A 57,433-nucleotide genomic window follows, 5' to 3' on the forward strand; every position below is an offset into this window, starting at 1 on the left:
CGTGGTGGGCGAACCGTACATCTCCTGTGGCGTGCCCTGCTGCTCGATTTTGCCGTTATTGAGCAGCAGGATGCGATCGGAAATGGCCATCGCCTCGTTCTGATCGTGAGTCACCATCAGCGCCGACAGGCCAAGCTTGATGATCAATTCGCGCAGGAATACCCGCGCCTCTTCGCGCAGCTTGGCGTCAAGGTTGGACAGCGGCTCGTCCAGCAGGATCACTGGCGGGTTGTAGACCAGCGCCCGTCCGATCGCCACGCGCTGCTGCTGGCCGCCGGAAAGCTGGTGCGGATGGCGCTTGGCCAGATGCCCCAACCCGAGCTGTTCCAGCACCGCCTGCACCCGCTGGGTGATTTCCGCCGAGGCGATCTTACGCAGCTTCAGCGGGTAAGCGACGTTCTCAAACACCGTTTTATGCGGCCACAGCGCGTAGGACTGAAACACCAGCCCCAGATTGCGCTCTTCGGCGGGAATTTCGCTGCGTGCGCTGCCGTTGTACACCGCGTTATTGCCGATGACGATCCGCCCCTGGCTCGGTTTCTCCAGCCCGGCCACCGCCCGCAGCAGCGTGGTTTTGCCGCTGCCCGACGGGCCCAGCAGCGAGACCACTTCGCCCCGTTTCAGGTCCATCGACACCCCTTTCAGCACCGGGTTGTCGCCATAGGTCAAATGCAGATTCTCTACCGAAAGTTCAATCATGTAATTTCACTCCAAAGCGCAAGGCGATCCCTAACCCCAGCACCACCAGCAGGATATTGATGAACGACAGCGCGGCGACGATATCGATAGCGCCCGCGGCCCACAGGGAAACCAGCATCGAGCCGATGGTTTCCGTGCCAGGAGACAGCAGATACACCCCGGTGGAGTATTCGCGCTCAAAAATCAGGAACATCAGCAGCCAGGAGCCGATCAGGCCGTAGCGCGACAGCGGAATGGTGACGTGGCGGGTGATCTGACCGCGGCTGGCGCCGGCGCTGCGCGCCGCCTCCTCCAACTCCGGCCCCACCTGCAGCAGCGTGGAAGAGATCAGCCGCAGGCCGTAAGCCATCCACACCACGGTGTACGCCAGCCAGACGCTGAAGATGGTGCTCCGCAGCGAACGCAGCCAGACGATCCAGTTAGCACGCAGCCACTCGGCCATCGGCAGCGCCGACAGCCAGCCCTCCTTGAGCGATTTGTCCAGCCACATCGGCAGGAACAGAAACACCCACAGGAATGCCAGACCGGCCAGCAGCCCCGGCACAGCGCGCGGCACCAGCACGCTGTAATCGAGGAAGCGCGTGGCGCCATCCGGCTTGCGGTGCATGGCAATGCCGATGAACAGGTAGCACGCCACCGCCAGCGCCCCGCCAATCACCCCAATCGCCATTGAGTTGACGATGGCCCGCAGCAGGTTGGGCTGCGCCCAGATGGTGCGGAAGGTGTTGATCGACAGCTCGTCCCAAACAGACACGCCCACGCCCCAGTTGGAGATAAAGGCGCGCAGCACCACGCCTATCAGCGGCACGCCGATGGTCACGGTCAGCCAGAACACCACCACCGCGCCGGCCACCCAGCGCCATTTGCCCAGCGGCAGCGCGCGGGCCTGCGAGGCTTTGCCCTTGACGGTAACGAAGCGGTTGGCGGTGCGCATCAGCCGGCGCTGCAGCATCACCAGCGGAATGGTGATGCAGATCAGCACCACCGCCACCGCCGCCATCAGGTGGTAAGACGGCGTGCCCAGCTTGTTGGTCAACTGGTACAGGTAGGTCGCCAGCACCAGGTTGCCCTCCGGATCCCCCAGCACCAGCATCAGGCCGAACACTTCCAGCCCGAGGAAGAACAGCAGCACCCCGGCGTACAGGATAGACGGCCGCACCATCGGCAGGCTGACGGCGGTCATCACCTGCAGCGGCGTGGCGCCGGCGGTGCGCGCCGCTTCTTCAACGTCGGAGCCCACGCTGCGCAGCGCCGAGGAGATGTACAGATACGCGTGGGGCACGTGCGTCAATCCGGCTATCACCACGATGCTGGCCATCGAATAGATATTCCACGGCACGAAGCCCAGCAGCGCCTGCGCCCACAGCGAGAAGAAGCCCACCGGCCCCGCCGCCACCACGTAGCCGAAGCCCAGCACCATCGGCGACACGAAGATCGGCACCAGAATCAGCGGCTCGATGATCCGCCGCCCCGGCAGATCGGTGCGCACCATCAGGAAAGCCAAAATGCCGCCGAGGGGGATGGCGATGATCACCAGGCCGAATGCCAGAATAAAGCCGCTCTTCAGCGCCTTGTAGAAATCAGGATCGGTAAAGATGAACTCGAAGGCCTCCAGGCTGAAGACCTTGGAGGGAGAGAAAAACGGTGCCGAGAGGAAGCTTTGAATGATGATAAACGACAGGGGGACATAGATAACCAGCGCGGTTATCAACACCACCAGGCCGCGCGGCAGGCTCTGCCACTTTCTGCGCCATGCTTGCATAAATGCTCCCTATGGTTGTAAACGACGACCAAAGGGCGCGCGCCTCTAAGGCAGGCGCACGTCCGAATGCAGTCCCTGTTATTTCGCCGCGGCGGCGCGCCACTGTTTGATGTAGTCGAGGCGTTTGGCCGGCTGCAGATATTCCAGCAGGCTGTCGTCGACCGGGATCGGCTTGAGCGCGTTACCCAACAGCTTGGTCATGCCGTCGATGTCGTTCTTGCCTTCGATGTCGTTGCGGATCGAGGGGATATCCGCCTGATTGGCGAGAATACTTTGCCCTTCCTCCGACAGCACGTAGTCGAACCACAGCTTGGCGGCGTTAGGGTTGCCGGCCTCTTTGCTGATGAAGCTCACGCGCGACAGCACCAGGGTATAGTCTTTCGGATAGACGATGCCGAGCGACGGGTCGCTTTTGGCGCGGGCCTCGGCGTACGAACCGAGGATATTGAAGCCGATCAGGTTTTCACCGGAGGAGACGCGTTCCATCATGGTGCCGGTGGAGGATTGCACCGCCAGCCCGCCCTTGGCCACGTCGGCCAGCGTTTTGAAGTAGTTGGGATCGGCCTTGAAGTCCTGCACCGACAGCATGAAGCCGACGCCGGATTTTTCGATGTCGTACGTGGTGACTTTCTTCTTGAATTTGTCCGTCTGGCCGGCGATCAGCTTGGCCAGCGCCGCGTGCGAATCCGGCACATCGCCTTGCGGGATCAGGCGTTTGTTATAGATAAACACCACCGGCTCATAGGTGGTGCCATACACTTTATCTTGCCATACCGCCCATTTCGGCAGCTGGGCCTGCTCAGGGGAGGCATACTCCTGCGCGTAATCGCCCGCCAGTTTCAAAATGGTGTCCATCGACGAGCTCCACACCACGTCGCCGCTGGTGCCGCCGGCCGCCTGCTCGCTGATGAAGCGGTTATAGAGTTCGGTGCTGTTCATGTCGTTGTATTCCACCTTGATGCCCGGATACAACGCCTCGAACCCCTGAATCAGCGGCGCCGCCGCCTTGGTGTCGGTGGTCGAGTAAATCACCACTTTGCCTTCTTTCTTCGCGCCGTCGACCCATTTCTGATAGTCGGCGGGGTAGCCCGCCGGGAAGGCCGCATAGGCGGAAACGGAGCCCAGTAAGGTGATTGCAGCTACGGTCGCGCTGATTTTTTTCATCATCATCCATCCCCTGATCACATTTAATAAACTAAAAATTAACATATAGTTAATAACTGCAACGAGGCAACGGCGTTGCTTTGTTATCTTTCGGTTTTGTGAGGCTGGGCGTTTTTTAGCCAACAAAAAAGCCCGGCAGCGCGGGCTTTACGGCACTTTCTGTTGCAGACTATTCGGCCAGGCGAGAGCGCCGCAGCAGGCGAATTCGCTGTACGATGGCGATCTTGGAAACTTCAGGACAAACGCCGGCATTCGACCCGCGATATGCTGATCTTTTTCACCCGCAAACCGGTCGAAGACGGCCATGTCTCTTTCGCCTATGACTCTTTCAAACCGCATATCGAAATCCCGCTGTCGATAGACAGGGTGGCGCGCGCGAGCTAAAGCCCTGCCGGGCCGGCCGCCATGATCCCTCTGTGCGGCCGGTTCACGCCAGGATAAACAGCGCTGGATTAATCAGGTTTTTGTCGCCGAATTATTATATCCTGCCGGACGAAAATTTTGCGGGCGCTCGCGGCCCCCTGCGCCTGCCCTTCTGCGGTTCTCCATCCGCAGCCAGGCCGTTTATTTCATGAATACAGGCAGTGCCATACCGTTATGACCAAGAATTTATCCCCGAAAGACATTATCGCCCTGGGCTTTATGACCTTCGCCCTGTTTGTCGGCGCCGGCAACATCATTTTCCCGCCGCTGGTGGGGCTGCAGTCCGGCGAACATCTGTGGCCGGCCGCCCTCGGGTTTATGGTGACCGCCGTCGCCCTGCCGGTGATCGCCGTGATCGCGCTGGCGCGCGTCGGCGGCAGCATCAGCCTGCTGACCGGCCCCATCGGCCGCACCGCCGGCCTGCTGTTGGCGACCGTCTGCTATCTGGCGCTCGGCCCGCTGTTCGCCACGCCGCGAACCGCCAATGTCTCTTTCGCCCTCGGCATCGCGCCCTTCACCGGCGACGGCGCCCTGCCGCAGTTCATCTACAGCCTGCTGTTCTTTACCCTGGCGATGATCGTCTCGCTGTATCCCGGCCGCTTGCTCGATAACGTCGGCCATATTCTGGCGCCGCTAAAAATTCTGGCGCTGGCCGCGCTCGGCATCGCCGCCCTGGTTTGGCCCGCCGGTGAACCGGTCTCCGCCGTCGGCAGCTATCAGGCAGCGGCGTTTTCCACCGGCTTCGTGCAGGGGTATCAAACCATGGACACGCTGTCGGCGCTGATGTTCGGCTCGATTATCGTCACCGCCGCCCGCTCGCGCGGCGTCAGCGACAGCGGCCTGCTGCTGCGCTACACCCTGTGGGCCAGCCTGATCGCCGGCGTCGGCCTGACGCTGGTCTATATCTGCATGTTCAAGCTCGGCGCCGGCAGCGGCGGCCTGGTCGAGAGTGGCGCTCAGGATGGCGCGGCGATCCTGCACGCCTATGTGCAGCACACCTTCGGCGATCTGGGCAGCATCTTTATGGCGGTGCTGATGTTCATCGCCTGCCTGGTGACGGCGGTCGGCATGACCTGCGCCTGCGCGGACTTCTTCTCCCGCTACCTGCCGCTCTCTTACCGCGCGCTGGTGGTCATCCTCGCCCTCTTCGCCATGCTGGTCTCCAACATGGGGCTGGCCAATCTGATCCGCGTCTCGCTGCCGGTGCTGACGGCGATCTATCCGCCCTGCATCGCGCTGGTGTTGCTCAGCTTCAGTCAGAACCACTGGCGCAGCGCCAAGCGCGTCTTCGCGCCGGTGATCGCCACCAGCCTGGTGTTTGGCCTCGCCGACGGCCTGAAGGCCTCCAGCTTCAGCGGCCTGCTGCCCGCCTGGTTCGATAAGCTGCCGCTGGCCGAACAGGGTCTGGTCTGGCTGCAGCCTACGCTGCTGGTGCTGTTGCTGGCGGCGGCTTACGACCGGTTGCGCAGCGTCGAAAGCGCCAACGCCGCGTCGTAACCGCGGGTTCCGCCCATAAAAAAGCCGGTCACGATGACCGGCTTTCTTATTGGCTGGCGCCAGGCCGCTTACTTCAGCAGCGCCTGCGCCTTGGCCACCACGTTGTCCACGGTGAAGCCGAACTCGGCGAACAGCTGCTCCGCCGGTGCCGACTCACCGAAGGTGGTCATGCCCACGATAGCGCCGTTCAGCCCCACGTACTTGTACCAGTAGTCCGCGATACCCGCTTCCACCGCCACGCGCGCCGTTACCGCCGCCGGCAGCACCGACTCGCGGTACGCCGCATCCTGCTTGTCGAACGCGTCCGTCGACGGCATCGACACCACGCGCACCTTGCGGCCCGCCGCGGTCAGCTGGTCCGCCGCTTCCACCGTGATGCCCACTTCGGAGCCGGTGGCAATCAGGATGACGTCCGGCGTGCCCGCGCAGTCTTTCAGCACGTAGCCGCCGCGGTACACGTTCGCCAGCTGCTCTGCGCTGCGTGGCTGCTGGGTCAGGTTCTGACGCGAGAACACCAGCGTGGTCGGGCCGTCGTTGCGCTCGATGCCGTACTGCCACGCCACCGCCGATTCCACCTGGTCACACGGGCGCCAGGTGCTCATGTTCGGGGTCACGCGCAGGCTCGCCAGCTGCTCCACCGGCTGGTGGGTCGGGCCGTCTTCGCCCAGACCGATGGAGTCGTGGGTGTAGACGAACACGTTGCGCAGCTTCATCAGCGCCGCCATGCGCACCGCGTTGCGGGCGTATTCCACGAACATCAGGAAGGTCGCCGAGTACGGCAGGAAGCCGCCGTGCAGCGCGATGCCGTTGGTGATGGCGGTCATGCCGAACTCGCGCACGCCGTAATGAATGTAGTTGCCCGCCGGGTCAACGTTCAGCGCTTTCGAGCCGGACCACATGGTCAGGTTGCTCGGCGCCAGGTCGGCAGAGCCGCCCAGGAACTCCGGCAGCACCTTGCCGAACGCTTCCAGCGCGTTCTGCGACGCCTTGCGGCTGGCGATGTTGGCCGGGTTGGCCTGCAGTTTTTCAACGAACGCCTTGGCGTCGGCTTTCCAGTCGGCCGGCAGCTCGCCGTTTATGCGGCGCTTGAACTCGGCGGCCAGCTCCGGGAAGGCCCTCGCGTAGGCGGCGAATTTGTCGTTCCAGGCCGCTTCTTTGGCCTGACCGGCTTCCTTGGCGTCCCACTGGGCGTAGATGTCCTGCGGGATTTCAAAGGCGGCGTATTTCCAGCCCAGCGCTTCGCGGGTGGCGGCCACTTCGGCGGCGCCCAGCGCGGCGCCGTGCACGTCATGGGTGCCGGCCTTGTTCGGCGAACCGAAGCCGATAACGGTCTTGCACATCAGCAGCGACGGCTTGTCGGTCACCTTGCGGGCTTCTTCAATCGCGGCCTTGATGGCGTCCGGGTTGTGGCCGTCAACGTTGCGCACCACGTGCCAGCCGTAGGCTTCGAAGCGCAGGGCGGTGTCGTCGGTGAACCAGCCGTCGACGTGGCCGTCGATGGAGATGCCGTTGTCATCGTAGAAAGCGGTCAGCTTGCCGAGCTTGAGGGTACCGGCCAGAGAGCAGACTTCGTGCGAGATGCCTTCCATCATGCAGCCATCGCCCATGAAGGCGTAGGTGTGGTGGTCAACGATGTCGTGGCCCGGGCGGTTGAACTGCGCCGCCAGGGTGCGTTCGGCGATGGCGAAGCCGACGGCGTTGGCAATGCCCTGGCCCAGCGGGCCGGTGGTGGTCTCAACGCCCGGGGTGTAGCCGTACTCCGGGTGGCCCGGGGTTTTGGAATGCAGCTGACGGAAGTTTTCCAGCTCGCGCATCGGCAGGTCATAGCCGGTGAGGTGCAGGAGGCTGTAAATCAACATGGAGCCGTGGCCGTTGGAGAGCACGAAACGGTCGCGGTCAGCCCAGTGCGGGTTAGTCGGGTTGTGGTTGAGGTAGTCACGCCACAGGACTTCGGCGATGTCCGCCATGCCCATAGGGGCACCGGGGTGGCCGGAATTGGCTTTTTGTACGGCGTCCATGCTGAGTGCGCGGATGGCGTTGGCAAGCTCTTTACGAGAGGACATGTTTTACTCCAGGTCGGATAAAAAAAGCAGTCAAGTTCCCTATTTTCTCAGACTCCACATCACAACGGCAATCCCTAATGCCAAATGAGAGCGAGTTCACCACTTATTAGCACGATTGGACGCTTTTTCGGAATAACACTATTCTCGCCCCGGCTGGCGTACACTAGGCTCTTGCAACAAGATTTCCTCCAAGCAAAATGACTCTTTTACCTTGTTACCTTCACAGGAAGATGGCGTTATGAAGATCCGTACCTCTTTGATTGCGTTGGGCATTGCCACCTTGGCAACCGGCTGTCAAAACCTGAATACCGAAACCTTGATGCAGTCCGGCGCGCAGGCGTTCCAGGCGGCGACCCTGAGCAACAACGACGTTAAGGCCCTGAGTGATAAATCCTGCGCCGAGATGGACAGCAAGGCACAAATCGCGCCGGCCGACAGCACCTACGCCAAGCGTCTCAACAAAATCGCCGCGGCGCTGGGCGACAACATCAACGGCACCCCGGCCAACTACAAGGTCTACGTGACCAAAGACGTCAACGCCTGGGCGATGGCCAACGGCTGCATCCGCGTCTACAGCGGCCTGATGGACATGATGAACGACAACGAAGTCGAAGGCGTGCTGGGCCATGAAATGGGCCACGTGGCGCTGGGCCACACCCGCAAGGCGATGCAGGTGGCTTACGGCACCGTGGCGCTGCGCACCGCGGCGTCCTCCGCTGGCGGCGTCATCGGCTCGCTGTCGCAGTCGCAGCTGGCGGACATCGGCGAGAAGCTGGTCAGCGCCCAGTTCTCGCAGAAGCAGGAAAGCGAAGCGGATGATTACTCGTTCGATCTGCTGAAAAAGCGCGGCATCGATCCGAATGGCCTGGCCACCAGCTTCGAAAAACTGGCCCAGATGGAAGCCGGCCGTCAGAGCAGCATGTTCGACGATCACCCGTCTTCCCAAGCGCGCGCTCAGCACATTCGCGATCGCATCGCGGCAGAGAAATAACCACGAGAACGCCCGGCAATCGCCGGGCGTTTTTTATCGTCTCAATACAGCGTCTTCTGCGGCGGCCCGGCGAAGGTCAGCGGCCCGACCTGCTTCATATCCACCTCGACCACCGACGGCCCCGGGTAGTTGATCGCCTCGGCCAGCACGCCGTTGAACTGCGATGCCGCGTCCACCTTCCAGGCCTTCAACCCCATCGCTTCGGCGACCTGGGTAAAGGCCGGCGTATGCAGCTCGTTGTAATACTGACGCCCGGCGAAGTACTTGTCCTGAATGCCGCGCATCACGCCATAACCGCCGTCGTTCATGATAATCAGGGTGATGTTCACCTGTTCCTGCGCCATGGTCGCCAGCTCGCCCAGGCCCAGTGCCAAACCACCGTCGCCCACCAGCCCCACCACCTTGCGCTGCGGGTTGGCGATCGCGGTGCCGATAGCCATCGGCAGCCCCATACCGATGGCGCCCGCCAGCGAGTGAATGTTGCACAGCGGCGAGATCGCCCGGAACAGCCGGCTGCCCCAGACGCTGCCGGAAACGGTGATATCGCGTACCAGCAACCCGTCCTGCGGCAGCGCGGCGTCGATGGCGTCGTTGAGTTTGGCGTATTCGCCGGACTGCTGGCGCAGCGCGCGCTCCGCCTGCTGCACCGCCCCCGCGATCTCGGCATCCCACTCGGCGTTGACCTTTTCGCCGGGGCTCAGCCGCGCCGCCAGCGCCGCCAGCAGCGCCGCACAGTCGCCGTTGATCTGTTCATCGGCCAGATAGTTGCGGTTGGCCGCCGCCGGATCGATGTCAATCTGCACCAGCGGGCGCGGCAGCGGCAGCGTCCAGGTACGGGTTTCATTACTGCGCAGGCGCGAACCGGCCACCAGCGTCAGATCGCACTGCGTCAGGATCGCTTCGATGCTCGGTGAGTTATGGAACGCCCGCAGGCTGCGCGGATGGCTGTCCGGCAGAATGCCGCGCCCGTGGGTGCTGGAGATCACCGCTACGCCGGCGTCCGCCAGCTTGCGCACCGCGTCGCCGCAGGCCAAGGCGCCGCCCCCCAACCACAGCAGCGGACGCTTGGCCTGTTTCAGCCGCTGATGCAGCCGTTCCACCGCCGCATCGTCCGCCTTCGGCAGCGGCGCCGGCGCCAACGGCTCGGTCAGCACCGAACGGGAAACCAGGCTGCTTTGAATATCGATCGGGATCTCGACCGCCACCGGGCCGCAGGGCACGGTTTGCGCATCCAGGATCGCCCGCTGGATCACCGCCACCGCCTGCTCCGGCGAATTGACCCGGTAAGCGCGTTTGGAGCAGGCGCGCAGGAAGCCGAGCTGATCGCGGGTTTCATGAATAAAACCGGCGTCGGCGTCCAGATAGGCTTTTTCCACCTGGCCGGTGATATGCAGCAGCGGCGTGTTGGCGTTGAGCGCCTCAATCATCGCCCCCACCGCGTTGCCGGCGCCGGCGCCGGTGCTGGTCAACGCCACGCCCAGGCCGGAGAAGCGCCCGTGCGCGTCGGCCATGGTGACCGCCCCCGCTTCGCCGCGCGCCGGCACGAAGCGAATTTTATCGCGCTGCCCCACCGCATCGGCGATCGGCAGATTATGAATCGAAATGATGCCGTACATCGCCGACACCGCGTACTGTTCCAGAGTCCGGGCTATCGCCTCGCCAACCGTGATTTTATCGCTCATCATCTGCCTTCTTAGGGTATTCGTTATTAGGGTTATGCGTAGAGGTGTCGGCCTAGTCGCTCCAGCGATTCACCTGATGGCTCAGCGCCAGATACACGCTTTTCTGCTGCATGTAGGCCTTGATGCCGTTCAGGCCTTTTTCGCGGCCCAGCCCGCTCTCCTTGAAGCCGCCGAACGGCGTGGAAATCGAGAACGTTTTGTAGGTGTTGACCCAGACGGTGCCGGTTTCCAGCCGCTCCGCCAGCGCCATCGCACGAGGGAAGTCGCGGCTCCAGATGCCAGCCGCCAGGCCGTACACCGAGTCGTTAGCCTGTTCAGTCAGCTGTTGCTCGTCGTCGAACGGCAGCGCCACCAGCACCGGGCCGAAGATCTCTTCCTGGCAAACGCGGGCGTCGTTGTTCAAGCCTTCGATAATGGTCGGCAGGTAATAGCTGCCGCTCGCCAGTAGCGGATCGGCCGGCACTTCGCCGCCGATGATCACCCGGCCGCCCTCCTGCCGCGCCAGCGCCACGTAGTCCGCTACGCTTTGCCGATGTTTGGCGCTGATCAGCGGGCCGAGATGCACGCCCGGCACCAGCGGGTTGCCGATGCGCAGCCCCGCCGTCAGTTCGGTCAAGCGCGCCAGCAGCGGCTGATACAGCGAACGATGCACGAACAGCCGCGAACCGGCGATGCATGCCTGGCCGGCGGAGCTGAAAATGCCATAGCAGATGCCGCGCGCCGCCTGTTCCAGATCGGCGTCCTCCAGCACGATGGTCGGCGACTTACCGCCCAATTCCAGCGAAGTGGGGATCAGCTTGTCGGCGGCGATGTGCGCCAAATGGCGCCCGGTACTGGTCCCGCCGGTAAAGGCGATCTTTTTCACCAGCGGATGGCGCGCCAACGCCTCGCCGATCACCGAACCTTTGCCCGGCAATACGCTGAGCAGCCCGGCCGGCAGGCCCGCCTGTTCGAACAGCTCGGCCAGCTTCAGCGCCATCAGCGGCGTGGCTTCGGCCGGTTTGAGCACCACCGCGTTGCCCGCCGCCAGCGCCGGCGCCACCTTCTGCATTTCGCTGGCGATCGGCGAGTTCCACGGCGTAATGGCGGCGATCACCCCCATCGGTTGGTACTGGCTGAGCGTCATCACCTCAGCGCTGCGCGGGGTCGGCAGCTCGCCTTCCAACACCTCGCAGGCGGCGGCAAAGTAGCGCGCGGTCGCCGCCGCGCTGGCCACCAGCCCACGGGTCTCGGCCAGCGGCTTGCCGTTATCGCGGGTTTGCAGCTCGGCCAACTGCTCCTGCTGCGCCAGGATCAGGTTGCTGACGCGGTAGAGGATCGAGGCGCGTTGATGCGGCACCAGCCCGCGCCATTCCGGCGCGCGCCAGGCGCGCTCTGCCGCTTCCACCGCCTCGTTCACGTCCTCGACGTTGGCGGCGCGCAGCCGCGCGTTGACGCTGCCGTCGGCCGGGAATACCGAAGCCATCTCTTCGCCACGCCCTTCACGCCAGCGCCCGGCGACAAAAATATTCAATCGTTCCATGCTCCGCTCCTGCCGTTCAGGCAATAAAACCGCCGTCCACCAGACGGCGGCAGGCTTGTACCGCGCTCAGCGCCGCCAGGGTTGATGTTTTGGGATTGCTCGCCAGCGGGGTACCGCTCAGCTCGATGTGAAATTCGCCAAAGTCGCCGCATACCTGCAGACGATGGGTATTGCGCCGGGTAGCGGGATCGACCTGCAGGCGCACCCGGGTGGCGTCCATCCCCAGGCCGTTGAGCGCAATGGTGGCCGCCACGTTGGCATTGGCCGGGAACAAACGCGCCGCTTCGCGCGCCGACCCTTCAAAAAATATCTGCGCTTCGCTCACCGCATCGAGGTCGATCAGCTGCTCCGCCGGGCTGCCGCGCCAGCTGGCCGGACTTTTGCTGGCCTGATAGGTCACGCTCTCCAGCCCGCCTTCGCGCGCCGACGCCAGCCCATCCATCCCCGCCACCGCACCGGACAGCACGATCAGCTGCCCGTGATGGCGGCGGCAAACCTGCTGCAGCCGCTGTTGCAATGCGGCGTCCGCCAGCGCGCCGGTCGAGATCAGCGCCAGCGGCCAACCGCGCTGCAGCACCGCTTCGCCGAACTCCGCCACCGCCTGCTGGCTGGCGCACTCCAGCACCAGATCCGGCCGCTGCAAACACTGCTCGGGATGGGTCAGCGCCTGCACCCGCCCGCCAAAGGCCGCGGCGATCGCCGCATGATGAGCCGCGCGCGCCAGGATCCAACCGACCTCCACGCCTTCCGGCAAACGGGCGATCACTTCCTTCGCCATCGCGCCGTAGCCAATCATCATGATCTTCTTCATCTTTATCGGCCCCTGCTACACATGGCGGTTAAAGCCGCCGGATACGTCCAGCGCCGCGCCGGTGGTAAAGGAAGCCAGCGGCGAAGCGAGGAACAGCAGCGCCTGCGCCGGCTCCTGCGGCTTGCCCAGGCGCTTCATCGGGATGCCGCGCCGTTCGGCGATCGCCGCCGTCCACTGTTCCCAGCTTTGATCTTTATCGCTGCGCTCGTCGAAACGGCGGCGCCACTGGCCTGACTCCACCATCCCCAGCAAGATCGAGTTAACGCGAATGCCTTTGCCCACCAGCTCTTTCGACAGCGTCAGCGTCATGTTGAGCAGCGCGGCGCGCGCCGCCGAGGTGGCGATCATGTGTTCTTCCGGCTGTAGCGCCAGCAGCGAGTTCACGCAGGTGATAGACGCGATCGCCGACCGTTCCAACGCCGGTAAGAACGCCTGCACCGGGTTGATCACGCCGAACAGCTTCAGCTCGGCCTCATGCAGCCAGGCTTCGCGCGGCGTCTGGTCAAAATGGGCGACGAAGCCCTGACCGGCGTTGTTGATCAGCAGATCCACGCCGCCGAAATGCGCCGTCACCTGAGCGGCGAACTGCGCCACCTGCTGCGCGTCCAGCACGTCGCAGCGCAGCGCCAGAATCTCCGCCTGCGGGAAGTCCGCACGCAGGCTGGCCTCCGCGCCGGCCAGTTTGTCCGGATCGCGGCCGCAGAACGCCACCTTCGCCCCTTCGGCCAGCAGCAGCTTCAGGGTTTCGAAACCGATGCCCGACGAGCCGCCGGTCACCACCGCCACCCGGTTTTCAAGCTGAAAATTCATCGTTGGATTGCTCCCGTAAAGTCCCGCAGATAGCGGTTGAAACACGCCGGCGCGTCGAGGTAGCTGGCATGACCGGCGGCGGCGATCAAACGCAGCGTCGCGTCCTGCTCACGCGCCAGCTCGGCCGCCTTCTCCGGCGGTGTAATGCGATCCTGTTCACCACACCACACCTCCAGCGGGCCGCGATAGCGCGCCAGATAGCGGCCGATATCGTCGTTGGCCAGCATCCAGGCGGCTCTCAGAAAGCCGTCGGGATCGAGCTGTTGCATGCCGTTGCGCACCCAGGCGATGTCCTGCGGATCCGCCCCTTCACGCAGCAAGGCCGCCGCCCGCTGCTCGCCGTAGCCCACCGGCCCCAGCGTCTCTATCATCTGTTGGCGCTGGCCATAGACCTGCCGGCGTTTTTCCTCCGGCGCCGTGGCATAGCCCTGCGCCGGATCCGCCAACACCAATCCACATAACCCGTCCGGATAGCCGGCGGCATAGGCGCTGCCGATCAGCGCCCCCAGCGAATGGCCGACGATCAGCGGCTGCGCCAGCTGCAGCTCATCAATCAGCGCCGCCAACGCCGCCGCATAACCGGCGGCATCGGCCTGCGGATGCGCCAACGGCAGGCTGCCGCCGTAACCCGGCGCGTCCCACGCCAACAGACGGTGGCCATCCGTCAGGCCGCTATCGTTGAGCTGCTTGATCCACGAGGCCGATCCGGAGCTGATGCCGTGCAGCAACACCACCGGCCGCCCCTGCCCGGCCTCGCGCCAGCTCAGGGTATACGCCCCGCAGCGCGCCCGTTGGCGTTGCGCCAGGCCGTTCATCAGTTGCGCTTCACTTTGGATAGCGGATGATCCGCCGGATAGGTTGGGATCTCCGGCTTGGCGGTGCCGAGCATCACGCACATCAGCGCCTCTTCCTCACCGTGGTTGAACAGGCCGCGATATACCCCCGCCGGCACCGAGATCAGATCGCGCTCTTTCAGCCTGGTCTCGTAATACTCTTCCCCATCCTGAATCATCAGCGTGATGCTGCCTTTCAGCATGAAGAACACTTCCTCCACGTCGTCGTGCAGGTGCAGCGGCCCCTCGCACTTCGACGGCAGCACCATGGTGGAGAAGGTGAAATTGCCCGCCGGAATGGTGTTGGCGTCGCTGGCCACGCCGGTGGCGCCGGTGCCGATGTAGCGCATCTGCGCACGGCGGTATTTCGGATCAAAGTCGGCCTGGAATTTCAGCGCGTTCCAGTCGTATTTACGGCCTTCGAAGCGGGCGATGCGCGACTCTACCCAGTTTTCCATCGACAGATCCTGCGGCTTAACGCCGGCTTTGTTCTCAACCTGAGACATGTTGTCACTCCTCTGTTGAATCGATTGATTAATCAGTACTTTCTCAGTAACGGCAGCAGAATGAGGCAGCCGACGAAAGCCATCACCACCAGGAACAGCAGGCCGTTATCCATATTGCCGGTGGCGGCGATCAACGCCCCCATCAGCACCGGCGCCAGCGCGCCGGCAAAATTGCCCAACCCGTTGAAGATGCCGCCGGCGGTGGCGCTGACCTTGCTGCTGGTCGCCTTCGCCAACAGCGCGAAAATATTTGGCGCGCCGGCGCCCCACATAAAGGTGCTGAAGGCCATGGCGGCGATTACGCTGTAGGTGCCCTGCAGGTGCAGCACCACCGCCAGACCGAGGCCGGCGCCGCACAGCGACAGGAAACAGGCCAGCGCGCGCCGATCCAGCTTGTCCGACAGCCAGGCGCCCAGCACTTCGCCAAGCAGCATGGCGATGAACGGCAGCGAAGAGAGGTAACCGGCATGCTCCAGATGAATGCCTTTCCCCTTGATCAGGTAGCTCGGCAACCAGCCGTTCATGCCCCACAGGTAGGTCAGGAAGGCGATGTTGAACAGGCAGATCATCCAAAAGTGCGGGCTGCGCAGCAGCTCGCGGCGATGCTGTTGGCGTTCGGACACCGCCGGCTTGGTCGCCGCCGCCGGGCGCGCGACGTTCAGGTGGCGCATGCCGAACAGCACCAGCAACATCACCGGCAGCGTCAGAAACGCCATAAAGAAGAAGGTGGCCTGCCAGTCGAAGGTATTGAGGATGTACAGGGTGACCGGGAAGCCAAGCGCGGCGCCCAGCGGCGTGCCGAGCAGCCACAGCATGGTGGCGCGCGCCTGCAGCTGCGGCGGGAAAGCCTGACGAATAATGGCGTAGGCCATCGGCAGCAGCGGCCCTTCGGCGATACCGAGCAGAATGCGCAGCGTCATCATGGCGTGATAGGAACGCGTCATCCCCATCAACACCATCAGCACGCCCCACACCACCATCATGCCAATCAATACCTTGACCGGATTAAGCCGATCGCCGATGCCGCTGAGCAGCATCGAGGAAATGCCGTAGGAGAACAGAAACGCGCTCATCAGCAAGCCCAGCCGCGCCGGGTCAAAACCGATGCCCAACGCCTGCTGAAACTCACTATCGGAAAACAGCGCCGCGATGCTGATCTTGTCGAAAAACGCCAGCAGCACGCAGGCAAACAGCGCGATCGGCACCGACCAGCGCACCCGCTGCTGCGGATTTTCGGCAACGGCTTCCCCCGCCCGTCCAGCGCGGGCGTCAATGTCTTGCGTAGTCATAAAACGCTCCCGAGGTTCGGGCGTTATTTCAACGCCATCAAAGAAAACTCCGCATCCGCCAGCTGCTGCGGATCCAGCACCCGGCCGCTCGCCAGCCAACGCTTGCCGAGCTTGATGGTGCGCGCATCGTTGAACGCCACCATCTGCACCAGCTGCCGATCGGCGTTCAGCGTGAAGAACACCTGCGACTGCGGCGTGCGGCGCACCACATGGTGCACGCCGCCGCTCGGCACGCCGAGGATCTGGATATTGGCGTCGTATTGATCCGACCAAAGCCAGGCCACGTCGTCATACGGTGCGGCGAAGGCGTCGAGCATCGCGCAGGCGGTGCTGATGGCCTGATTTTGCGCGTAGGCCCAGGACTGCAGGCACAGGCCGAGCGTCGGGTGGCGCGCCACGTCGCCGGCGGCGAAGATCGCCGGATGGCTGGTGCGCCCCTGGCCGTCGACCACGATGCCGGACTCGATCGCCAGCCCGGCGCTGCGCGCCAGTTCAAGATTCAGCTCGACGCCGATCCCCACCACCACCAGATCGAAGGCCTGCGGATCGCTGACTTCGCTGCCGATCCAGGCGGCGCCATCGCGATCTTCCAACGAGATCTCGCCGCAGCCGCACAGCACCGTGACGCCCTGCTGACGATGCAGTTCGAGCAACGCCTGTGAAACGTCGGCGCCGACGCTGCGCATGCACAGCGCGGGCTGGCGTTCAAACACCGTCACCTCGGCGCCGAGACGGCGCGCGGAAGCGGCGATCTCCAGCCCGATCCAACCGCCGCCGACGATCGCCAGGCGCCCGCAACCCTGCAGGCCCTGCCGCAACCGAGCCGCATCGTCCCAGGAACGCAGCGTCATCACGCGCGGGTGCTGCGCCCAGGCGGCGCCCGGCAAACGCGGCCGACCGCCGGTGGCGATCAGCAACTGCTCGAACTGCAGCCGTTGCCCGTCGCTGAGCGTGACGATTTGCTGTTCTGCATCGATGGACTCGGCGCGCAGCGGGCGGCGCCAGTCGATATTCAGCTCCGCCACCGTCTGTTCGCTGAACAGCCGGCTGAGGGGAGCCGCGGCATCCAGCAGCGCCGCTTTCGACAGCGGCGGCCGCTCGTAAAAATCGTAGGGTTCGTCGCTGACAACCGTCAGCCGGCCGCTGTAACCGCGATCGCGCAGCGTCTTGGCCGCCCAGCCGCCGGCCTGGCCGCCGCCGACGATGACGATGCCCGCGTGTTCCGGCCGGTTCATAACGCCGCCGCCTTTTTATGCTGGCGGCGCGTGTCGTGATCGATGCCGCCCTCTACCGCCCATTCGGTGAAGGAGACCAACGAATGCTCCAGCTCGCGAGGCTGCCAGTTTTCCGTCAGATAATCGTCGTTGGTGTAGTACTCGAACGCCCCGCCGGTCGGGCTGTTGACGTACCAGAAATAAGCCGAGGAGATCGGGTGGCGGCCGGGGCCGATAAAGGTGCTCCACTTCTCCTTGTTCATGGCGATGCCGCCGCCGATCACTTCGTGGATATCGCGCACGGTGAACGCCACGTGGTTCAGGCCCCGTGGGCGGTTCGGCAGCTTCAGCAGGAACAGGTTATGGTGGCCGCCGCGCGCCTGGGTACGCAGGAAGACGGCGCGATCGATATAGCGATCGGAAACCTGGAAATCCAACAGCTCGCGGTAGAAGCGCTCGGTCGCCGCCAGATCCTCAACGAAGAACACCACGTGGCCGATGTTGATCGGCTGCGCCTGCGCATAGACCGGGCTGGGCTGATCGATGCGGCGCACGTCACCCCATTGGTTGATCGGCGTGACCGGCACCTCGACCGCCTGCTGGCGGCTGACGACGAAGCGCAGCGTCATGCCGTTGGGATCGAGGCATTCCAGCTCTTCTCCCACCTGCCGGAAGCCGGGCATCAACGCCAAACGCGGCTGCAGGCGCGCCAGCTCGGCGGGCGAGGCCACGCCCCAGGTCATGCGGCGCAGGGTTGAACCGCCCTCAAACGCCGCAGGCAGCGCCGCGCTTTGCAACGGGTGCAGGACGATCCGCGCCCCGCTCAAGGTGGTGAATTCGCGCTGCGGTTCGCCCCAATGTTGCGTGGCGGGCTGCAGGCCGAAGTCTTGCATGAATTTTTCGCAGGTTGGCAGATCTTCGACGCCAAATTCCAGTTTTTCGATTCCGATTACGCTCATTGTTCAGCCTCACGTTCTCGCTGCATACGGTTTTCAGGCATGAGTGAACCCCGGCCCCTGTTTGCTACGGGCCTTATCCCTGCCTGAGTAAAAGAGTCGGTCCTGTCGGTTAGCCGACGTTGGCCTGCGGCGGCGCGCCGAGGAAGCCGGAAATTTTCTCCGCCGCGTCGCGTACTTCCATGCGCAGCCGCTCGCGATCCGCTTTCGGGATCTCATCGGACGGCACCATGATGCTGACCACCGCCTCGACCCGCTGCTCGCGGTTGAAGATCGGGTAGACGATCGAGGAGATGCCGTGGCGGAAGAACGATTCGCCGATCACATAGCCGCGCGCTTTGTCTTGCTGCACCATCTGCCACAGCGTTTCGCGATCCGCCGGGGTGCCCGGCGCATTGCCCGGCAGCTGCGCGTCCGGATAAAGTTGTTCGAACTCGCTGCGGGTGGCGCTGGTCAACAGCATGCGGCCGAGCGAGGTTTGATGCACCGGCAAGCGAGTGCCGACGCTGACCTGATTGATCTGCGAACCGGCGGCGCTGACGCGGGCGATGTAGATCACGTCGCGCCCGTCGCGGATCGCCAGATGACTGCTGCACTGGCTGCGATCGCGCAGCTGCTCAATCACCGGCTGGCCGGCCTGCGCCACGTCCAGCGACGCGATGTATTCAAAGCCGAGGCGCAGCACCTTGATGCCGAGCGCAAAGGTGTTGGTGCGCGGATTGCGTTCCAGAAAGCCCAAGTGCTCAAGCGTCTGCACCACACGGTAGGCGGTGGCCTTCGGCATATCGACCAGGCGATGCAACTCGGCGAAGGTCATTTCCTTATGCTGCTCGCCAAACGCCAGCAGCAGCTGCAACCCGCGATCCAGCCCCGGGATCAGATACTTACATGCTTGCTCGTCCGCCATCTCTCGCTCCTGCGCTGTGCGCCGGCCCTGCGGGCCTCAGTTGAATACAAAGCCGCCGTTGACCGGCAGCAGTTGGCCGGTGACGAAATCCGCCAGCGGCGACAGCAGATAAAGCACCGTACCGTTCACATCGTCCGGGTGCTGCGCCCCAGCCAGCGCGCGCCCCTGCTCGTACAGCTGATGACGCTCGGCGGGCACATACTCGGTGGCTTCCACCCGCGTCAGGCCCGGTGCGATGGCGTTGACGCAGATCCCCTGCGGGCCCAGCTCGCGCGCCATCGAGCGAGTCATCGCGATCAGCGCGCCTTTGCTGGCGACATAGGCCATCAGGCGCGGCGCGCCCCACAGCGCAGTGTCCGACGCCACGTTGACGATCTTGGCGTGCGGGCTGCGCGCCAGCAGCGGCACCGCCGCCTGGCTCACCAGCCAGGTGCCGCGCACGTTGACCTGCATCACCCGATCCCACAGATCGATATCGTATTCCATCATGGTTTTGCCGCCGACGCCGGTCGCCAGCGCCGCGTTGTTCACCAGACCGTCGATCCCGCCGCCTGCGGCGATCTTCTCGAACGCCGAACGGATCGAATCCGGTGACGCCAGATCGATGGTCTGCGTTTCCACCTGAGCGCCCTGCTCACGCAGCGCGGCGCCGCTCGCCGCCAGCTCATCCGCCAGAATGTCGCACATCACCACCTGCGCGCCGGCGGCGGCGATGGCGGCGGCGAAGCTGTAACCCAGGCCGCGCGCTGCCCCGGTGACCACGATGCGTTTGCCGTTCAGCAGGCCGTTCACTGCGCCGCCTCCCGCTCGCGCAGCGTCGCCAGCTGTTTCTGCGCCTCTTTTTGCATCAGGCGGCGCAGGCGCGAAAGGCCGACGTCGTGCTGGTACAGGTATTCGCGACCGCGAGCGTTAGGCGCCATATTTTCAAGCACGATGCGATCCTGCTCGAGCACGTCCCAATGCAACGATTCCAGGCGGTTGCGGTACATGAAGCGCCACATGTCGCGCTGCCAGTCTTTGACCTTGCGGATGCGCCAGAAGAACACCCGGCAGTGATCCTTGTCTTCCGGCACCACCATGCCGATGATCCAGAAGTGACCGCCCGGCCCGAAGCGCTTTTTGTACGGGATCGACAGGCGCATCCAATACGCGCCGCTGTTGCCGAACTCCACCCAGTCGAAGTTGACGCCAATCTGGCCGTTCTTCTTGAAGATAAACCCGCTGTCGGTCGGCTCCAGCCCCATATCCGCCTTGCGGTCCCCTTCCGCCATCGAGTGCGAGGAGGAGTGCAGGTAGGTGCCGTGCATCGGATCCATCACGTTTTCCAGGGCGTATTGGTAGTTGCAGTTCCAGCTGGCGGTGCACAGGAAATTGCTGTACGACGCTTCGTCCGCCAGCTCTTGCGGGAAAGTCAGCTCCGCCGGCGCTTCATCCGCCATCACGCCGAAATAAAGGAACACCGCGCCGTAGGCTTCTTTGGCCGGGTAAGACCGCAGGCATTTTTGCCCCACTAGTGGGCAACGATCCACCGCCGGCACGTCTTTCACCGTGCCGTCGCCGCCGACCTCCACCCCGTGATACCAGCAGGCGATGCGATCGCCGAGGTTCCACCCCATGGAAAGCCGCGCGCCGCGGTGCGGGCAGCGGTCTTCCAGCGCGTGGATCTGGCCTTCACCGTCGCGCCATACCACGATTTGCTGCTCCAGACGGGTGATGCCGACCGGATTGTTGCCCACTTCCCAGCTGGCCAGCACCGGATACCACATGCCGCGCAGCCCCTGGTCAAGATAGTCCTGCAAGCTCTGTTCGGAGGATGTTGTATTTGCTGTCATTGTCTTCTCCCGGATGTGGCTCAGAAACCGTTAACGTGAAGGAATTCGCGGAACGTCGCCTCATTCCACGGTTGGCCGCTGCGATCGAACAGGCGGCGCTGATTCAACGCGCTGACGATCTGCTCCAGCTCTTCCGCGCCCTGATCGAAGATCGTTTCCAGCGCCGCCACCAGGGCGGTTTCGAAACCGTCCGGCACACGAGCACGGTTTTGCCAGATCACGTTGCGAAATTGGCCCGGCTGATGGATTTGACCGTTGCCGCCTTCGCGGGCCGGCGTCACCTGTTGGGTGTCCGGCAGCCAGGGATTGAAATCGGTGATGTGCTGCATGATTACTCCTCCGCGATAAAGGTGATCTGGATTTGGTTGTCGACCACCCGGGTGGGATAGGTTTGCAGATCGCGGCCGCCCGGCTCGCGCAGGCACTGGCCGGTGCGCACGTCAAACAGCGCTTCGTGCAGCGGGCACTCAACCTTGCCGTCGTCTACAAACCCCTGGCTGAGCAAGGCATAGGCATGCGGGCAGACGTCTTCCAGCGCGTAGTAGTTACCGTCGAGCAGGTATACCCCGATCTCTTTTCCTTCCACGTTGCCGGAAAAAGGAAAATCTTCTTTCACCTGAGACACTTCGCACACATTCTTCCAGCTCATTGCTTTTATCCTCTATCTGATTGTTTCATATATGAAACTCAGTTTCTTATTTAATACAGTCACTATAAGTGTGGCGAAACTTTCGTCAAGCGAGCGGAACGGCAAATGTTAATGAAAGGTTGTTTAAAAATGACAAATGCGGGAAGGATCACGAAATAATGCACCGATATGAAAAACCTATGTCAGTTGTGCGCTCCCTTGCTAATTTATGGCAAAAAACGCGTTGATTCCGGCGACGCATTGCGCGTAAAAGTGTTTTCTCTCTGTCTTTCACACCCTATTTGATAACAATAATTTTACATCAATCAGCCTCATCCTCCCGCGTTTGCGCTAACTGGCATCCTCGGGTGAGTTTGCTGCTGCCTGAATTCGTCAACCGCTCGCACTGAGGAACGCGCCGTGCAACAACGTCAACGCTGGTTTGGAGTGATCGCCCTGCTGTTTCTGATCGTTATCGCCTATGCGGATCGGGTCAATATCGCCGTGATGTTGGTCAATCCCGACTTCCTGCAACACTTCCAACTCGGCGGCGACCGCGCTCACCAGGGCACGCTGATGACGGTGTTTTTGCTCGGCTACGGGCTGTCCGCCATGTTGCTGACGCCGTTTCTGGAAACGCTGATGGGCTACCGCCGCGCGCTGACGCTGAGCGTGGTGCTGTGGGCGCTGCTCACCGCCGCCTCGCCGCTGGCGGGATCGCTGATGCTGCTGTGCGTGGTGCGCGCGCTGCTTGGCGTCAGCGAAGGGCCGCTGTTCTCGCTGAAGACCATGTACATCGGTGAGCATTTCGCCGCCGACGAGCGCGGCAAGCCCAACGCGGTCAGCGCATTGGGCGTTTCATTGGGGCTGGTGCTCGGCTTTCCGCTGGTGAGTTTTCTGATGGCGCACTTCGGCTGGGCGATGTCGTTTCACCTGCTGGCGCTGCTCAACCTGCTGCTGGGGCTGGCGCTGGTGCGGCTGTTCGTTCACCCGCTCCCCTTATCCTCATCTTCACGCCCTGCCGATCCGCAACCGGTGCTGAACCGCGTCTGGCGCACCTTTGCACTGGCCTGGCGCACGCCGATGCTCGGCTGGATCCTGCTGATCGAGATCGCCACGCTCAGCTACCTGTGGGGCTCCAGCGCCTGGCTGCCTGCGTATCTGACCGATGAAAAGGGTTTTTCCATCAAACAGATGGGCTGGATGGCCGCGCTGCCTTTCATCGTCAGCATCGCCTCCAAATACCTCGGTGGCGTGTTGCTCGATCGTATCCGCCCTTATCAGGCGCCGCTGATCTTCGTCTGCGGCGGCGCAGCGACCGCGCTGTGCATTTATGGCGTGATGCACAGCCATCAGCTTGGCTGGATCGCCTTCTTCCTGCTGGCGGCCAACGCCTGTTGGGGGGCGCAGGGCGCGGCGATACCCACGCTGCTGCAACATTATGCGCGTCCGGAGGCGGTCGGCAGCGCCTATGGGCTGATCAACGGCATCGGCAATCTGTTCTCGGCGTTTGTGCCGATGGCGATGGGCATGGTGATGGCCAGCCAGGGCAAGGTGTCTTCAGGCTTTGCGGTGCTGATCGCCTCGCAGTTGCTGACGCTGCTGGCGGGCGGCGCGCTGTTTGGCCGCATGTTGCTGGCACAGCAGATGAAGCGGGCATAAACCCGTTTCTCTGCCCTGTGCGGCGGAAAACCGAAAGCGTTGAGAGGGTGCTCGTGGATCTGGACGCCAACAGCCAGCAGACGGGGAACATCCCCGTCGCCGGGTTGCCTTACCGTTCGGATTCGTAAGCCAAAATGGCCGCAACCTCCGTATTGCCCGATCGGATCCGCAGCTCACACAGCGTGCTGCGAGTTATCCATGCCAGTGATATTACCGTGGCACAAATAACCACCAATTTTAACAGGCTCCGTTTGTTCGGCATCATGCCTTCTTCTCCTTGCCTCGCGGCGGGTAAGAGGCTAACTTAACGTTGTCTGGCGTTAGAGTTGGCCTCGGGTTGATGGATATCGACTCGGGGCTTTTCTCTTTGTACCTTTCACGCAGGCTCCAGATACAAAGATCCAGAGCACCCGCGCGCAGTATATTCATCCTCCCCACTCTCCAGATTCCTTTTTACTGACTCAGTTTCATTTCTGCGCGGTGTTGTGCAAAAGCGTTGCAACGGACTGAGAAGGCAGCGCGGATGGCGGCAAATGCAATAAAAAAAGCGGCCCCCATACGATGGAAGCCGCTTTTTCAGCGAGGAGTAGCCTGGCGTCAGGCGTGTTTCTTGGCCGCCTGCAGGTACAGCATCTCCAGGCCCAGGGTCGCCGCGGCCAGCGCGGTGATCTCGGACTGGTCATAAGCCGGCGCCACTTCCACCACGTCCATGCCGACGATGTTCAGCGACTGCATGCCGCGCACCAGCTTCAGCGCGCGATCGGAGGTCAGGCCGCCGATCACCGGCGTGCCGGTGCCCGGTGCGAACGCCGGATCCAGGCAGTCGATGTCGAAGGTCAGATACACCGGCATATCGCCGACGATGCCCTTGATCTGGGTCAGCAGGTCGTCCACGCTGCGATCGTTCACCTGCGCGGCGTCCAGCACGGTAAAACCGTTGTCATGATCGAACTCGGTACGAATGCCGATCTGCACCGAGTGGTGCGGATCGATCAAGCCTTCGTTCGGGGCATGGTAGAACATGGTGCCGTGGTCGAACTTGCTGCCGTTGGCGTAGGTATCGGTGTGGGCGTCGAAGTGCACCAGCGCCAGCTTGCCGAAATGCTTGGCGTGCGCGCGCAGCAGCGGCAGGGTCACGAAGTGGTCGCCGCCGAACGAGAGCATGCGCTTACCGGCCTTCAGCAGTTTCTCCGCGTGCGCCTGCAGCTTGTCGCTCATGTCCTGCGCGTCGCCGAAGTTGAACACGATGTCGCCGCAGTCAACCACGTTCAGACGATCGCGCAGATCGAAGCTCCACGGCCAGCGGTTGCCTTCCCAGGCCAGGTTGGTGGACACCTGACGGATGGCCGCCGGGCCGTGACGGCCGCCGGCGCGACCGGAGGTCGCCATGTCAAACGGAATGCCGGTGATGACCCACTCTGCATCGCTGTCGTAAGGCATGAAGTTCAGCGGAAAGCGCAGGAAACCAAAGGCGTTGGACACTAATGAATTATCGGACTGATGGCCTAAGGTGCTCATAGTAAACCCTCGTAGTTCAACAAGTTGCCGGGCGCAGAGGCCGGGCCGTTACAAAAAAAAATCCCTCCCGCGTCGTTAGCCCGACGAGAAAGGGATTTGTTCGATGTTTGTTTCGGTGCTACCGATACGGCTGATTATGGCCGCATTTTATCCATGCTTCAAGGGGGCCGATATCGCCCCCCTGAAGAGGGCAGTTACTCGTCTTCCAGATACGTGTAGCCGTACAGGCCGGCTTCAAACTCTTCCAGGAATTGCGCCTGCAGCTCGCTGTCCAGATCGGTTTCTTTGACCTGATCGCGGAACTTGGCCAGCAGCGCACCCGGATCGAGCTGCACGTACTCCAGCATGTCCGCCACGGTGTCGCCCTCGTCGGACAACTCGGTCTCGACGCTGCCGTCCGGGAACACGTACACGTCAACCGAGGCGGTGTCGCCGAACAGGTTGTGCATGTTGCCGAGGATCTCCTGGTACGCGCCGACCATGAAGAAGCCCAGCGCCGGCGGGTTCTCCGGATCGTACGGCGGCATCGGCATGGTGGTCGCCACGCCGTCGCCATCGACGTAATGGTCGATAGTGCCGTCGGAATCGCAGGTGATGTCGAGCAGCACCGCACGGCCTTCCGGCGGCTTATCCAGCCCTTCCAGCGGCAGCACCGGAAACAGCTGATCGATACCCCAGGCATCCGGCATCGACTGGAACAGCGAGAAATTGACGTAGAACTTGTCCGCCATGCGCTCTTGCAGCTCGTCGATGATTGGACGGTGCGCGCGATTGCTCGGATCGAGCTGCTGCTGGATCTTGTTGCAGATGTTCAGATACAGCTGCTCGGCCCAGGCGCGCTTGGTCAGATCCAGCATGCCGTGCGCGTATTGGGTATGCACATCGTGCAGATCCATCTGGCTGTCGTGCAGCCATTCGCGCAGCGAGCGGCGGTTCTCCGGCTCGTTCATTTCCAGCCAGGTTTCCCACATGCTTTCCAGCGCGCGCGGCGCGTCGGCTTCCGGCGGCAACGGTTCGCTGAATTCGTTGCGCTCGACGCCGATCACGTTGGAAACCAGCACCGTATGGTGCGCGGTCACGGCGCGGCCGGACTCGGTGATCACCGTCGGGTGCGGCAGGCCGTGTTCGTTACAGGCATCGCCGATACCCCAAATCACGTTGTTGGCGTATTCGTTCAGGCCGTAGTTCACCGAGCAGTCGGACTGCGAGCGGGTGCCTTCGTAGTCGACGCCCAAGCCGCCGCCCACGTCGAAGCACTGAATGTTGACGCCCAGCTTGTGCAGTTCAACGTAAAAGCGCGCCGATTCGCGCACGCCGGTGGCGATATCGCGAATGTTGGCCAGCTGCGAGCCCAAGTGGAAATGCAGCAGTTGCAGGCTGTCGAGACGGCCCGCTTCGCGCAGGGTCTCCACCAGCTTCAGCACCTGCACCGCCGCCAGACCGAACTTGGATTTTTCGCCGCCGCTCGACTGCCATTTGCCGGAGCCCTGCGACGCCAGGCGCGCACGCACGCCCAGGCGCGGCACCACGTTCAGCCGCTCAGCCTCTTCCAGCACCAGGTTGATCTCGGACATCTTCTCGATCACCAGGTACACCTTGTGCCCCAGTTTTTCTCCGATCAGCGCCAGGCGAATATATTCACGATCTTTATAGCCGTTACAGACGATCACCGAGCGGGTCATGCCGGCATGCGCCAGCACCGCCATCAGCTCGGCCTTGGAGCCGGCTTCCAGCCCCAGCGGTTCGCCGGAGTTCACCAGCGACTCAATCACGCGGCGATGTTGGTTCACCTTGATCGGATACACCAGGAAATAGCCGCCCTGGTAACCGAAAGACTCACGCGCGCGTTTGAACGCGGCGTTGATCGAACGCAAGCGATGCTGAAGGATCTGCGGGAAGCAGAACAGCGCAGGCAAACGTTGGCCGTCTTGCTGGCGCGTTTTCACCAGTTCTGCCAGATCGACGCGCGCCTGCGGGACATCCGGGTCCGGGCACACGCTGATATGGCCCAGCTCGTTGACGTCATAGTAATTGTTGCCCCAGTAGGCGACGTTATAAGTACGCAGCATCTTGCTGGCATTACGATCATTCATGGCAACCTCCTGCATGGAGCGCAAAGATAAAGACTCGCCCGCAACCGGCGGGCGGTGAATCAACAGATCATCAGACATGGTTCGCCTCACATTCCGCACTGACGAAACCGTCAGCCACTATCGCAGCTACCACCCGCGAGAACAACCCAACAAGCCGCGCTGGCGGCAGCGAAGAGAACCGCCGTTCGCGGTCAGCGATCGGTTTATCACTCATATAATTGTAAGACACCCTGTTCAAACCTCGTGAATCGGGCCAAGAAACATCCCACAGGAAGGCTGCAGGCTACCCTTGTTCAGTTCTTCAGACGACCGTTAGCCGGCCCGAGAATCCTGAGTAGCGGCCAAGTGTTTATCGCACCTGGTAAGTGACAAAGAGACAAGACGGGAAATAGCAGAAGAATGTGCGCCAGAACGGCACTGCTGTTGGGAACCAACAACCGGTAGACAACGGATCATTAATCCAACCACCTCCACGCGCGCCGTTCGGAGTGAACGACCCAGCCTCTAAAATAGTGTAAGAACGTGACCGTTCGATGAAGCGGCGGCGCCACGGCGAACGCCCGCGACGGATAATAGCGCAATGCCGACGAATGCAAAGCGGAAGTTTATCGTACCTTCCCCCACGCCAGACCGCCGTACTGTGCAGCAAATGAACCGCGCGCGCAGTTTATACCGGTAAGCAGGTGAAAAAGCAAAATGAAAATTCGCCGAAAACTGTTTCAAGCGATGAAAATGGCGCCAACCCGTTTGCGCAAAAGAGCGAAAGCGCAAAAAATTACTGGCAATCTGGCTAAACCCTGACCTAAAATAGACGTCCAGATGTTAATCCATCTATACTGGTTAACTGATAAACTGCTTAACGGCTTTGCCTGAGGGGCGTTGCAGGATGCATCTCGCGCCATCAGCGGAAGACCCTTCGCTTTGATGCCGGATCTCCAGCGCTGTGCAGTAATTTCTAACCCGTCTTATGCAAGGTAAAGAACACAATGGCTAAACACCTCTTCACGTCCGAATCCGTCTCCGAAGGACATCCAGATAAAATCGCCGACCAGATCTCCGATGCCGTCCTCGACGCCATCCTGGAACAAGATCCGAAGGCGCGCGTCGCCTGCGAAACCTACGTGAAAACCGGCATGGTGCTGGTCGGCGGTGAAATCACCACCAGCGCCTGGGTCGATATCGAAGAGATCACCCGCAAGACCGTGCGCGAGATCGGCTACGTTCATTCGGACATGGGCTTTGACGCCAACTCCTGCGCAGTATTGAGCGCCATCGGCAAACAATCCCCGGATATCAATCAGGGCGTTGACCGTACCGATCCTCTCGAGCAGGGCGCCGGCGATCAGGGCTTGATGTTTGGCTACGCCACCAACGAAACCGACGTGCTGATGCCGGCCCCGGTGACCTACGCGCACCGTCTGGTGCAGCGCCAGTCCGAAGTGCGTAAAAACGGCACCCTGCCGTGGCTGCGTCCGGACGCGAAGAGCCAGGTGACCTTCCAGTACGACGACGGCAAAATCGTCGGCATCGACGCCGTGGTGCTGTCCACCCAGCATTCCGAAGACATCGCGCTGAAAGATCTGCAAGAAGCGGTGATGGAAGAGATCATCAAACCGGTCCTGCCGGCGGAATGGCTGACGGCGAGCACCAAATACCACATCAACCCGACCGGCCGTTTCGTTATCGGCGGCCCGATGGGCGACTGCGGCCTGACCGGCCGTAAGATCATCGTCGACACCTACGGCGGCATGGCGCGCCACGGCGGCGGCGCCTTCTCCGGTAAGGATCCGTCCAAGGTTGACCGTTCCGCGGCCTACGCGGCACGCTACGTGGCGAAAAACATCGTTGCCGCCGGCCTGGCCGATCGTTGCGAAATCCAGGTGTCTTACGCTATCGGCGTAGCGGAACCGACCTCCATCATGGTGGAAACCTTCGGTACCGAGAAAGTGCCAACCGAACAGCTGACGCTGCTGGTGCGCGAATTCTTCGATCTGCGCCCATATGGCCTGATCCAGATGATGGATCTGCTGCAGCCGATCTACCGCGAAACCGCTGCCTACGGCCACTTCGGCCGCGAGCACTTCCCGTGGGAAGCGACCGACAAAGCCGCGCTGCTGCGCGATGCCGCCGGCCTGAAATAAGCCCCGACATCAACATGAAAACGGCGAGCCCTGGCTCGCCGTTTTTTTTGAGCGGATGGGTGCTCCTGGATCAACGCATCGACTGCCGGCCGGCGGAGGCACCGCCCCCGCCGCCGGGTTGCCTTACCGTTCGGATTCGTAAGCCAAAATGGCCGCAACCTCCGTAGTGCCCGCTCGGATCCGCAGCTCACACAGCGTGCTGCGGGTTATCCATGCCAGTGATATTACCGTGGCACAAATAACCACCAGTTTTAACGGGCTGCGTTTGTTCGGCATCATGCCTTCTTCTCCTTGCCTCGCGGCGGGTAAGAGGCTAACTTAACGTTGTGACGCGTTAGAGTAGGCCTCGGGTTGATGGATATCGACTCGGGGCTTTTCTCTTTGTACCTTTCGCAGAAGCTCCAGAGACAAAGATCCAGAGCACCCGCCCGCAGTATATTCATCTCACCGCCACGCCTCGCGTTCCTTTTCGCACGCAATATCGTTTTTGCGCATCCGTTCGCAGCACCTTGCAACATCATGAAAAATAAAAAAAGGCCCAGCAACGCGGAGCCTTTGATGACAGAGAGAACGCAGCCGAGACGCCGCTTACGAGGTCTGCTTACGCAACAGATACACGAAGTACGGTGCACCGATAAAGGTCGCCAATAACCCGGCGGGGATCTGATACGGGAACAGCAGCATCCGTCCGCACCAGTCGGCAAACACCATCAGCAAGCCGCCCAGCAGCGCGGCGATCACCATTTGCGGCAGCGCGCGGCGGAAGCCCAGCATGCGCGCCATATGCGGCGCCATCAGCCCGACAAAGCTCAGCGGCCCTACGGTCAGGGTCGCCATCGCGGTCAGGGTGGCAGCCAGCAACAGAATGCTCAACCGCGCCGGCGTCAGCGCAATGCCCACCGAACGGGCGGTGGCGCCGCCGAGCGGCAGGATGGTCAGCCAGCGGCGGCACAGCGGTGCCAATACCAGCAATCCGGCGGCGATCAGCGCGGTGCGCAGCGCCTGCGCCGGCTCCACCGAATAGGTCGAACCGGAGAGCCAGGTCAGCAAGCCCCCCATACGCGGATCGCCGCTGGCCAACAGCAGGAAGATGACGGTGGTAAAGGCGGTGCTGAGCGCGATACCGGCCAGCAGCATGCGTTCGGTCGAGAAACCGCCGCGGCCTGCGGCGATCATGATGATCAGCAACGTGGCGGCCGCTCCCAGACTGCCGGCGGGCAGCAGCCACACGAAGGCGTCGCCCGGCACCATAAACAGCATCATCACGACGCCAAAAGCGGCGCCGGAGCTGATGCCCAACACTTCCGGGCTGGCCATCGGATTGCCGGTCAACTTCTGGATCAGCGTGCCGGCGACCGCCAGCATCATGCCCGCCGCCAGCGCCGACAACACCCGCGGCCAGCGCCACGGCAGCAGAGCGTCCAGTTCCACGCCCAGGCTCCAGTGCCAGCCGCCGGCATTTTTGCCCAGCATCAGCGCCAGCGCCAGGCCGATCAGCAACACGAGGCCGCCCACCAGGATCCAGCCGGGCAGATTCCCGCGTTCGGCAGGCACCTTGTCGCCGAGGTTCATCGGCGGCGGCGTGGCGGCGCTGCGCAAACGCGGCAGCAGCCACAGCAGCAGCGGCGCGCCGAACAGCGCGGTGGCCGCGCCGGTCGGGATCTCGTGCCACACCTGCGTTACCCCGAGCATCACCTGATCGGTCAGCCACAGCAACAGCGCCCCCAGCAGCGGCGCCAGCATCATGCGGTGCGCCAGGCGGCGAGCCCCCAACATCTTCGCCATCAGCGGTGCAAACAGGCCGATAAAGCCGATAACGCCCACCGCGCTCACCAACATGGCGCTGAAGATGATGGCCACCCCCAAAGCACAGAAGCGCGCCATCGACAGCCCTAACCCCAGGTTGCGCGCCACACCGTCGTCCAGCCCCAGCAGCGTCAGCGGGCGCAGCAACAGCGCCGCTAACAGGCCAGCCACCAGCAAACGCGGCAGGAGGAACTGCACGGCGCTCCAGTCCTGTTGGTTCAACGCGCCGGTGCCCCACAGGAACATGCCCTGCAGCTGATCGTAATTAAACAGCGCCAACAGGCTGTTGACCGCGCCGCAGTACAGCCCCAGCACCAGCCCGGCCAGAATCAGCGTGACCGGCGACATCCGCTTGCCCCAGGCGACGCCGAACACCAGCCCGCCCACCACAATCGCGCCCACCATAGCGGCCAGCTGGCGGGTAAACTCACCTCCCGGCAGCACCCACAGCGTGGCGATGGTCAGGCCAAGCTGCGCGCCGGCGGCGACGCCGAGCGTCGACGGCTCCGCCAACGGATTGCGCAACACCTGCTGGAACAGCACGCCGACCAACCCCAGACCGGCGCCGGCCAACAGCGACACCGTCAACCGCGGCAACAGGCTGTAATGGAACAGCATTTGCCGCACGTCGTCGATGTCCGGCGCGCTGAGCGCCCGCGCCCATTGCGCCGGCGGCAGCTGCTGCGCCAGATTGTATATCGTCAGGCCACCTGCCGCCGCCAGCAACAGTAGGATCAGCGTCAGCGGCAATTTCCGGATGCCCGAACTCATGACGCACTCTCCTGAGCCTGCGCCAGCAGGCGGCAAAACCGCATCGTCGACAGCGTGGCACCGTATAACCACACCGCCGGCACCTGCCGCAGCTGGTTTTGCCTCACGAAGGGCAACGACTGCCACAGCGGCGTCGCGCTGACCTTGTCCATCATCGCCTGATTACCGTGATCGAGATAGATGACCCGGGCATTACGCACCGTGGCCAACCGTTCAATGCCCACCACCGCCGTGCCCCAGAAATTGGTTTCTTCCTGCCAGGCATTGCGGATGCCCAGTTGATCCATCGCTTCCTGGAACAGGCTTTTCTGGCCGATGATCAACGCATGGCGCGTGTCGATCAGTGAAAACAGCAGCAGCGGTTGCCGGGTGTAGCTTTGCAGGCGCTGACGCGCGTCCTGCATAAAGCGGTCAAACTGCGCCAGGTGCTGTACCGCGCGGCTTTCTATGCCCAATCGTTGCCCCAGCGCCAGCAGCGACTGGCGGGCGACGGTCAGCGGTTTGCCGCTGCCGTCGTTGAAGCCAAAGCTCATGGTTGGCGCGATGGGTTGGATTTTTCTCGGCGTCGGGCCATAGCCATGCGACAGCAACACCAGCGAAGGCTGGAGCTGCTGCAGCAGTTCGAGGTTAGGTTCGGTGCGCTGGCCGACGTCGACCACCGTCGCCGGCAGCTTCGGCTCCGCCACCCACAGGTTGTAGTTATGCACATCGGCCACCGCCAGCGGCGTCACGCCCAATGCCAACAGCAGTTCGATCGGCAGCCATTCCAGCGCCGCAACGCGGGCGATATCCGGCGGCGCATCCGCCGCTCGGCCGGGCAACGACCCCAACAGCGGCGACAGCGCCAGCGCCATCAACAAACGGCGGCGCAGCGGATCGTGAGAAGAAGTGAATGCAGAGGACATCAGTAGACAAAACTCACCGGCGCGCCGCCGCTCGGGTGCGGCAACGTGCCCATAGGAATACCGTAAATTTGTTCCAGCACCGGCCCCTGCATCAGTTCCAGCGGGCCGCCCTGGGCGATCATTTCACCGCCGCGCAGCGCCACCAGATGGTCGCAGTAGCGTGCCGCCATGTTGATGTCGTGCAGCACGGCGATCACCGTGAGATCGCGTTCGCGGCTCAGGCGCTGGATCAGCGCCAGCACCTCGACCTGGTGTGCGATGTCCAGCGCCGAGGTCGGTTCGTCAAGCAGCAGGCAGCGGCTGTCCTGCGCCACCATCATCGCCAGCCAGGCGCGTTGGCGCTCGCCGCCGGAGAGGCTGTCCACCAAGCGGCTGGCGAACGGCTTCAGCCCCACCAGCGCGATGGCCTCCTCCACCAATTGGCGATCGTTGGCGCCAAAACGCCCCAGCGCGCCGTGCCACGGATAGCGGCCGACGGCCACCAGCTCGCGCACCGTCATGCCTTCCGCCGCCGGCAACTGCTGCGGCAGGTAGGCCACCTGGCGGGCGAAGGATTTGCTGTCCCACTGCGCCAACGGCTGCCGATTGAGCAAAACCTGGCCGCCGCTGGGCGCATGATGCCGCCCGAGCAGTTTCAACAGGGTGGATTTACCGGAACCGTTATGCCCGATCAGGCCGCAGACTTTGCCCTGGGGAAAACTGAGCGACAGCGGTTGCAACAGCACCCGGCCGGGGACGGCGAAGCTGGCGTTATCCAGCGCGAAGGTCGCGCCGGGATTAAGAAGTTTGTCCTGCATAGATCCTGCTTTGTCCGGGGCGACGCAGTGCCGCCCCGGCTATCCGGTTAGAAACGGAAGGTTGCGGTGGCGACCACCTGGCGTTCTGCGCCCCAGTAGCAGCCATAGGTAGCAAAGCAGCTGGAGACATATTCCTTATCAAACAGGTTGTTCACATTGATGCCAATCGAAGAGCCCGGCAAATTGAAACGCGCCAGATCATATTTTATCGCGGCATCAAACACCGTGTAATCCTTCACTTTAAACGTATTGGCCTCGTCACCATAGCTGGAGCCAACATAGCGAACGCCTGAACCCAAGGTCAAACCGCTAATCGCAGTTTCATGGAAGGTGTAATCCGCCCACAGAGAAGCCATGTGTTTAGGGATAGCGGAAGGTGTATTCCCCTGTAGCGAAGTATCTTTAGTATATTCAGCATCCGTGTAGGTGTAAGAGCCCAACAGATTGAGGTTAGCCGACAAGGCCGCTTTCGCCTCCAACTCAATCCCACGAGAACGGACCTCCCCACCCTGGACGCTAAAGAACGGATGTTCTAAGTCAGCCACTTTATTGTTGGTTTTAGTCAACTGGTAAAACGCCACACTGGCGGTGATCGGACGATCCTTAGGTGCGTATTTAACCCCAGCCTCATACTGCTTGCCTTTAGAGGCAGCAAATGTATTGCCTGAGAAATCAGTGCCTGAGGTTGGCTCAAACGATTCGCTGTAGCTGACATAAGGCGCGATGCCGTTTTCGAAAACATAGTTCAAGCCAGCACGGCCGGTAAACTGGTTATCCTGCTGCTTAGAGACGGAATTCTGGTTCAGGCGATTGGTGCTGTTGGTATCGCTCCAATCATAGCGCCCCCCCATCGTCAGAACCCAGTTGTTCCATTCAGCCTGATCTTGCACATACAGGCCGGTCTGCTCCTGACGGTTAACCTGACTGGCACCACCGGTAATGGTATAGCTCCGATTGCCGTACTGTGGAGCGATGACATTCAGATTGGATGCACTGCCATATTGATAAACAACATCATTGCGCATACGCATATAATCCACACCCATCAACAAGATATGGTCAACTTGCCCGGTCGCAAATTTAGCCTGTGCCTGTGTGTCGACCGCAAAGCTGGACATATGCTCTTTGGAATTCATCACGCCACGCTTCAGCTCAGCTGAATTATCTGGATCAATGCCTAGGCCGTAAATAGAACGGTAGTCCACATCCATTTTCGAATAACGCAGGTTTTGGCGCACGGTCCAAACATCATCAAAACTATGCTCAAAGGCATATCCGACCATTTGCTGCTTGCGGGAAATGTTGTTATAGCCAGGCTCACCATCGTTGAAACTGGTCGGTAACTTACCGTTGATACCATTTTGCACCGTACCTTCTTTCGGCAACCAGCCATAGAAGCCAACGCTAGGATCATCCTGGAAGCTGCTGAGGAAAGTCAAAGAAGTGCGATCATCAGGTCGCCAACTGAAGGAAGGAGCAATAGCATAACGTTTACTTTTCTCGCCAACCTGCTGCTGATCTTCATCGCGCGCCACCCCCGTCAGACGATATGAGTAAACCCCCGCATCATCCAAAGCGTCACTGAAGTCAAAACCGGTCTGGAACAGATTATCTGTCCCCATTTTGAATTGAACTTCGCGCAGCGTCTCTGTTGTCGGCCGCTTACTGACCAGCGCGACCACCCCACCAGGGTTGCTTTTGCCGTACAATACCGAAGACGGTCCGCGCAGTACTTCCGCTCGCTCAAGGAAGTAAGGGTCTATCTGATAAATCGAATAGTTATCGTCCTGCAGTTTCAGGCCATCCAGATACATATTGGTACCTACCGAGCTGAAACCACGGATGTTCACTGCATCATAGGCGGTGGAGGCACCGCGATTTCCAATCATCACACCCGGCGTATAGGCCAGTGCGCCCTTCACCGTATCCGGCTGGCGCATGTCCATCTCTTCACGCGTCACTACGGAAACGGACTGCGGGTTCTTCTCGATTGGCGTATCGGTTTTGGTGCCGGTGGCGCTGCGTTTGGCGACATAGGTGCCGACCGGCCCCCAGGCGCTTTCCTGCTGGGCGGTATTGCTGCCGCCCACAACGGTAATCGTGTCTTCCTTGGCGGCCGGCTTGGCGTCGGCGGAAAAAGCTGGCATCGCCAGCGTGCCCAACGCCGCAGCGACGGTGATCGCTAACGCGCTGACGGGGGTACGGCCCTGCTTGGCCGCGGATGACGAAAGACGCTTGGTCGGCATAGTTGATTTCTCTGATGAATTATTAAATGAAGAATGTAAACGATAATAATTATTATAAGCGTCGCATTTTATGCAGAAGCCAAATTAAACTGCAAGCCGAATTCATGGGGCAAATAGGTTAAGGATTAGGCGCTTAGCCATGCGGTTAGCAGGGAAATAAAACGAGCGAAAAAATAAAAAAGCCCGCAACCAAGGTTACGGGCTTAATAACAAAGAAAAAATTTTCACCGGGGCCGACGCCCCGGTAGCGATTACTGGCCGAACATATCCTTAATCCAGCCGGCGACGCCATCGCCATCTTTTTGCTCACCCGCCGCCGGTTGCTGCTGTTGCTGCACCGCCGCCTGGCTGGCCTGGCACAATCCCTGCGGATTGTCAGTCCAGACCGGGATGGTGCGCCAGCTGCCGCCGCCGCAGATAAAGTTGCCGGCAGAGTCGATGCTCATCTGGTTAATGCCTTCCGGCGGCTGCAGCATCAGCGGCAGCGGCGTCTGGTTTTCCAGATAACGACGATACAGGGTCAACGCGCCGTTGGCGCCGGTCAGCTTGGCCGGGCCGTTGTTGTCGCGCCCCACCCAGGCGATCGCCACTTCCTTGCCGTCGATGCCGGCGAACCAGCTGTCGCGCAGATCGTTGGTGGTACCGGTTTTCGCCGCCAGGTTGTAGTTCGGGAACTTCACCGACAGCGAGCGGGACGTCCCGCGCGCCACGCCTTGCTGCATCGCGTACAGCGTCAGGTAAGCGGCCTGCGCCGGCACCATGCGTTCGGCCTGTGGGAAGCTCTGGTACAGCACCGTGCCGTCTTCGGCGATCACCGAACGCACCGCCGACAGCGGCGCACGGTTACCGCCGCTGGCGATGGTCTGGTACTCCTGCGCGACTTCCATCGGCGTCAGGCCGATCGCCCCCAGCAGCATCGAAGGCACCGGGTTGATCTCCGCTTTCGGGATGCCCAGACGTTGCAGCGTGGCGCTGATCTGATCCAGCCCCACCGACAGGCCAAGGTTCACCGTCGGCACGTTCAGCGAGTTGGCCAACGCATCCACCAGCATCACCTGACCGCGGAATTTGCGATCATAGTTGTTCGGCTGCCAGACGGCGCCGTTCGGCTGTTTCAGCGACAGCGGCGCATCCGCCAGCCAGGTGTTGAGGCGGTATTTATCCGGTTCGGACAGCGCGGTCAGGTACGTCGGCGGCTTGGCCAGCGAGCCGACCAGGCGGCGCGCCTGCATGGCGCGGTTGAAACCGGCGAACTGCGGATTGGCGCCGCCGACCATGGCGCGCACTTCACCGCTGAAGCGATCGACGATCACCATCGCCGCTTCCAGATCCTGCACGTGACGCGCAGCGCGCAGCGCCGGGATGCCGTCTTCGACCGCTTTTTCCGCCGCGTCTTGCGACACCGGATCCAGCGTGGTGAAAATCTTCACGCCGGACAGATCATTCACCTTATCGCCCAGCCTGGTCTGCAGCTCCTGACGCACCATCTGCATAAAGGCCGGCTGTGGCGTAATGACGCCGCCTTTCGGCTGCACGCCCAGCGGACGCGCGCTCAGCATGTCATACAGCTCGCCGTCGATCACGCCCTGGTTCTGCAGCAGCTTGAGCACCAGATTGCGGCGTTCCAGCGCCAGTTTCGGGTTACGCCACGGGTTATACAGCGACGCGCCCTTGACCATGCCGACCAGCAGCGCCTGCTGATCGAGGCTCAGCTCGTCCACCGGCCGGCCGAAGTAGTACAGGCTGGCCAACGGGAAACCGCGGATCTGGTCGCTGCCGCTCTGGCCGAGGTACACCTCGTTCAGATACAGCTCCAAAATGCGGTCCTTGCTGTAACGGTAATCGACCAGCAGCGCCATATAGGCTTCGTTGGCCTTACGCCACAGCGAGCGTTCGTTGGTCAGGAACAGGTTCTTCACCAGCTGCTGCGTCAGGGTACTGCCGCCCTGCACCGCACGGCCGGCGGTCAGGTTGGCCAGCACCGCACGGCCGATGGAGTACGGGCTGATGCCGTCATGCTCATAGAAGTGGCGGTCTTCCGTGGCGATCAGCGTATCCACCAACAGATCCGGGAAACCGGCGCGCGGCACGAACAGACGCTGTTCACCGTTTGGCGACTGCAGCATGGTGATCAGGCGCGGATCGAGGCGGAAGAAACCGAAGCTGCGGCCGCTGTCCAGGTTTTCGATCTTAGCCAGACGGTTGTTCTGGAAATCGAGACGGGCGCGGATCTGCCCTTCTTTACCATCCGGGAAATCGAACGGGCGGCGCAGCATCTCGATGCTGTTAGCCTGCACGGTAAACTCGCCCGGACGCGTCATGCGGCTGACCTGGCGATACTGCATGCCTTCCAGCAGGTTGACCATTTCCTTCTTGCTGTACGGCATGCCCGGTTCCAGGTTGACCATGCGGCCGTACACTGCCGCCGGCAGCTGCCAGACTTTGCCGTCGATGCGGCTGCGGATCTGGGAATCCAGATAGACGCCGTAGATCGCCAACAGGACGGCGATCACCAGGATCAGTTTGATAATCAGGCCGAGCCAGCGGCGTTTTTTACGCGGCGGAGTCGCTTTTACCTTACGCGGCATGCGTTCCTCCTCCTCTTCATACTCATCATCGTCATACTCGTCTTCTTCGTAATCGTCATAATCGTCGTCTCGGCGACGGCGCGGCGGCTTGCGCGACGCGGTGTTTTTTGGTTGTTTTCCTTTGCGCCCGATGGGCTCGCGGTCATCCCCAGCCATGGCTGTTGTTCTCCGAGCTTGCCGACACTGCCGGCCATGATTAGTCGCTTAATCTGTGCCTACGCCGCAGCGCTGACCAGAAGAAACATCTGAATTCCAAACCTTGAATGATCGCGGCCTACTGATATTTCTTCGTTCGGCGCGTCGGTACCGCCGTGGCCGGATCGTCCGGCCAAACGTGTTTCGGGTAGCGGCCCTTCATCTCTTTTTGCACCTCGCGGTAGGCGCCTTGCCAGAAGGCCGCCAGATCGCCGGTGATTTGCAACGGCCGGTGCGCCGGTGAGAGTAACTCAAGCACCACCGGGATGCGACCCTCCGCCAACATCGGGCTGCGCTGCTCGCCGAACACCTCCTGCAAACGCACCGCCAACGCCGGCGGTTTGCCGGCCTCATAACGGATCGGCAGGCGGCTGCCGGTCGGCACAGTGTAATGAGTGGGTAGCGCATTATCCAGCCGCTGCTTTTGCTGCCAGTCCAGCAGGCGGGACAGCGCCTCGGCGATGTTGACCTGCTTCAAGCCGCGCAGATCGCGCACGCCGTTCAGCGACGGCAACAGCCACTGCTCCAGCGCCGCCAGCAGCGGCTCTTCATCCATCGCCGGCCATTCCGCCTCCGGCAACCAGGCTTGCGCGCACTGCAGGCGCACCCGCAATTGTTCGGCGGCGCCCTCCCAGTTGAGCACCGCCAGCCCCTGTGCGCGCACCCAATCGAGCAGCGCCTGCTGCAGCTCTTCGTCCGCCGGTTTGGCCAGCGGCTGGGCGCGCAGCGTCAGACGGCCGATCTGCTGGCGCTTCCAGGCGCGCAGCGTGCCCTTCTCGTCATCCCACTCCACCGCCGTGCGCTGCGTGACGATCGCCGGCAGCTGCGCCGCCAGCGCGTCGATGTCCACCGGCAGCGCCAACAGGATGCGCGCATCGGGGCTGTTGTGGCCCTGCAACAGGCTGGGGACGATGAGCCAGGGCGCGCGCGACAGCGCCTCATCCTGATTCATCGCCGCCCCCATGCCGTTGGCCAGCAGGTAGCGGCCGTCCTGGCCTCGCCGCTGGGCGATGCGATCGGTAAACGCCGGCGCCAACAGGCGCGGCGCCAGATCGACGTCGACTTGCCCCGCACGTTGCGGCAGGCGTTTGGCCAACTGCGCGGCACGCTGCCGCCAGTTCGGTTGCGGGCGGCTCAGCCAGTAGCCGATATCCATCTGCCCGCCGCGCGGCGGTTCTTCCAGCAATGCCGCCAGCAACGCCGCCGTCGCCAGGCCGTCGGCACTCAGCGCCGCGCCGGCGGTCAGCATCGCCGCCAGCCGCGGCTCGCATCCCAGCGCGGCCATCTGGCGCCCCGGTGCGGTAAGTTTGCCACCGTCATCCGTGGCCCCCAGCCGGTGCAACAGCGCCCTGGCCGCTGCCAATGCGGCGGCAGGAGGCGCATCCAGCCAGGTCAGCTGCGCCGGGTCGTGGCAACCCCACTGCAGCAACTCGAGCCAAAAGCCGGTGAGATCGCTCTGTAAAATGTCCGGTTCGGCGTGTTCCGCCGCGCGCTCCGCCTGTTCTTTGGCGAACAGATGCCAGCAAATGCCCGGCTCCAGACGCCCGGCGCGCCCGGCGCGCTGCACCATCGAGGCCTGACTGATGCGCTGCGTCGCCAGCCGCGTCAAACCGTTGCGCACGTCGTAACGCGCCACGCGTTCCAGGCCGATGTCCACCACCAGCCGAATGCCCTCGATCGTCAGGCTGGTTTCAGCGATGTTGGTTGCCAGCACCACCTTGCGGCGGCCAACCGCCGCCGGCTGAATCGCTTTTTGCTGCTGCGCCAGAGGCAGCGCGCCATACAGCGGGCAAAGATCGGTATCGCTCGCCACCTCGCCGGTCAATCGCTCCAGCACCCGATTGATCTCCGCCACGCCCGGCAGGAACAGCAGCAAAGACCCCAGCTGTTCGGCCAGCAGGCGCTTCACCGCCGCCGCTACACCATCCTCCAGCCGCTGATGGCTGGCCAACGGCTGATATAAACGTTCAACCGGGAAGCTGCGCCCCTCGGACACCACCACCGGCGCTGCCGGCAGCAGCTGCGACAGGCGCGCGTTGTCCAGGGTGGCCGACATGATCAGCAGTTTCAGATCGTCGCGCAGCCCTTGCTGCACGTCGAGCAGCAGCGCCAGCGCCAGATCGGCCTGCAGGCTGCGTTCGTGGAACTCATCGAGGATCACCAGCGACACGCCCTGCAGCTCGGCGTCCTGCTGCAGCATGCGGGTGAGAATGCCTTCCGTCACCACTTCCAGCCGGGTTTGCGGCCCGCTTTTACTTTCGGCGCGCATGCGGTAGCCCACGGTCTGGCCGGGCTCCTCCCCCAGTTGCTGCGCCAGGCGATAAGCGACGTTTTTCGCCGCCAGCCGCCGCGGCTCCAGCATGATAATGCGCCCCGGCAACCCGGCCTTAGCCAGGATCTGCAGCGGCAACCAGGTGGATTTACCGGCGCCGGTCGGGGCGTGCAACAGTACCTGAGGAGCGGACTGCAACGCAGCCAGCAACTCATCAAGCACCGCGCTGACGGGCAATGAAGACACTGAACTCTCCGTGGTGGTTAACGTTAAACGGCGTACAGTGTAGCATTAGCTTTGCCCCCGTAGCCTTTCAAACTGCGGCATCGTTAGCTATAGTACGGAGCTCGTCCAGGCGTCCCGCTTCGCGCGAGGCCGCTGCAAGCCGCATTCAAATCTGTTCCTGACGGATTTGTCATTATTTACCGAGCCCCCATGTCCAATTCGCGCCGCCTGTTTTTCGCCCTGTCCTTGCCTGATGCCCTGCAACAGCAGGTGATCCGCTGGCGCGCCGAGGCGTTTGCGCCGGAGGCCGGCCGGCCGGTGGCGGCGGCTAATTTGCACCTGACGCTGGCGTTTCTCGGCGAAGTCACCGCGCAGAAAGAGCTGGCGCTGCGCAAACTGGCCGGCCGCATCGTGCAACCCGGCTTCAGCATGCGGCTCGACGATCTCGGCCATTGGCCGCGCCCCGGCGTGGTCTGGCTCGGCACCCGCCGCGCGCCGCGCGGGCTATTGCAGCTGGCCGAACTGCTGCGTTCGCAGGCCGCCCGCAGCGGCTGCCATCAAAGCGCGTTGCCGTTCCATCCGCACATCACGCTGCTGCGCGCCGCCACCCAGCCGGTGGCGATCCCGCCGGCGACGCCGGGCTGGGCGTTCAGCGCCGACGCCTTTTCCTTGTATGAGTCGGTGTTCGAAAACGGGCGCACCCGTTACCAACACCTCGAACAGTGGCCGCTGGCCACGCAGGCATCCGCATGATTTTCTCTCCACCGCTGCGTTCCGCCACGCTGATAAAACGTTACAAACGCTTTCTGGCGGACGTGATCACCCCGGAAGGGGAAACCTTTACGCTGCACTGCGCCAATACCGGCGCCATGACCGGCTGCGCCACGCCCGGCGACACCGTTTGGTACTCCACCTCGGATAACCCCAAGCGCAAATACGCCCACAGCTGGGAACTGACCCATACCCAACAGGGGCACTGGATCTGCGTCAACACCCTGCGTGCCAACGCGCTGGTGCGCGAGGCGATCGAACACAATTTAATCAATGAATTATCCGGTTACAGTAAAATCAGCGGCGAAGTGAAATACGGCGGTGAAAACAGCCGTATCGATTTGTTATTACAGGCAGAAAATCGGGTTAACTGCTATATTGAAGTTAAGTCAGTCACATTACTGCAACAACAACGTGGTTACTTTCCTGATGCGGTAACGCTCAGAGGGCAAAAGCACCTGCGTGAGTTGCTCAGCGTGGTTGAAAGCGGGCAACGGGCGGTGTTGTTCTTTGCCGTGTTACACAGCGGTATTGAGCAGGTCGCACCGGCACATCATATAGATGAGCGCTATGCGGCGCTGTTGGCACAGGTCCGGCAGTTGGGAGTGGAAGTGGTTTGCTACGGGGCAAAGTTATCACCTGACGGTATTTATCTCTGCGATAAGCTGCCGTTTTTTATCGATTAGCGCGGTCGGGTCCCTATAAATAGACAACCGGCCAGCACGATCGCCAAATACGCCCTCCTTCACACGATTGTCAAGCGGGCGACAGGAATAATTGCCAACCTACCTTCCTTCTGTTATTTATAGCGGCCTGTTTTTCCCCCGCATTGGGGATTCGATAGTGCGTGTGTATGTAGGAGAAGCAACATGCAAGAAGGGCAAAACCGTAAAACCTCGTCCTTGAGCATTCTCGCCATCGCTGGGGTGGAGCCGTACCAAGAGAAGCCGGGCGAAGAGTACATGAACGACGCCCAGTTGTCGCATTTCAAGCGCATTCTTGAAGCGTGGCGCAACCAGCTCAGGGACGAAGTGGACCGTACTGTATCGCATATGCAAGAAGAGGCAGCCAACTTCCCTGATCCGGCCGACCGTGCTACTCAGGAAGAAGAGTTCAGCCTTGAACTGCGTAACCGTGACCGTGAACGCAAACTGATCAAAAAGATCGAGAAAACGCTGAAGAAAGTGGAAGACGATGATTTCGGCTACTGCGAATCTTGCGGCGTGGAGATCGGCATTCGTCGCCTCGAAGCGCGTCCGACCGCCGATCTGTGCATCGACTGCAAGACGCTGGCTGAGATCCGCGAAAAGCAGATGGCCGGCTAATACCGTTGTTACCGCTGCGGCGTGCGCACCCGCGTGCGCCGCACAGAGAAAAGGGAACCACTCCCCTCTGATATGCAAGAAAGTCATTATGTGGGGCGCTTTGCCCCATCGCCTTCCGGGGATCTGCATTTCGGTTCGCTGATTGCCGCTCTGGGAAGCTACCTTCAGGCTCGCGCCCAACGCGGGCAGTGGCTGGTTCGCATCGAAGATATCGACCCGCCGCGCGAAGTCCCCGGCGCCGCCGCTCGCATCCTGTCCGCGCTGGAACATTATGGTCTCCACTGGGACGGCCAGGTCATCTATCAATCCCAACGTCACGACGCCTATCGCGCCGCGCTGGATCTGTTGCAGCGTCAGGGGCTCAGCTATTACTGCACCTGCACCCGCAGCCGCATCCAACACATCGGCGGATTGTACGACGGCCACTGCCGCGATTTGCAGCTCGGCCCGCAGGGCGCCGCCATCCGCTTGCGCCAGACCGCGCCCGTTTACGGGTTCCACGATCGCCTGCAGGGAGAGTTGCACGCCGATCCGGCGCTGGCGAGGGAAGACTTTATCATTCGCCGCCGCGACGGGCTGTTCGCCTACAACCTGGCGGTGGTGATCGACGACCATTTTCAGGGCGTGACCGAGATTGTGCGCGGCGCCGACCTGATCGAACCGACGGTGCGTCAAATTGCCCTCTACCGCCAGCTGCAGGCGCCGGTGCCCGCCTATGTGCATCTGCCGCTGGCGCTGGGCGCCAACGGCATCAAGCTGTCGAAGCAAAACCATGCGCCGGCGTTGCCCGCCGGCGATCCGCGCCCGGTGCTGATCGCCGCGCTGAAATTTCTGCGCCAACCGCTGCCGGAAAGCTGGCAAGATCTTGACCTGCCATTATTATTGAGCTGGGCGGTCGCACATTGGCGGTTGGAAAACGTGCCGCGTCAGGAGGCTATCCCTCTGGATGAAAACACGCCGGCATTCTCAAAGGAGCCATGGTGAGCTATGATTAGCCGCTATTTTTTGTTAGCTCCATTTTTATCAGTCACTATCGAGGTGTACCATTTTTACCCGAGTAGCCAACTTCTGTCGTAAGGTACTGACCCGCGATGACAAGCTGCCCCGCGACGACGCGGCGGCCGGCGATAAAAACGTAGTCCGCGAAGAGCGTGCCGCGGCGCCAAGCCGCCCTGCGCCGCAGCCGCGCGCCGCCGATAACGGCAGCAACGCCCCTGCCCGCCGCTCAACGCCGCGCAAGCGTCCGCCTTTTCCTATCGCCGAGAGCAACGACTCGATGACCGTGATCCCGCGCGAACAGCACTCGATTTCCCGCAAAGACATCAGCGAAAATGCGCTGAAAGTGCTTTACCGCCTGAACAAGTCCGGCTACGAAGCCTATCTGGTCGGCGGCGGCGTGCGCGATCTGTTGCTCGGCAAAAAGCCGAAAGACTTCGACATCACCACCAACGCCACGCCGGAGCAAGTGCGCAAGCTGTTCCGCAACTGCCGCCTGGTCGGCCGGCGCTTCCGCTTGGCGCACGTGATGTTCGGGCCGGAAATCATCGAAGTGGCCACCTTCCGCGGCCACCACGAACAGAACCCGGAATCCGACAAGAACTCGTCTCAGCAGGCGCAAAACGGCATGCTGCTGCGCGACAACATCTTCGGTTCGATCGAGGAAGACGCCCAGCGCCGTGACTTCACCATCAACAGCCTGTACTACGGCGTGGCGGATTTCACCCTGCGCGATTACGTCGGCGGCCTGAACGATCTGAAACAGGGCGTGATTCGCCTGATCGGCGATCCGGAAACCCGCTACCGCGAAGATCCGGTGCGCATGCTGCGCGCGGTGCGCTTCGCCGCCAAACTGGATATGCGCATCAGCGAAGAGACCGCCGAGCCGATCCCGCGCCTGGCCTCGCTGCTGCATGAGATCCCGCCGGCGCGCCTGTTCGAAGAATCCCTCAAGCTGCTGCAGGCCGGTTACGGTTTCCAGACCTACCTGAAGCTGTGCGAATACCAGCTGTTCCAACCGCTGTTCCCGCTGATCGCCCGCAACTTCACGCCAAACCACGATACGCCGATGGAGCGCATTCTGGTGCAGGTGTTGAAGAACACCGATCACCGCCTGCAGAACGACATGCGCGTCAACCCGGCGTTCCTGTTTGCCGCCATGCTGTGGTACCCGCTGCTGGAGCACGCGCAGAAGCTGGCGCAGGAAAGCGGCCTGGCCTACTACGACGCCTTCGCGCTGGCGATGAACGACGTACTCGACGAGCAGTGCCGCTCGCTGGCCATCCCGAAACGCATTACCACGCTGGTACGCGATATCTGGCAGCTGCAGCTGCGCCTGTCCCGCCGCCAGGGCAAACGCGCGCACAAGCTGATGGAACACCCGAAATTCCGCGCCGCCTATGATCTGCTGGCGCTGCGTGCGGAAGTGGAAGACAATCAGGAAATGCTGCGTCTGGCCGAGTGGTGGGGCGAGTTCCAGGACGCCACGCCGGCGCGGCAGAAAGCCATGCTGAGCACCCTGGGGGACGATCCGGCGCCGCGCCGCGCGCGTCAACGCCGCCCTCGCCGCCGGACACCGCGTAAAGAAGGGGCATAATGATCCGCGTTTATATCGCGCTGGGCAGCAACCTGGCGCAGCCGCTGCAACAGGTTAAAGCCGCACTGGAGGCGCTGGAGCATCTCCCGCGCACCCGGCTGGTCACCTGTTCTTCGTTTTACCGCACCAAGCCGCTGGGGCCGCAAAACCAGCCGGACTTTCTCAACGCGGTGGTGGCGCTGGATACCCTGTTGCCGCCCGAACAGCTGCTCGACCATACCCAAGCGATAGAACGCAATCAGGGGCGCGTGCGCAAGGATGAACGCTGGGGGCCGCGCACGCTCGATCTGGACATCATGCTGTACGGCGACAAGGTGATCCATACCGAGCGCCTGACGGTGCCGCATTACGGTCTGAAAGAGCGCGAATTCATGCTCTACCCGCTGGCGGAAATCGCTCCCGATCTGATTTTCCCCGATGGCGAGCCGCTCGCCAGCTGCCTCAAGCGCGTGCCGGAAAACGGCATGGCGCTGTGGCATCAGCCAAAACTCAAGTCCTGACCCGCCTACAACGTCAGCCGCGCAACGAACCCGCCCGGCGGGCGATTGGCAAAGCCGATCTGTAAACCATGCAATCCGGCGATACGCTGCACGATCGAGAGGCCCAGCCCGCTGCCGGTTTGCTCCTGCCCCGGCGGGCGATAGAAACGTTCTCCGAGCCGCGCCAGATGTTCCGTGGTGATCCCCGGACCGTCGTCCTCCACCGTCAGCGAGCGTTCGCTCAGCGTCACGGTGACGACGCCGCCCTGCGGGGTATAGCGCACCGCGTTGTCCAGCAAGTTGCGCAATAGCAGCGACAGCAGCAAGGTTTCCCCCTGACGCGGCGGCGGCGTTCCCTGATGTTCATAGCGCAGCGTCACGCCCGCCGCATGGGCCTGCCGATCCTGCTCCGCCAGGGTCATCGTCACCAGTTCGTTCCAGTCGATCGGCGCCAGTTCGGCCAGATCCGACAGCGAATCCAGCCGCGACAGCGTCAGCAGCTGATCCACCAGCCGGGTGGCGCGATCGATGCCGACCGTAAGATTGTCCAGCGCGTGCTCGCGCATCGGCGCATCGTCCCCCGCCAGTTGAACCACTTCGGTCTGCACCCGCAGCGCCGCCAGCGGGCTGCGTAACTCGTGCGCGGCATCGGAGGTGAAACGCCGCTCCCGCACCAGCAACGCGTTGATGCGAGCGAACAGCGCATTGAGAGCATCCACCAGCGGACGCACCTCGGTCGGCACCTGGCGCGCGTCCAACGGCGTCGCGTCATCGGGCGCGCGCCGGCGCAAACCGGCCGCCACCGCGCGCAGCGGCCGCAGCTCGCGCCCGACCATCAGCGCGATCAGCAGCATCAGCACCGGCAGCGTCGCCAGCCAGGGCACCAGCTGGCCGGTCACCATGCCCAGCGCCATATCGCGCCGGTAATCCCACTCCTGGCCGACCACGATGCGATAGCGCCCATCCGGGCTGGTCAGCCACAGCAGGCGCCAGCTGTCGTCATCGCCTTTGCGCTCGCCGTCGGTAAAACCTTCACGCTCCCCGTCAAACAGGAAATCGGCGCCGTTCTCGCCGTCGTTGAGCAGCATCTTGCCTTGGCGATCGAAGATGGCGAACGCCAGCGCGTCGTCGTCCTGATCGCCACGCTTGCCGTGATGCACCAGCTTCTTGGTTTTCGGCAGGCTGCGCGCGCTTTCATCGGCCAGCAGATCGCCGAGGCTGGCGGTCGCCAGCCGCTTGGCGAACAGCATCTGCTGGGTGTCGAACACTTCATTGATGGTGTTGCGCGACATCACCCAGGCCACCACGCTGGCGGTGCACCAGGTCATCAGCGCCAATAGACTGAAGATCAGGATCAGACGCAGCCGCAGGCTGAGACGCTTCACGGCGCATCCCCCAGCGTGTAACCCACGCCGTGAATGGTGCGGATGAAGCCGTTGCCCAGCTTGCGCCGCAGGTGGTGAATATGCACCTCCACCGCGTTGCTGCTCACCTCGTCGTCCCAGTTGTACAGCTTCTCCTGAATCAACGGCCGCGCCAGCACCCGCCCCTTGTTGTGCAGAAACAGCTCCAGCACCGCCAACTCGCGCGGCGTCAGCGTCACCGGCTCGCCGTTGCAGCTCACGCTGCGGGTGGCACTGTCAAACACCACATTGCCGTGCGTCAGCTGCGGCATCAGTTGGCCGTGGCGACGGCGGATCAGCGCCTGCAGACGCGCCGCCACTTCGGCCAGCGCGAACGGCTTGCACAGATAATCGTCGGCGCCGCTTTGCAGCCCGCTGACCCGCTGCTCCAACGCATCGCGGGCGGTGAGGATCAGCACCGGCACGTCCTGCCCGGCCTGGCGCCACTGGCGCAGCAGATCCAGGCCATCGAGGCCCGGCAGGCTGAGGTCGAGGATCACCGCGTCGTACGGCGCGCTGTCCAGCGCATTTTTGCCGACGGCGCCGTCGGTGAACCAGTCCAGATTGAAGCCGAGTTTGGTCAGCCCGGCCTTGATGCCGTCCCCGATCAGTTTGTCATCTTCGATCAGCAGAATTCGCATGAGTATCCCTTTTCAGTCATTGCGCCATTGCACCACAAGGTTCTTAAGAACCGCTTAAGCATGGCGATCCGCGCTACCCACCCCGATCGGGTTACAGTAGAATGGCTGCACTTTTTTGCAGCCTGGGCCTGCGCAAGCCGCACGGCCCGTTTCAGGAGACGTTGTGATGAAACCCACCACCGTGACCCACTTGCGCCAGTGGAAACAGGAGCAACGCAAGTTTGCTACCCTTACCGCCTACGATGCCAGCTTTGCCAAACTGTTTGAAGAGCAAGGCATCAAAGTCCTGTTGGTGGGCGATTCGCTGGGCATGACGCTGCAGGGCCACGACTCCACGCTGCCGGTCACCGTCGCCGACGTAGCCTATCACACGCGCGCCGTGCGCCGCGGCGCGCCGGCCTGCCTGCTGCTGGCCGATCTGCCGTTCATGAGTTACGCCACCCCGGAACAGACCTTCGCCAACGCCGCCGAGCTGATGCGCGCCGGCGCCAACATGGTGAAACTGGAAGGCGGCAGCTGGCTGTGCGACACGGTGAAAATGCTTGCCGAGCGCGCGGTGCCGGTGTGCGGCCACCTGGGCCTGACGCCGCAGTCGGTCAACGTGTTCGGCGGCTATAAGGTGCAAGGGCGCGACGAACTGGCCGCCAAACAGCTGCTGCAGGACGCGCAGAATCTGGAGCTGGCCGGCATTCAGCTGCTGGTGCTGGAATGTGTGCCGACCGAGCTGGCGCGCCAGATCACCGAAGCGCTGTCCATTCCGGTCATCGGCATCGGCGCCGGCAACGGCACCGACGGCCAGATCCTGGTGATGCACGACGCCTTCGGCATCACCGGCGGCCATACGCCGAAGTTCGCCAAGAACTTCCTGGCGCAGAGCGGCGATATCCGCACAGCGGTGCAGCACTACATTCAGGAAGTGGAGCAAGGCCTCTACCCGGCGGCTGAACACTCTTTTAACTAAGCGATGGTTCCAGGAGTCACCCAATGATTATTATCGAAACCCTGCCGATGCTGCGTCAGCAGATCCGCCGCTGGCGCCAGGAAGGCAAACGCATCGCGCTGGTGCCGACCATGGGCAACCTGCACGACGGCCATATGACGCTGGTCGATGAAGCGCGCGCCCGCGCCGACGTGGTGGTGGTGAGCATCTTCGTCAACCCGATGCAGTTCGATCGGCCGGACGATCTGGCGCGCTACCCGCGCACGCTGCAGGAAGACAGCGAGAAGCTGACCCGCCGCGGCGTCGATCTGGTGTTCGCGCCAGCCCCGGCTGCAGTCTATCCGCAGGGGCTGGAGCAGCAGACTTACGTCGACGTGCCGGGCATCTCCAGCATCCTGGAAGGCGCAAGCCGGCCGGGCCACTTCCGCGGCGTTTCCACCATCGTCAGCAAGCTGTTTAACCTGGTGCAACCTGACTTGGCCTGCTTCGGCGAGAAAGATTACCAACAGCTGGCGCTGATCCGCAAAATGGTGGCGGACATGGGTTACGACATCGACATCGTCGGCGTGCCGACCGTGCGCGCCAAAGACGGCCTGGCCCTCAGCTCGCGCAACGGCTACCTGACCGCCGAAGAGCGCAAGGTCGCGCCGCAGCTGAGCAAGATCATGAACGCGCTGGCGCAGCAGTTGGCCAATGGCGAGCGTCATATCGAAACGCTGCTGGAGCAGACCGCCGAGCAGCTGCGCGCCGCCGGCTTTACGCCGGATGAACTGTTTATTCGCGACGCCGACAGCCTGCAGCCGCTGACGGTGGACAGCCAACGGGCGGTGGTGCTGATGGCCGCCTGGCTGGGCAAGGCGCGTCTTATCGACAACCAGCAGGTCGACCTGACGCTGTAAGCCGTTTTTTATACTGTCGTCACCCTTGGCCACCGACCATTGGTAGACAATGGCGGAGCAATCGGTGACGATAGAGATTGCAGGGATGCAGGAGAGATGTTCAACCCCAGCGCCTGTGAAGGCCGATATTCAGTTAGGTAAAGCTATGATACGTACTATGCTGCAAGGCAAGCTGCATCGCGTCAAAGTCACTCAGGCTGACTTGCACTATGAAGGGTCCTGCGCCATCGACCAGGATTTCCTGGAGGCCGCCGGCATTCTGGAATATGAAGCGATCGATATTTACAACGTGGATAACGGCCAGCGCTTCTCCACCTACGCCATCGCCGCCGAGCGCGGTTCGCGCATCATTTCGGTTAACGGTGCCGCCGCGCGCTGCGCCTGCGTGGGCGACAAACTGATCATCTGCTCCTATGTGCAAATGACCGACGCCGACGCCCGCCAACACCACCCGAAAGTCGCCTATTTCGAAGGTGACAACAACCTGCAGCGCAAGGCGAAAGCCGTGCCGGTTCAGGTCGCCTGACACTAAAACGGGCGCCTTGCGCGCCCGTTCTTCCTTACTGCACCACCACCGTGCCCGGCTTGTTGGCTATCCGATCCGCCATGGTCTGGATCGAGTCGGTGCGCAGAATATACAGCCGCTTCAGCGTATAGGGGTTATCCCCCGGCTTCACCTTGCCCTGCACCGTGGTCACCGCCAGATGGAAACCGGCGTCCTGCGCCGCCTGGATCGCCCGCTGGTTATAGCCGCCGAACGGGTAGGACAGATACAGCACGTGCGGATTGAACTGCGACAGCGCGCGGCGCGAGCGCTCAAAATCGAACTCGATATTGTGCAGCGAACGGCTCAGCAAAATCGGCTGGCGATTGCCGTCGGTGCGGTGCAGGAAGTGAGTGTGCGACTGCACGTCGAACACGTCCTGAATCTGCTTCAGCTCCGAGACGCTCATAAACTGCAGCGAGTCCGGGTTCCATTTCTGCGGGTGGCGTTTGATGCGCGAAGAGATGATGAACGCCGTGGCGCGGAAACCGTAATCCTTCAGCACCGGGTAAGCGTAGCGATAAACCGATTTCAGCCCGTCGTCGAAGGTCAGCACGATCGCCTTGCCCGGCAGGTTGATCTGGTTCTTCAGGTAGGCTTCCAGCTGATACAGCGAAATGGTGTCGTAGCCCGCCTGCTTCAGGTAGGTCATCTGGTTGCTGAACGCCACGTCTGAGGTGGTGGTCGAGGTGTGGCGGAAGCGCTTGTTCTCTTCGTTTTTCAGCAGGTGATGATAGGTCAGCACCGGTATGCCGCTATCGATCTCGCAGTCCAGCTCATTGACAAACCCCAGCCGCTCGCCGATGTTGACCTCGTACCAGGTGTTGTTCAGGCGATCCTTCAGCTTGCCGATGATCGGATAGCGCAGGTTGCCTTCCAGCGTGCCCAAGACCTCGCTGTCCTTGTCCGCCGCGGTATAAACGTCGATCGTTTTTTGGGTGATCAGATTCTGGTTGGTCAGCGGTTTATTCAGCTCGCCCAGATCGTCTTGTACCTTGCGCGACTTCTTCAGTTCGCGCACGTCATCTTTATCGATAAAGCCGGTGCCGTGCCCGAATTTGAATTCGTAGTATTCCGCATCCGCCGGGAACACCTGGATCAGCTGCCCGCGCTTCACTTCTCCTACCGGGATCACATGCTCGCCCACCAACGCATAGACTTCGCTATCGCGCTGCGCTTCCATGTATTCAGATTTAACCGCGCCGTCTTCCGACAGCAGATTCGCCAGGCTCACAGGGGAAACCAACGACATCAGAATGCCGAGGAAACCAGCCGCTAACGTGTATTGAGGCCGCATGATGATGTTCTACTTACGAGTGCGTAATGACTAAAGTGAAGGAAATGTGGAGCGCCAGCATAGCACGATTTGAACAACGGGGAACTAGCGGTTATTTGAGCAATTCTATTGATTTACACGCCGCCTGTGCCAAATCAAGAAAAGCGCCCCCGCCGGAAAAGCGGGGGCGCGATACCATCAGCTGCGCAGGCCGCGGCCGCGCTCGATCAGGTACCAGGAAAGCAGGTAAAACACCGCGATAAACGCCAGCAGCACCGCCATGGTGAACGCCAGCGGCACGTCGTTGATGCCGAGGAAACCGTAGCGGAAACCGCTGATCATATAGACGATGGGGTTCAGCTTGGACACCGCCTGCCAGAATGGCGGCAGCAGCGACAGCGAGTAGAACACCCCGCCCAGGTAGGTCAGCGGCGTCAGCACGAAGGTCGGGATCAGGCTGATATCGTCGAAGGTGGTGGCGAACACCGCATTGATCAGCCCCGCCAGCGAGAACAGGATCGCCGTCAGCAGCAGCGTCAGCGCAATCACCCACCAGGCGTGCACCTGCAGCGGCACAAAGAACAGAGAGATGATGGTCACCAGCACGCCGACGCAGATGCCGCGCGCCACGCCGCCGCCGACATAGCCGGCGATCACCACGTGGGTCGGCACCGGCGCCACCAGCAGCTCCTCAATGTTGCGCTGGAATTTGGCGCTGAAGAACGACGAGGCGACGTTGGCATAGGAGTTGGTGATCACCGCCATCATGATAAGGCCGGGCACGATGAACTGCATGTAGCTGAAGCCGTGCATATCGCCGATGCGCGAGCCGATCAGATTGCCGAAGATGATGAAGTACAGCGTCATGGTGATCACCGGCGGCACCAGGGTCTGGATCCAGATGCGCGCGAACCGGTTCACCTCTTTGGCCCAGATGCTCTGCAAGGCCACCCAATACAAACGCGTCATGCTTTTTCTCCATTGCCGTTAACCAGGGTGACAAACAGCTCTTCCAGGCGGTTCGCCTTGTTGCGCATGCTCAGCACCTGCACGCCCTGCGCGCTCAGTTGGGTGAACAGGCCGTTCAGCCCCTGCTCGCGCATCACTTCCACTTCCAGCGTCGAGGTATCCGTCAGGCGGCTGTGGTAACCGTCCAGCTTCGGCAACGGGCTCTTCGCCGCCAAATCGAGGATGAAGGTTTCCGACTTCAGCTTGGCCAGTAGCCCCTTCATCGAGGTGTTTTCCACCAGCTCCCCGTTCTGGATGATGCCGATATTGCGGCACAGCATCTCCGCCTCTTCCAGATAGTGGGTGGTGAGGATAATGGTAGTGCCCTGGGCGTTCAGCTCTTTCAGGAAGCCCCACATCGAGCGACGCAGCTCGATATCCACCCCGGCGGTCGGCTCATCGAGGATCAGCAGCTTCGGCTGATGCATCAACGCGCGGGCGATCATCAGGCGGCGCTTCATGCCGCCGGACAGCATGCGGGCGCGCTCGTTGCGCTTGCCCCACAGATCCAGCTGATTGAGGTATTTTTCGGCGCGCGCCATCGCTTCACGCCGCGTGACGCCGTAGTAACCCGCCTGGTTCACCACGATCTGCAACACGGTCTCGAACGGGTTGAAGTTGAACTCCTGCGGCACCAGGCCGAGCTGGCGCTTGGCGTTGACGATGTCTTTATCGATGTCGTAACCGAACACCCGCACGCTGCCGGCCGTTTTGTTCACCAGCGAGCTGATGATGCCGATGGTGGTGGATTTTCCGGCGCCGTTTGGCCCCAGCAGGGCATAAAAATCCCCCGCTTCGACGCTCAGGTCGATTCCGCGCAGCGCCTTGACGCCACCGGCGTAAGTCTTGGTCAGCTGCGCTAATTCCAGTGCATAATTCATATGTAAAATAGTACCTTATGACGATGAGTATGCCGCCGCGCCCCTGTTTGCGAGGCTTGAAACACTAACGATAATCCTAGCATCGGCGACGTTTTCACTGAGTCGAATCCGTGCGGAAAATGAGGCTGCACCACTGTTCCGATTTCCAAAGTGTGACGCTTACCCTATATTACCCCAACGCAATCTGTCCGTTACGGGTCAATCACCTCCATGAAAGAAATCGAAGAGCTTATCGCCAACAACCAGGCCTGGTCGGCCAACATCAGCCAGGAAGACCCGGAATTTTTTGAACGTTTAGCCCAGGCGCAAAAGCCCCGCTTCTTATGGATTGGTTGCTCTGACAGCCGCGTTCCCGCAGAACGCCTGACCGGCCTCGAGCCGGGTGAACTGTTCGTCCATCGCAACGTGGCGAACCTCGTTATCCACACCGATCTTAACTGCCTGTCGGTGGTGCAGTATGCGGTAGATGTGCTGGAAGTCGAACACATCATCATTTGCGGCCACCTGGGCTGCGGCGGCGTGCAGGCGGCGGTGGAAAACCCGGAGCTGGGGTTGATCGACAACTGGCTGCTGCACATTCGCGATCTGTGGTACAAGCACAGCTCGCTGCTGGGCGAGCTGCCGCCGGAGCAGCGTTTCGACATGCTGTGCGAGATCAACGTCATTGAGCAGGTATACAACCTGGGCCACTCCACCATCATGCAGTCCGCGTGGAAGCGCGGCCAGAAGGTGATGATCCACGGTTGGGTGTACGGCATTCAGGACGGCCGCCTGCGCGATATGGAAGTGCTGGCGACCAGCCGCGAGAGCCTGGAGATGGGCTACCGCAAAGCGATAGCCAAACTGAAGCAGGATAAAGGCATATAACCCCGCCGCGGGCGCGGCTGGCCGCGCCCCACATTAATTACTCGTCCAGCAGCACCACTTTGCCGACGTACGGCAGGTGACGGTAGCGCTGAGCGTAGTCGATGCCATACCCCACCACGAACTCATCCGGGATCGAGAAGCCGACATATTCGACCGGCACCTGCACTTCACGGCGCTCAGGCTTGTCCAGCAAGGTGCAAATCGCCAGCGATTTCGGCCCGCGCAGCGCCAAAATCTCGCGCACTTTGTTCAGCGTGTTGCCGGAATCGATGATGTCTTCCACGATCAGCACGTCTTTGCCGCGAATGTCTTCGTCCAGATCCTTGAGGATCTTCACGTCGCGAGTAGTGGACATGCCGCTGCCGTAGCTGGAGGCGGTCATAAAGTCGACTTCGTGCGGCACGTCGATGGCGCGGCAGAGATCGGCCATGAACATGAAGGAGCCGCGCAGCAGCCCGACCAGCACCATGTCGCTGCCGCTGTCGCGGTAATGTTCGGTGATCTGGCGGCCAAGTTCGGCGATACGGGTCTTAACTTCCTGCTCGGAAATCATTACGTCTACAGTGTGTTTCATAGTATTCAGGTCAGTTGCCGGAAGAAAGGCGCAGAGTTTAGCATAGCCTTTCGCCGGTGGCGACGCGAGCGCACCGCCACCTGAGCGACGGGCCGCGATCATTCGCCGACGGTGAAGCCCATCATCATGCCGGTATCTTCGTGCTCCAGCAGGTGGCAGTGGGCCATGTACGCATGTTCGCTGCTGGCCGGATGGTCGAAGCGCACCAGCACTTCGCTGCGCCACCCTTCGACGCGCACCGTGTCCTTCCAGCCGCTGCGATGCGCCGCCGGCGGTTTGCCATTTTCCGACAGGATACGGAACTGGGTGCCGTGAATATGGAACGGGTGCAACATCATGTCGCCCTCGCCGGAAATGGTCCACTTCTCATACTGGCCCCGTTTGGCGGCGAACATCGGCTTGGTCATGTCGAAGGCCTTGCCGTTGATCATGTTGCCGTGGCTGAAGTCGAACGGTTTGGCTTTACCCTGCGCGCCGCCGTGATCCATCCCGGCCATCTTGCCATGATCCATGCCCTTCATGTTGCCCATGTTGCCATGGTCCATGCCCTGCATGCCGCCCTTTTCCATGCCTTTCATGTTGCCGTGATCCATGCCTTTCATGTCTCCACCGCCCATCGCGCCATGATTCATGCTCATGCCGGCCATCGCCTGGTGACCATAACGATCCATCAGCGCCTGCATGCCGAGCATATCCAGCTGCGGATCCATCATCAGCTGCAGCCAACGCTCCTGGATACCAGTGGCTGCGGGCAATGTCGGCAGCTTCACCAGGCTGTCCGGCATGGTTTTGATGCCCTGCGCCAGCGACGGCTGAATGCGCAACACCGGCAGCGGTTGATCGAACGGCGCCAGCGTCATACCCATCTGCTTCACCGGCAGCGTCACGATGTCGAACGCTTTCCCGTCGGAGGCATCCACCAGCACTTCAAAACGTTCGCCCATCAGCATCGGCAGCTCGGTCAGTTTCACCGGCTCCGCCAGGAAACCGCCGTCGCTGGCGATGACATACAGCGGACGGTTGTCACTGGCCGCCAGATTCAGCGAGCGGGCGTTGCAGCCGTTGAGGAAGCGCAGACGCAGCCAGCCGCGCGGCGCCAAATGTTGCGGATACTGCGCGCCGTTGGTGAACATGCGATCGCCAAACCAGCCCACCGCCGCGCTCATCACATCCAGGCGGTATTCGATTTGTGCGTCTTTGCCCAACCGCTTATCTTGCAGGATCACCGGAATATCATCCTGCCCCCAGGTTTTCGGCAGCGGCAGTTTGGCGCTCTCCTCATCTTCCAGCAGCACCAGCCCCGCCAGCCCCATCATCACCTGGCTGCCGGTTTTACCGTGGGTATGCGGGTGGAACCAGCAGGTGGCCGCCGGTTGATCGACAGTGAAATTCACCGTGCGCGTCGCGCCGGGATGGATCAATGCCTGCGGGCCGCCATCGACGTCGCCGGGAATTTCCAGGCCGTGCCAGTGGACGGTGCTGGCCTCCGCCAGGCCGTTTTTGATGTCGACCGTCACCGGCTGGCCACGCTGCAGCTGCACCGCCGGCCCGAGCAGCGCGCCGTTGAATCCCCAGGTTTTGGTGGCGGCGCCGGGCAACCAGCGGGTTTCCCCCGCCTGCAGCGCCAGCGCAATTTTTCCCTGCGTGTCCGGCGTCAACAACGGCGGCACCGGCAGGGCCGGCCGATCGGCCGCCCAGGCGGCCCGGCTCCATAACGGCAATGCGCTCGCAGCGCCCAGTGCGGCGGTTAATTTAATAAAATCACGGCGTAACATCGCTGACTCCCTTTTCTCAGTGACATAACTCAATGCCGCCAGCCTAAACCTTCCCCCTGGCGGAAGGTCAAGCCTTTCCTGGCGGTATTTTAAGCTATGCCTCACAATCAAGAGAATATGGCTGGCAAACGCAACGCCGGCCCGGCAGCAATAAAATTTGGTGCCTTTACAGGCAAGTGTGGTAACGTCAGCAAACGACAAACAGGCCTATTTCATGATGAAAAAAACAACGTTATCGATGCTGTTGCTGGCGATGCTGGGCTTCTCCAACGCCAGTCTGGCGCTGAATGAATCCGAGGCGGAAGATCTGGCCGATCTGACGGCGGTATTTATTTATTTGAAAAATGATTGCGGCTACAACGATTTGCCAAACGCGCAAATCAAACGCGCCATCGTCTATTTCGCGCAACAAAACCGCTGGGATTTGAGCAACTACAACAGTTTCAATATGAAGGCGCTGGGCGAAGACAGCTATCGCGATCTCAGCGGCATCGCCATTCCAACGCCCAAAAAGTGCAAATCGCTGGCGCGCGATTCTTTGAGCCTGCTGGCCTACGCCAACTAATTCCTTCCCCTTTCCCGCCCGCCTAACGCTCTCTCTGTCTGAAATTCAACCGTGCATCGCCAGGCAGAGTTAGCTATGATGTTG

The 57,433-nt window shown here is 62.0% G+C and carries 50 protein-coding genes (1 of these 50 only partly in view); 15 read left to right on the forward strand and 35 right to left on the reverse strand.

Annotation, left to right across the window (positions count from 1 at the left end; genetic code table 11):
• From SSARUM2_RS20230 to SSARUM2_RS20240, 3 genes are all read right to left on the reverse strand, one after another.
• Window positions 1–699, reverse strand: partial view of an ABC transporter ATP-binding protein gene (locus SSARUM2_RS20230; protein ID WP_060419309.1) — the 5' portion only. It extends 372 nt beyond the left edge of the window; only the first 699 of its 1,071 coding nucleotides appear in the window; the start codon lies at window positions 697–699; its stop codon lies off the left edge, out of view.
• Window positions 692–2,461, reverse strand: coding sequence for an iron ABC transporter permease (locus tag SSARUM2_RS20235; protein ID WP_033635883.1), 1,770 nt, complete (start codon window positions 2,459–2,461; stop codon window positions 692–694). Before SSARUM2_RS20235 ends, SSARUM2_RS20230 begins: the two co-directional genes overlap by 8 nt.
• Before the next feature lie 78 nt (window positions 2,462–2,539).
• Entirely contained in the window at window positions 2,540–3,628 is a 1,089-nt protein-coding gene (locus SSARUM2_RS20240) for an ABC transporter substrate-binding protein (RefSeq protein ID WP_060452673.1), read from the reverse strand.
• A 594-nt stretch (window positions 3,629–4,222) separates the two neighbouring features.
• Between SSARUM2_RS20240 and brnQ the strand changes: the two genes are divergently transcribed.
• Complete coding sequence (brnQ, locus tag SSARUM2_RS20245) at window positions 4,223–5,545, forward strand: branched-chain amino acid transport system II carrier protein (RefSeq protein ID WP_060452493.1); 1,323 nt, start codon at window positions 4,223–4,225, stop codon at window positions 5,543–5,545.
• A gap of 68 nt (window positions 5,546–5,613) precedes the next feature.
• Here the strand turns inward: brnQ and tkt are convergent, their stop codons facing one another.
• Window positions 5,614–7,608 carry a transketolase gene (gene tkt / locus SSARUM2_RS20250; protein ID WP_060452494.1) on the reverse strand — a complete coding sequence of 665 codons (1,995 nt, stop codon included), beginning with the start codon at window positions 7,606–7,608 and terminating at the stop codon, window positions 5,614–5,616.
• Between the two features lie 238 nt (window positions 7,609–7,846).
• On the opposite strand from tkt, the gene SSARUM2_RS20255 reads away from it, so the two are divergent.
• Window positions 7,847–8,599 (forward strand): M48 family metallopeptidase, encoded by a 753-nt coding sequence (locus SSARUM2_RS20255; RefSeq protein ID WP_033654702.1) that lies wholly within the window; start codon window positions 7,847–7,849, stop codon window positions 8,597–8,599.
• Between the two features lie 41 nt (window positions 8,600–8,640).
• Here the strand turns inward: SSARUM2_RS20255 and SSARUM2_RS20260 are convergent, their stop codons facing one another.
• From SSARUM2_RS20260 to SSARUM2_RS20325, 14 genes are all read right to left on the reverse strand, one after another.
• Window positions 8,641–10,281 carry a thiamine pyrophosphate-binding protein gene (locus tag SSARUM2_RS20260; RefSeq protein ID WP_060453159.1) on the reverse strand — a complete coding sequence of 547 codons (1,641 nt, stop codon included), beginning with the start codon at window positions 10,279–10,281 and terminating at the stop codon, window positions 8,641–8,643.
• A gap of 52 nt (window positions 10,282–10,333) precedes the next feature.
• Entirely contained in the window at window positions 10,334–11,803 is a 1,470-nt protein-coding gene (locus tag SSARUM2_RS20265; protein ID WP_049195191.1) for an aldehyde dehydrogenase, read from the reverse strand.
• 16 nt (window positions 11,804–11,819) lie between these two features.
• Window positions 11,820–12,614, reverse strand: a complete 795-nt coding sequence (locus tag SSARUM2_RS20270; RefSeq protein ID WP_049235413.1) for an aspartate dehydrogenase — start codon at window positions 12,612–12,614, stop codon at window positions 11,820–11,822.
• Between the two features lie 15 nt (window positions 12,615–12,629).
• On the reverse strand, window positions 12,630–13,424 hold the full coding sequence (locus tag SSARUM2_RS20275) for an SDR family oxidoreductase (RefSeq protein ID WP_049235414.1): 795 nt from the start codon (window positions 13,422–13,424) through the stop codon (window positions 12,630–12,632).
• Complete coding sequence (locus SSARUM2_RS20280) at window positions 13,421–14,239, reverse strand: alpha/beta hydrolase (RefSeq protein ID WP_041036614.1); 819 nt, start codon at window positions 14,237–14,239, stop codon at window positions 13,421–13,423. The genes SSARUM2_RS20275 and SSARUM2_RS20280 overlap by 4 nt, the downstream gene beginning before the upstream one ends.
• Complete coding sequence (locus SSARUM2_RS20285; RefSeq protein WP_004937634.1) at window positions 14,239–14,763, reverse strand: cupin domain-containing protein; 525 nt, start codon at window positions 14,761–14,763, stop codon at window positions 14,239–14,241. Before SSARUM2_RS20285 ends, SSARUM2_RS20280 begins: the two co-directional genes overlap by 1 nt.
• 32 nt (window positions 14,764–14,795) lie before the next feature.
• The gene (locus SSARUM2_RS20290) at window positions 14,796–16,052 is read right to left on the reverse strand and encodes an MFS transporter (protein ID WP_041036617.1); all 1,257 of its coding nucleotides are present in this window, start codon (window positions 16,050–16,052) and stop codon (window positions 14,796–14,798) included.
• Between the two features lie 23 nt (window positions 16,053–16,075).
• Window positions 16,076–17,287 carry an FAD-dependent oxidoreductase gene (locus tag SSARUM2_RS20295; protein WP_060431528.1) on the reverse strand — a complete coding sequence of 404 codons (1,212 nt, stop codon included), beginning with the start codon at window positions 17,285–17,287 and terminating at the stop codon, window positions 16,076–16,078.
• Window positions 17,284–18,225, reverse strand: a complete 942-nt coding sequence (locus SSARUM2_RS20300) for a VOC family protein (RefSeq protein WP_060431527.1) — start codon at window positions 18,223–18,225, stop codon at window positions 17,284–17,286. The genes SSARUM2_RS20295 and SSARUM2_RS20300 overlap by 4 nt, the downstream gene beginning before the upstream one ends.
• Before the next feature lie 109 nt (window positions 18,226–18,334).
• The gene (locus SSARUM2_RS20305; protein WP_004937625.1) at window positions 18,335–19,129 is read right to left on the reverse strand and encodes an IclR family transcriptional regulator; all 795 of its coding nucleotides are present in this window, start codon (window positions 19,127–19,129) and stop codon (window positions 18,335–18,337) included.
• Window positions 19,130–19,165: 36 nt separating this feature from the next.
• Complete coding sequence (locus SSARUM2_RS20310) at window positions 19,166–19,921, reverse strand: SDR family oxidoreductase (protein WP_033635901.1); 756 nt, start codon at window positions 19,919–19,921, stop codon at window positions 19,166–19,168.
• On the reverse strand, window positions 19,918–20,961 hold the full coding sequence (locus SSARUM2_RS20315; protein WP_049235418.1) for an aromatic ring-hydroxylating dioxygenase subunit alpha: 1,044 nt from the start codon (window positions 20,959–20,961) through the stop codon (window positions 19,918–19,920). The genes SSARUM2_RS20310 and SSARUM2_RS20315 overlap by 4 nt, the downstream gene beginning before the upstream one ends.
• A gap of 20 nt (window positions 20,962–20,981) precedes the next feature.
• Complete coding sequence (locus SSARUM2_RS20320; RefSeq protein WP_004937617.1) at window positions 20,982–21,290, reverse strand: recombinase-like helix-turn-helix domain-containing protein; 309 nt, start codon at window positions 21,288–21,290, stop codon at window positions 20,982–20,984.
• A 2-nt stretch (window positions 21,291–21,292) separates the two neighbouring features.
• Entirely contained in the window at window positions 21,293–21,610 is a 318-nt protein-coding gene (locus tag SSARUM2_RS20325) for a non-heme iron oxygenase ferredoxin subunit (protein WP_033632120.1), read from the reverse strand.
• Window positions 21,611–22,009: 399 nt separating this feature from the next.
• Here SSARUM2_RS20325 and SSARUM2_RS20330 point away from each other — a divergent pair, with 399 nt between their 5' ends.
• Complete coding sequence (locus tag SSARUM2_RS20330) at window positions 22,010–23,251, forward strand: MFS transporter (RefSeq protein WP_033635903.1); 1,242 nt, start codon at window positions 22,010–22,012, stop codon at window positions 23,249–23,251.
• Between the two features lie 109 nt (window positions 23,252–23,360).
• On the opposite strand, the gene SSARUM2_RS20335 is transcribed toward SSARUM2_RS20330, so the two are convergent.
• The 3 genes from SSARUM2_RS20335 to speA all read right to left on the reverse strand — a co-directional run bounded on the left by SSARUM2_RS20335 (window position 23,361) and on the right by speA (window position 26,940).
• Window positions 23,361–23,513, reverse strand: coding sequence for a Hok/Gef family protein (locus SSARUM2_RS20335; RefSeq protein WP_033638576.1), 153 nt, complete (start codon window positions 23,511–23,513; stop codon window positions 23,361–23,363).
• Between the two features lie 335 nt (window positions 23,514–23,848).
• Complete coding sequence (gene speB / locus SSARUM2_RS20340) at window positions 23,849–24,769, reverse strand: agmatinase (protein WP_004937606.1); 921 nt, start codon at window positions 24,767–24,769, stop codon at window positions 23,849–23,851.
• A 194-nt stretch (window positions 24,770–24,963) separates the two neighbouring features.
• On the reverse strand, window positions 24,964–26,940 hold the full coding sequence (gene speA, locus SSARUM2_RS20345; RefSeq protein WP_033649617.1) for a biosynthetic arginine decarboxylase: 1,977 nt from the start codon (window positions 26,938–26,940) through the stop codon (window positions 24,964–24,966).
• A 908-nt stretch (window positions 26,941–27,848) separates the two neighbouring features.
• On the opposite strand from speA, the gene metK reads away from it, so the two are divergent.
• Window positions 27,849–29,003, forward strand: a complete 1,155-nt coding sequence (gene metK, locus SSARUM2_RS20350; protein ID WP_049235236.1) for a methionine adenosyltransferase — start codon at window positions 27,849–27,851, stop codon at window positions 29,001–29,003.
• Between the two features lie 123 nt (window positions 29,004–29,126).
• On the opposite strand, the gene SSARUM2_RS20355 is transcribed toward metK, so the two are convergent.
• The 7 genes from SSARUM2_RS20355 to hrpB all read right to left on the reverse strand — a co-directional run bounded on the left by SSARUM2_RS20355 (window position 29,127) and on the right by hrpB (window position 40,829).
• Window positions 29,127–29,279: a Hok/Gef family protein gene (locus tag SSARUM2_RS20355; protein ID WP_049301666.1), complete on the reverse strand. Its 153-nt coding sequence runs from the start codon at window positions 29,277–29,279 to the stop codon at window positions 29,127–29,129.
• Window positions 29,280–29,591: 312 nt separating this feature from the next.
• Window positions 29,592–31,580 (reverse strand): Fe(3+)-hydroxamate ABC transporter permease FhuB, encoded by a 1,989-nt coding sequence (gene fhuB / locus SSARUM2_RS20360; protein WP_033649615.1) that lies wholly within the window; start codon window positions 31,578–31,580, stop codon window positions 29,592–29,594.
• Window positions 31,577–32,485 (reverse strand): Fe(3+)-hydroxamate ABC transporter substrate-binding protein FhuD, encoded by a 909-nt coding sequence (gene fhuD, locus SSARUM2_RS20365; protein WP_060453160.1) that lies wholly within the window; start codon window positions 32,483–32,485, stop codon window positions 31,577–31,579. The genes fhuB and fhuD overlap by 4 nt, the downstream gene beginning before the upstream one ends.
• Window positions 32,485–33,282 carry a Fe3+-hydroxamate ABC transporter ATP-binding protein FhuC gene (gene fhuC, locus SSARUM2_RS20370; RefSeq protein WP_033649613.1) on the reverse strand — a complete coding sequence of 266 codons (798 nt, stop codon included), beginning with the start codon at window positions 33,280–33,282 and terminating at the stop codon, window positions 32,485–32,487. The genes fhuD and fhuC overlap by 1 nt, the downstream gene beginning before the upstream one ends.
• 47 nt (window positions 33,283–33,329) lie before the next feature.
• Window positions 33,330–35,528, reverse strand: coding sequence for a ferrichrome porin FhuA (fhuA, locus tag SSARUM2_RS20375; protein WP_060453161.1), 2,199 nt, complete (start codon window positions 35,526–35,528; stop codon window positions 33,330–33,332).
• Window positions 35,529–35,779: 251 nt separating this feature from the next.
• A complete protein-coding gene (mrcB, locus tag SSARUM2_RS20380; RefSeq protein WP_033654687.1) occupies window positions 35,780–38,272 on the reverse strand; it encodes a bifunctional glycosyl transferase/transpeptidase in 2,493 nt (830 codons plus the stop codon).
• A gap of 118 nt (window positions 38,273–38,390) precedes the next feature.
• Window positions 38,391–40,829 carry an ATP-dependent helicase HrpB gene (gene hrpB, locus SSARUM2_RS20385; RefSeq protein WP_185744077.1) on the reverse strand — a complete coding sequence of 813 codons (2,439 nt, stop codon included), beginning with the start codon at window positions 40,827–40,829 and terminating at the stop codon, window positions 38,391–38,393.
• Window positions 40,830–41,018: 189 nt separating this feature from the next.
• Between hrpB and thpR the strand changes: the two genes are divergently transcribed.
• From thpR to folK, 6 genes are all read left to right on the forward strand, one after another.
• A complete protein-coding gene (thpR, locus tag SSARUM2_RS20390; RefSeq protein ID WP_033649609.1) occupies window positions 41,019–41,561 on the forward strand; it encodes an RNA 2',3'-cyclic phosphodiesterase in 543 nt (180 codons plus the stop codon).
• Window positions 41,558–42,265, forward strand: a complete 708-nt coding sequence (sfsA, locus tag SSARUM2_RS20395; RefSeq protein ID WP_004937572.1) for a DNA/RNA nuclease SfsA — start codon at window positions 41,558–41,560, stop codon at window positions 42,263–42,265. The genes thpR and sfsA overlap by 4 nt, the downstream gene beginning before the upstream one ends.
• A gap of 183 nt (window positions 42,266–42,448) precedes the next feature.
• Entirely contained in the window at window positions 42,449–42,904 is a 456-nt protein-coding gene (gene dksA, locus SSARUM2_RS20400; protein WP_004937569.1) for an RNA polymerase-binding protein DksA, read from the forward strand.
• Between the two features lie 72 nt (window positions 42,905–42,976).
• A complete protein-coding gene (gene gluQRS, locus SSARUM2_RS20405) occupies window positions 42,977–43,888 on the forward strand; it encodes a tRNA glutamyl-Q(34) synthetase GluQRS (RefSeq protein WP_060453163.1) in 912 nt (303 codons plus the stop codon).
• A 292-nt stretch (window positions 43,889–44,180) separates the two neighbouring features.
• Window positions 44,181–45,497, forward strand: a complete 1,317-nt coding sequence (gene pcnB, locus SSARUM2_RS20410) for a polynucleotide adenylyltransferase PcnB (protein WP_033654684.1) — start codon at window positions 44,181–44,183, stop codon at window positions 45,495–45,497.
• Window positions 45,497–45,997: a 2-amino-4-hydroxy-6-hydroxymethyldihydropteridine diphosphokinase gene (gene folK / locus SSARUM2_RS20415; RefSeq protein WP_060436638.1), complete on the forward strand. Its 501-nt coding sequence runs from the start codon at window positions 45,497–45,499 to the stop codon at window positions 45,995–45,997. The genes pcnB and folK overlap by 1 nt, the downstream gene beginning before the upstream one ends.
• A gap of 5 nt (window positions 45,998–46,002) precedes the next feature.
• Here the strand turns inward: folK and qseC are convergent, their stop codons facing one another.
• Both qseC and qseB read right to left on the reverse strand, forming a co-directional pair.
• Window positions 46,003–47,361 (reverse strand): quorum sensing histidine kinase QseC, encoded by a 1,359-nt coding sequence (qseC, locus tag SSARUM2_RS20420; protein ID WP_049212742.1) that lies wholly within the window; start codon window positions 47,359–47,361, stop codon window positions 46,003–46,005.
• Complete coding sequence (gene qseB, locus SSARUM2_RS20425; protein WP_004937550.1) at window positions 47,358–48,020, reverse strand: quorum sensing response regulator transcription factor QseB; 663 nt, start codon at window positions 48,018–48,020, stop codon at window positions 47,358–47,360. Before qseB ends, qseC begins: the two co-directional genes overlap by 4 nt.
• 166 nt (window positions 48,021–48,186) lie before the next feature.
• Between qseB and panB the strand changes: the two genes are divergently transcribed.
• From panB to panD, 3 genes are all read left to right on the forward strand, one after another.
• Window positions 48,187–48,981 (forward strand): 3-methyl-2-oxobutanoate hydroxymethyltransferase, encoded by a 795-nt coding sequence (panB, locus tag SSARUM2_RS20430; protein WP_004937548.1) that lies wholly within the window; start codon window positions 48,187–48,189, stop codon window positions 48,979–48,981.
• 23 nt (window positions 48,982–49,004) lie between these two features.
• A complete protein-coding gene (gene panC / locus SSARUM2_RS20435) occupies window positions 49,005–49,859 on the forward strand; it encodes a pantoate--beta-alanine ligase (RefSeq protein ID WP_047570564.1) in 855 nt (284 codons plus the stop codon).
• 145 nt (window positions 49,860–50,004) lie between these two features.
• The gene (gene panD, locus SSARUM2_RS20440; RefSeq protein WP_004937544.1) at window positions 50,005–50,385 is read left to right on the forward strand and encodes an aspartate 1-decarboxylase; all 381 of its coding nucleotides are present in this window, start codon (window positions 50,005–50,007) and stop codon (window positions 50,383–50,385) included.
• Between the two features lie 34 nt (window positions 50,386–50,419).
• Here panD and SSARUM2_RS20445 read toward each other — a convergent pair whose 3' ends face one another.
• The 3 genes from SSARUM2_RS20445 to SSARUM2_RS20455 all read right to left on the reverse strand — a co-directional run bounded on the left by SSARUM2_RS20445 (window position 50,420) and on the right by SSARUM2_RS20455 (window position 53,568).
• A complete protein-coding gene (locus SSARUM2_RS20445; protein ID WP_033635920.1) occupies window positions 50,420–51,700 on the reverse strand; it encodes a polysaccharide deacetylase family protein in 1,281 nt (426 codons plus the stop codon).
• 177 nt (window positions 51,701–51,877) lie between these two features.
• Window positions 51,878–52,648: an ABC transporter permease gene (locus tag SSARUM2_RS20450; RefSeq protein ID WP_033635921.1), complete on the reverse strand. Its 771-nt coding sequence runs from the start codon at window positions 52,646–52,648 to the stop codon at window positions 51,878–51,880.
• Window positions 52,645–53,568, reverse strand: a complete 924-nt coding sequence (locus SSARUM2_RS20455) for an ABC transporter ATP-binding protein (protein WP_033635922.1) — start codon at window positions 53,566–53,568, stop codon at window positions 52,645–52,647. The genes SSARUM2_RS20450 and SSARUM2_RS20455 overlap by 4 nt, the downstream gene beginning before the upstream one ends.
• Before the next feature lie 210 nt (window positions 53,569–53,778).
• Here SSARUM2_RS20455 and can point away from each other — a divergent pair, with 210 nt between their 5' ends.
• Window positions 53,779–54,435: a carbonate dehydratase gene (can, locus tag SSARUM2_RS20460; protein WP_033635923.1), complete on the forward strand. Its 657-nt coding sequence runs from the start codon at window positions 53,779–53,781 to the stop codon at window positions 54,433–54,435.
• A 37-nt stretch (window positions 54,436–54,472) separates the two neighbouring features.
• Here the strand turns inward: can and hpt are convergent, their stop codons facing one another.
• Both hpt and cueO read right to left on the reverse strand, forming a co-directional pair.
• Window positions 54,473–55,009, reverse strand: coding sequence for a hypoxanthine phosphoribosyltransferase (hpt, locus tag SSARUM2_RS20465; RefSeq protein WP_048234659.1), 537 nt, complete (start codon window positions 55,007–55,009; stop codon window positions 54,473–54,475).
• A gap of 98 nt (window positions 55,010–55,107) precedes the next feature.
• Entirely contained in the window at window positions 55,108–56,784 is a 1,677-nt protein-coding gene (cueO, locus tag SSARUM2_RS20470) for a multicopper oxidase CueO (protein ID WP_060453165.1), read from the reverse strand.
• A 217-nt stretch (window positions 56,785–57,001) separates the two neighbouring features.
• Here cueO and SSARUM2_RS20475 point away from each other — a divergent pair, with 217 nt between their 5' ends.
• On the forward strand, window positions 57,002–57,349 hold the full coding sequence (locus SSARUM2_RS20475) for a YacC family pilotin-like protein (RefSeq protein ID WP_004937515.1): 348 nt from the start codon (window positions 57,002–57,004) through the stop codon (window positions 57,347–57,349).
• The last annotated feature ends 84 nt before the right edge of the window (window positions 57,350–57,433 follow it).

Origin of the sequence: Serratia sp. K-E0102 (assembly GCF_029962625.1) — a bacterium.
Lineage (GTDB): Bacteria > Pseudomonadota > Gammaproteobacteria > Enterobacterales > Enterobacteriaceae > Serratia > Serratia sarumanii.

Bases quoted from the DNA above. Each gene is read 5' to 3' on its own strand.
- SSARUM2_RS20235 (WP_033635883.1), bottom strand. From the start codon at position 2,461: ATGCAAGCATGGCGCAGAAAGTGGCAGAGCCTGCCGCGCGGCCTGGTG.
- SSARUM2_RS20240 (WP_060452673.1), bottom strand. From the start codon at position 3,628: ATGATGAAAAAAATCAGCGCGACCGTAGCTGCAATCACCTTACTGGGC.
- brnQ (WP_060452493.1), top strand. From the start codon at position 4,223: ATGACCAAGAATTTATCCCCGAAAGACATTATCGCCCTGGGCTTTATG.
- tkt (WP_060452494.1), bottom strand. From the start codon at position 7,608: ATGTCCTCTCGTAAAGAGCTTGCCAACGCCATCCGCGCACTCAGCATG.
- SSARUM2_RS20255 (WP_033654702.1), top strand. From the start codon at position 7,847: ATGAAGATCCGTACCTCTTTGATTGCGTTGGGCATTGCCACCTTGGCA.
- SSARUM2_RS20260 (WP_060453159.1), bottom strand. From the start codon at position 10,281: ATGAGCGATAAAATCACGGTTGGCGAGGCGATAGCCCGGACTCTGGAA.
- SSARUM2_RS20265 (WP_049195191.1), bottom strand. From the start codon at position 11,803: ATGGAACGATTGAATATTTTTGTCGCCGGGCGCTGGCGTGAAGGGCGT.
- SSARUM2_RS20270 (WP_049235413.1), bottom strand. From the start codon at position 12,614: ATGAAGAAGATCATGATGATTGGCTACGGCGCGATGGCGAAGGAAGTG.
- SSARUM2_RS20275 (WP_049235414.1), bottom strand. From the start codon at position 13,424: ATGAATTTTCAGCTTGAAAACCGGGTGGCGGTGGTGACCGGCGGCTCG.
- SSARUM2_RS20280 (WP_041036614.1), bottom strand. From the start codon at position 14,239: ATGAACGGCCTGGCGCAACGCCAACGGGCGCGCTGCGGGGCGTATACC.
- SSARUM2_RS20285 (WP_004937634.1), bottom strand. From the start codon at position 14,763: ATGTCTCAGGTTGAGAACAAAGCCGGCGTTAAGCCGCAGGATCTGTCG.
- SSARUM2_RS20290 (WP_041036617.1), bottom strand. From the start codon at position 16,052: ATGACTACGCAAGACATTGACGCCCGCGCTGGACGGGCGGGGGAAGCC.
- SSARUM2_RS20295 (WP_060431528.1), bottom strand. From the start codon at position 17,287: ATGAACCGGCCGGAACACGCGGGCATCGTCATCGTCGGCGGCGGCCAG.
- SSARUM2_RS20300 (WP_060431527.1), bottom strand. From the start codon at position 18,225: ATGAGCGTAATCGGAATCGAAAAACTGGAATTTGGCGTCGAAGATCTG.
- SSARUM2_RS20305 (WP_004937625.1), bottom strand. From the start codon at position 19,129: ATGGCGGACGAGCAAGCATGTAAGTATCTGATCCCGGGGCTGGATCGC.
- SSARUM2_RS20315 (WP_049235418.1), bottom strand. From the start codon at position 20,961: ATGACAGCAAATACAACATCCTCCGAACAGAGCTTGCAGGACTATCTT.
- SSARUM2_RS20320 (WP_004937617.1), bottom strand. From the start codon at position 21,290: ATGCAGCACATCACCGATTTCAATCCCTGGCTGCCGGACACCCAACAG.
- SSARUM2_RS20325 (WP_033632120.1), bottom strand. From the start codon at position 21,610: ATGAGCTGGAAGAATGTGTGCGAAGTGTCTCAGGTGAAAGAAGATTTT.
- SSARUM2_RS20335 (WP_033638576.1), bottom strand. From the start codon at position 23,513: ATGCCGAACAAACGGAGCCTGTTAAAATTGGTGGTTATTTGTGCCACG.
- speB (WP_004937606.1), bottom strand. From the start codon at position 24,769: ATGAGCACCTTAGGCCATCAGTCCGATAATTCATTAGTGTCCAACGCC.
- speA (WP_033649617.1), bottom strand. From the start codon at position 26,940: ATGTCTGATGATCTGTTGATTCACCGCCCGCCGGTTGCGGGCGAGTCT.
- metK (WP_049235236.1), top strand. From the start codon at position 27,849: ATGGCTAAACACCTCTTCACGTCCGAATCCGTCTCCGAAGGACATCCA.
- SSARUM2_RS20355 (WP_049301666.1), bottom strand. From the start codon at position 29,279: ATGCCGAACAAACGCAGCCCGTTAAAACTGGTGGTTATTTGTGCCACG.
- fhuB (WP_033649615.1), bottom strand. From the start codon at position 31,580: ATGAGTTCGGGCATCCGGAAATTGCCGCTGACGCTGATCCTACTGTTG.
- fhuD (WP_060453160.1), bottom strand. From the start codon at position 32,485: ATGTCCTCTGCATTCACTTCTTCTCACGATCCGCTGCGCCGCCGTTTG.
- fhuC (WP_033649613.1), bottom strand. From the start codon at position 33,282: ATGCAGGACAAACTTCTTAATCCCGGCGCGACCTTCGCGCTGGATAAC.
- fhuA (WP_060453161.1), bottom strand. From the start codon at position 35,528: ATGCCGACCAAGCGTCTTTCGTCATCCGCGGCCAAGCAGGGCCGTACC.
- mrcB (WP_033654687.1), bottom strand. From the start codon at position 38,272: ATGGCTGGGGATGACCGCGAGCCCATCGGGCGCAAAGGAAAACAACCA.
- thpR (WP_033649609.1), top strand. From the start codon at position 41,019: ATGTCCAATTCGCGCCGCCTGTTTTTCGCCCTGTCCTTGCCTGATGCC.
- sfsA (WP_004937572.1), top strand. From the start codon at position 41,558: ATGATTTTCTCTCCACCGCTGCGTTCCGCCACGCTGATAAAACGTTAC.
- dksA (WP_004937569.1), top strand. From the start codon at position 42,449: ATGCAAGAAGGGCAAAACCGTAAAACCTCGTCCTTGAGCATTCTCGCC.
- gluQRS (WP_060453163.1), top strand. From the start codon at position 42,977: ATGCAAGAAAGTCATTATGTGGGGCGCTTTGCCCCATCGCCTTCCGGG.
- pcnB (WP_033654684.1), top strand. From the start codon at position 44,181: ATGACCGTGATCCCGCGCGAACAGCACTCGATTTCCCGCAAAGACATC.
- folK (WP_060436638.1), top strand. From the start codon at position 45,497: ATGATCCGCGTTTATATCGCGCTGGGCAGCAACCTGGCGCAGCCGCTG.
- qseB (WP_004937550.1), bottom strand. From the start codon at position 48,020: ATGCGAATTCTGCTGATCGAAGATGACAAACTGATCGGGGACGGCATC.
- panB (WP_004937548.1), top strand. From the start codon at position 48,187: ATGAAACCCACCACCGTGACCCACTTGCGCCAGTGGAAACAGGAGCAA.
- panC (WP_047570564.1), top strand. From the start codon at position 49,005: ATGATTATTATCGAAACCCTGCCGATGCTGCGTCAGCAGATCCGCCGC.
- panD (WP_004937544.1), top strand. From the start codon at position 50,005: ATGATACGTACTATGCTGCAAGGCAAGCTGCATCGCGTCAAAGTCACT.
- SSARUM2_RS20445 (WP_033635920.1), bottom strand. From the start codon at position 51,700: ATGCGGCCTCAATACACGTTAGCGGCTGGTTTCCTCGGCATTCTGATG.
- SSARUM2_RS20450 (WP_033635921.1), bottom strand. From the start codon at position 52,648: ATGACGCGTTTGTATTGGGTGGCCTTGCAGAGCATCTGGGCCAAAGAG.
- SSARUM2_RS20455 (WP_033635922.1), bottom strand. From the start codon at position 53,568: ATGAATTATGCACTGGAATTAGCGCAGCTGACCAAGACTTACGCCGGT.
- can (WP_033635923.1), top strand. From the start codon at position 53,779: ATGAAAGAAATCGAAGAGCTTATCGCCAACAACCAGGCCTGGTCGGCC.
- hpt (WP_048234659.1), bottom strand. From the start codon at position 55,009: ATGAAACACACTGTAGACGTAATGATTTCCGAGCAGGAAGTTAAGACC.
- cueO (WP_060453165.1), bottom strand. From the start codon at position 56,784: ATGTTACGCCGTGATTTTATTAAATTAACCGCCGCACTGGGCGCTGCG.
- SSARUM2_RS20475 (WP_004937515.1), top strand. From the start codon at position 57,002: ATGAAAAAAACAACGTTATCGATGCTGTTGCTGGCGATGCTGGGCTTC.